Here is a 57671-nt window from a genome sequence, read left to right as displayed (position 1 = left end):
GGCGCCAGTCCGTACTGCTCGAAGCCCGCCTTCGCGAGCACCCGCTGCGAGGCCACGTTCTCGACCCGGGTGCCCGCCTCGACCCGGTGCAGCCGCTCCTCGTCCCGGGCGATCCGGCAGACCTCGTGGAGCGCGGCGGTGGCCAGCCCCTTCCCGGCCCAGGCCTGGTCCACCCAGTAGCCGATGGAACCGCTGCGCAGTGCCCCGCGGACGATGTTCTGGAGGTTGATCGCCCCGACCACCCCGTCTGCGGCGAGCAGCACGAACGGCCGCGCCCGCCCGTCCGCCCGGGCCGTGAGCAGCTCCTCGACCCGTACCCGCTGCGCCGCCTCGGTGTAGAAGTCGGCGGCCCGCCACGGCTCGTAGGGGGCCATGTACCCCCGGTTCCGCTCCAGCGCCTCGGCGATCCCGGCGGCGTCCGCCGGCCGGATCTCCCTCATCTCCACTCCGTCAACGATCATCCGGGCACGCTAACGGACGGGCCGGGCCCCGGCCAGACGGGTGCCCCGCCCGCTTCCGGCCCCGGTCCGGCGGCAAGGCCCTCAGTCGTCCGCGTACTTCGTGTCGGCGGACATGTCCAGCGACAGCCGGTAGCCGCGCTTGACGACGGTCTGGATCAGGTTCGGCGCGCCCAGGGCCACGCGCAGGCGGGCCATCGCCGTCTCCACCGCGTGCTCGTCGCGGCCCGCGCCGGGGAGGGCGCGCAGGAGTTCGGAGCGGGCCACGACCCAGCCCGGGCGGCGGGCCAGGGCCCGGAGGAGGGCCATGCCGGCCGGCGGGACGGGGCGCAGCTCGGCGTCGACGAGGACCGCGTGGCCGCGCAGCTCCAGCCGGTGTCCGGCCACCGGGAGGACGCGGGCCCGGCCGGGGAGTTCCTGGCACAGGAGCTGAACGAGGGGGCCGAGCCGGAAGCGCTCGGGCTGGACCGTGGCCACCCCTTCCGCTTGCAGGGGCAGGGCCGTCACCGGCCCCACGCACGCGGAGAGGACCGACCCGCCGGTCAGCGCCTCGATCACGGGTTCCCGTACGCCCCGCTCCGCAGCCCGCGACAGCAGCGAGGCCGCGGCCGGCGCGGAGGTGAAGCTCACCGCGTCCACAGCGCCGGCCGCCACCGCGTCGATGAGCCGGTCCAGCGGCCCGAGGTCCTCCGGCGCCATCCACCGGTAGACGGGTACGCCGACCACCTCGGCGCCGCCCGCCCGCAGGGCCTCGATGAAGCCGGGCAGCGGCTCCCCGTGCAGCTGGAGGGCGATGCGCCGGCCGGCCACCCCGGCCGTGAGCAGCCGGTCCAGTACCTCGGCGAGCGATTCCGAGCGCGGGGACCAGGTCTCCACGAGCCCGGCGGCCCGGATCGCGCCCTTCACCTTCGGTCCGCGCGCCAGCAGTTCGGTCTCCCGCAGCCGCCCGAGCAGTTCCTCGCCGAGCCCCCACCCGTCGGCGGCCTCGATCCAGCCGCGGAAGCCGATGGCGGTGGTCGCCACCACCACGTCGGGGGCGCAGCCGATCAGCTCCTTGGTGGCGGACAGCAGTTCGGTGTCGTCGGCGAGCGGCACGATCCGCAGGGCGGGGGCGTGCAGCACGGTGGCCCCGCGGCGGCGCAGCAGGGCGATGAGCTCGTCGGCCCGCCGGGCGGCGGTGACCCCGACGGTGAATCCGGCGAGCGGGCCGGCCGGCGGACCGGTGTGGGTGTCGTGCATGGTGACCTGCCTCGCGCAGTGGTCGGATCCGGCGTCGGGTCCCGTGTGGGGTCCGGTGTCGCGTTCACACGCACTCGTGACGTTCGCGTGAACCGAGCCTGCCCTGGGGGCGTATCAGGCTCGGTTCACGCGTATTTCGGTGCCGTTAACCGACGTGTGGCCGCCGTTACACCGAGGTGAGCTGCGGCTTCGCCTCCGCACCGGCCGTGGGGATCATCACCTGGGCGGGCCGGCGAAGGTATACCGCCCAGGTGACGGCGCAGCACACCGCGTAGAAGCCGAGGAAGGTCACGAAGGCCGCCGTGCCCGAGCCGGAGGTCAGGAAGGCCTCCCGGAAGACCAGGTTGATGCCGAGTCCGCCGAGCGCGCCGACCGCGCCGATGAGTCCCATGGAGGCGCCGGACAGCCGCCGCCCGTACGCGGCCGCGTCCTCGCCGCTCATCCCGCGGGCCAGCGCCTTCGCCTGGAAGATGCCGGGGATCATCTTGTAGGTGGAGCCGTTGCCGAGCCCGCTGAGGACGAACAGCCCCACGAAGCCGATCAGGAACACCGGCAGGGATTCCCGTACGGAGGCCAGGATCACCACTCCGGTCGCCGCCGCCATCGCCACGAAGGTGCCCAGGGTGATCCAGGCGCCGCCGAAGCGGTCCGCGAGGGCCCCGCCGACCGGCCGGATCAGCGAGCCGAGCAGCGGTCCGATGAAGGTGAGCGAGGCCGCCTGGAGCGGGGTGCGGCCGAACTGCGTCTGGAGCACCAGCCCGAAGGCGAAGCTGTAGCCGATGAAGGAGCCGAAGGTGCCGATGTACAGGAACGCCATGATCCAGGTGTGCCCGTCGCGGGCCGCGTCGCGGACGGCTCCGGTGTCGTTGCGCACGGGCGCCAGGTTGTCCATCCGCACCGCGGCGAGCACCGCCGCGATCACGATGAGCGGGATGTAGGCGCCGAGCAGCAGCCGCGGGTGGCCGGCCCCGGCCGTGCCGATGACCAGCAGGGCGGCGAGCTGGACGACGGGGACGCCGATGTTGCCGCCGCCCGCGTTGAGGCCGAGGGCCCAGCCCTTCTTGCGCAGCGGGAAGAAGGCGTTGATGTTCGTCATCGACGAGGCGAAGTTCCCGCCGCCGACCCCGGTCAGCGCGGCCACCAGCAGGAAGGTGTTGTACGAGGTCCCGGGCTCCATCACCAGCCAGGCGGCGACCGTCGGCGCGAGCAGCAGCAGGGCGCTGACGACCGTCCAGTTGCGGCCGCCGAAGCGGGCCACGGCGAAGGTGTAGGGGACGCGGACCAGGGCGCCCACGCAGGTGGCGGTGGCGATGAGGAAGAACTTGCCGGCGGGGTCGATCCCGTACTGCGGGCCCATGAAGAGCACCATCACCGACCACAGGGACCAGATCGAGAACCCGATGTGCTCGGAGAGCACGGAGTAGATCAGGTTGCGGCGCGCGGTCTTCTCCCCCGTCTCCCGCCAGAAGGTCTCGTCCTCGGGGTCCCACCGCTCGATCCAGCGGCCACCCTTGCGCGGTGCGGTCGTACTGGTCATCACACGCCTCCACAGCTGCTGCGATCACGTCGCGCTCGTCGCGCCCTCCGCCCTGTCGGGGCTCGTCGGGCTCGTCGCGTCTCGTCCGTGGTGACGACCGTAGGAAAGGCTCGTTTCAGCCCCGGTCCCCGCCGGATGACCGGCGGGAAACCTTGCACTCACCCGCGGCCCGGGCCGGGTGTGAGCGCGGGCAGCCAGCTGTCCGGGGGCACCTCCAGCCAGCCGTGCCCGGCCCCGAGCTCCGCGACGGCGCGGCGGAGCGCGTCGAGCCCGGGATGGCTCGATCCCTTCCGCCACACCATGGAGAGCGGCGACAGCGGCACCGGGGCCGTCAGCGGCCTCTTGACGCAGCCGGGCATGTCGACGAAGCCCACCGTGGCGAGCACCGGATTGCCCGTTTTGACCATGACCCGACGGAACTCCTCCTTGCCCACCGCCACCGGCGCGGGCGGCGCGGGCGCGACGCCCCGCCCGGCGAACAGCTCGCGGGCCAGCCCGGTCCACTCCAGGGTCCGCGGGTTCCCGGCCCCGGTGTACACCGTCTCGCCGCGCAGCGCGTCCAGCGGTACGGCGTCCAGCGCGGCCAGCGCGTGCCCCTCGGGCAGCAGCACCGCGAGCGGCTCGTACCGTACGGGCATCCGCGCGAGGCGGGCCCGCAGCGCCGGGTCGAGGCCGTCGGCGTACCCGAAGGAGACGTCGAGGCGGCCCGCGGCGATCTCGGCGGCGGCGTGGGTCAGCCCGGACTCGAAGCGGGCCATCAGCTCGCAGTCGGGGGCGAGTTCGCGAGCCCGTTCCAGGACGGTCCGGGCGGTACCGGGGCCGTCGGTGTTGAGGTCGACGAGCAGCGGCCGGGGCCCCGCGAAGGCCCCGGCCAGCTCCTCGTGCGCCCGCAGCACGCCGCGGGCCAGGGGCAGCAGCCGCTCCCCGTCCGGGGTCAGCTCGACGGCGCGGGTCGTGCGGACGAACAGGGGCGAGCCCAGGGTCTGTTCGAGCCGGCGCACGTCGCGGCTCAGGGCCTGCTGGGCCACGTAGAGCCGGGCGGCGGCGCGGGTGAAGTGCAGCTCCTCGGCGACCGCGAGGAAGGCGCGCAGCAGGCGGGGTTCCACGTCTCGGGGTGTCACCCGGGGAGACTAGACCACATTGACAACGCAGAGCGGTGAATTACCCCCGAACAGGTGTTGGACCGCCGATGACCCCGGGCGCGAGCCTTGCCCCATGCCCACCGCCACCCCGCCGTCCGTCGTCCCGCCTGCCGTCACCCCGCCGCGTGCCCGGTCCGCCGGCCGCGTCCACCGCGCCGCGCCGGCCGCGCCCACCCCGCTCATGGCCGTTACCGGCACCACGCTGGTGTTCGCCGCCGCCCCGGCGCGGCAGACCCGCCCGGGCCGCCCCGCACCGCGGCCGGCCCGCGCCCCGGGCCCGTACCGCCGGCTCTTCGCGCTCCCCGGCACCCGCGGGTTCACCGCGGGGAACCTCATCGCCCGGCTGCCCATGGGCATGTTCGGCGTCAGCGCCGTCATGATGATCGCCGGGCAGCGCGGCTCGTACGCCCTCGCCGGGGCGGTCGTGGCGGTCGGTCTGGCCGCCACCGCCCTCGTGGCGCCCTGGACGGCCCGGCTGGTCGACCGGCACGGACAGGCCCGGGTCGCGGTGCCCGCCACCCTGATCGCGGTCCTCGGCTCGCTCTCCCTGATCGCGTGCGTCCGTACCGGAGCCCCCGCGTGGACCCTCTTCGCCTCCTACGCCGCCACCGCGACCACCCCCAACATCGGCGGCATGTCCCGCGCCCGCTGGACCCACCTGCTGCGGGGCGACCCGGCCTCCCGGCACACCGCGATGTCCTTCGAGCAGGCCGCGGACGAGCTGGCGTTCATGCTCGGGCCGGTGGCCGCCGCGTTCCTGTGCACCGCCGCGTTCCCGGAGGCGGGCACGCTCGTGGGGGCCGTACTGCTGCTCACCGGGATGCTGGTCTTCACGGCCCACCGCGCCACCGAGCCCCCGCCGGCGCCCGCGGTCCGCGGACCCTCCCCGCTCCGCGCCCTGGGCGGGATGCTGCCGCTCTTCCTCGCCCTCGGGGCGATGTTCGGCTCCATGGAGATCACCTCCATCGCCCACCTCGGCGCCCACGGCCTCGGCGCGCTCTCGGGCCCGGTCCTCGCCCTCCAGGCGGCCGGCTCCTTCGCGGCCGGCCTCCTCTACGGCACCCTGCGCCCGCGTACGCTCCCCGTCTGCCTGAGCGTCCTGGCCCTCGCCATGGCACTGCCCTGGGCGGCGGCAACCACCGGCTCCCTGCTCCCCCTGGCCCCGGCCCTCCTGCTGGCCGGCATGGCCACGGCCCCGGTCATGGTCACCGCGATGTCCCGGGTCCACGCCGTGACCCCGCCGGGCCGCCTCAACGAGGGCATGACCCTGGCCGTCACCGCCCTCTTCGCGGGCATCGCGGCGGGCTCCGCGACGGCCGGCTCCGCGATCGACCACTGGGGCACGACGGCCCCGTACGCCCTCCCGGCCGCGGCGGCGCTGCTGGCCCTGCTCCTGGGCAGGAAGATCACCCGCACCAGCTGACCGCCCGGGCCTCCCGGACGACGGGCGTGCGGGGCCGGGACGGCATGACGAAGGCCCCGCAGCCTGACGGCCGCGGGGCCTTCACCCAACATGGGGGTTGTGGAGATGGCGGGAATCGAACCCGCGTCCAACGGTGCAGAAGTAGGGCTTCTCCGAGCGCATTCCGCTGCGCTTTTCTCGGCCCCGGAGATCACACGGACAAGTCTCCGACGGGCTCAGTCACTGTTTGATTTCCCTCTATCCCCCGCGACCGGAGTTAGAGGTTTAGATCCCTAATTGACGCCAGGATCCGGACCGGGACCACTTCCGGGCTGACGCTCCTCACAGAGGCTTCAGCTCACTGTTATTAGGCAGCGAGGGTGAAGCGGGAGTTATCGCTCTTGGAGTTGGCGATTATTGTTTGCGACATATGGTTAACGAGATCATTGCCGCTTTCTCGGCTCGCTTCCCCTACATCGACATCCGCTGTCGAAACCGATCATCCCCATGTTTCACGCTGTTCAGTTATGAGATCCAGCCGGCGCTCTCCATGCGTCCCGCTCGACCGGCACCACCCGCAAGCGCGTGGTGCTGACGCCATGGTACGCGAAGTGGACCACGGAGTGCCAGGAGGTTAAAGCTGGCCGCGCTCCTTGCGCTTCACGGCCGAGATCACCCGGTTCGTCTCGCGCGTGTCCTGCTTCTCGCGCAGCGACTGCCGCTTGTCGTACTCCTTCTTGCCCTTCGCCAGCGCGATCTCGATCTTCGCCCGGCCGTCCTTGAAGTACAGGGCGAGCGGCACGATCGTGTTGCCCGTCTCCCCCGTCTTCGAGTCGAGCTTGTCGATCTCCTCGCGGTGCAGGAGGAGCTTGCGCTTGCGCCGCGCGCTGTGGTTGGTCCAGGTGCCCTGGCTGTACTCCGGCACGTGCACGTTGTAGAGCCAGGCCTCGCCGCTCTCCACCGACACGAAGCCGTCCACCAGCGAGGCGCGGCCCTGGCGCAGGGACTTGACCTCGGTGCCCGTGAGCACGAGGCCGCACTCGTAGGTGTCGATGATCGTGTAGTCGTGCCGCGCCTTCTTGTTCTGGGCGATCAGCTTGCGCCCTGTTTCCTTAGCCATAGTGCGGTCATTTTCGCACTACGGACCCACCCCGATGCCACTCAATACCGTGCGGGCCCGTTCCTCGACCCGGTCCGCCGCCGCCAGGTCCGGGGTGATGCCCGCACCGTCCAGGCTGCGGCCCGCCGGAGTGCGGTACGTACCCACCGTCAGCTCCGCCACCGATCCGTCCGGCAGCTCCGTGGGCATCTGCACCGAGCCCTTGCCGAAGGTGCGGGTACCCACCGCCACCGCGCGGCCGCGGTCCTGGAGGGCGCCGGTGACCAGCTCGGCCGCGCTCATCGTGCCGCCGTCGATCAGCGCCACCAGCGGCCGGGCCGTATCGCCGCCCGGGGTCGCGTAGAGGGCGCGCTGCGCGCCGCGTACGTCGTACGTCGCCACCAGCCCGCCGTCCAGGAAGGCGGAGGCGGCCGTCACGGCCTCGGTGACCAGGCCGCCGGTGTTGCCGCGCAGGTCGAGCATGACCCCGCCGCCGGGCGGCGCGGCGCGGACGGCGGAGCGGACCCGGTCGCCGGAACCCCGGGTGAAGGAGGCCACCTTGATGACCGTGATCCCGCCGGCGAGCGACCGGACCGTCACGGGCTCGCTGCGCAGTTCCTCGCGCCGCACGGTCTCCGTGAAGTCGGCCCCGCCGCGGGTCAGCTTCAGCACCACTGAAGTGCCTGCCTTCCCGCGCAGCAGGGCCACCACCTCGGCCACCCTGAGCCCGGTCACGCCCTGCCCGTCGATGCTCAACAGCCGGTCTCCGGCGCGCATCCCGGCCCGCGCCGCGGGGCTGCCGGGCTGGACCCGGTCGATCTCGATGCGGCCGTCGCGCAGCCGGCCGGCCCACAGGCCGACGCCCGTCCAGTGGCCGTCCAGGTCGTCGGCGAAGGCCTCGTACTCCCCCTGGTCGTACACGGCGCCCCAGCGGTCCCCGCTGCGGCTGACCACCTCCTGGGCCGCCGACTTGGCGGACTTGCCCTCGGCGACGGCCTCGGCGGCCGCGCGGGCCACCGCGTCCCGGTCGGCGGTGCCCGCCTCCCGGTGCGCCTGCGCCGGTGCCCGCGGTCCGGGTACGGCCGCGGAGGGCTCCGTACCCGCCACCAGGGCGGCGGGGCCCTCGGACCGGCCCGAGCCGGGCTGGTCCCAGCTCCCGGTGAAGGCGCCGGTTCCCACGGCGGCGAGGAAGACCAACGTCAAAGCGGCCCCGCGACCCATGTCGCGGGGCCGGAGACAGAGGGCGGGCAGTCCCGGCATGGCGCCGAGTGTACGACAAGCCCCCTGACGGCAAGGCGGGTTGAGCAGACCGCACGTGGGCGCTCGCCACCGGGCGGCAAGAGGATGCACAGGCCCTCCGGCGGCACGGGTGGTCGGTCACTCGTTCGGGTGGGGAGTCCGGCTCCCGGGGAGAGAAACGCGCCAGGCTTCCTAGGTTGGTGCCATGGCGGCAATGGCGGAGGGCGGGGAGGCTGGGCACGCCCGGTACACCTACCGGCTGCGCGTGTCGTCCACCGCCCGCGCGGCCCTGCTGTCCGACTGGGACCGGTGCCGCTGGGTGTGGAACCAGTGTGTTGCCACGTCCCGAGCAGCACACAAGGCCCAAGAGAAGTGCGGACCTGCCGGCCTCGACAAGATGCTGACCGGCTGGCGCGGTGAGCACGAGTGGCTGCGAGCTGGTGGGAGTGTGCCGCAGCAGCAGGTCGTCCGGGACTTCGCAAAGTCGCGGGCAAAGGCGTTGCAGGACATCAAAGCGTGGTTGCCGGTTCGGCGGCGGTCGGGGATGCCCCGGTACAAGAAGAGGGCTGTCGCGGATCCGACGCTCAACTACACGCGTCGCGGTTTCCGGTTGAAGGACGAACGCCTGTGTTTGGCGGGTGGGATATCGCTGACCGTGGTGTGGTCGCGGAAACTGCCCACTGATCCGTCCAGTGTGCGTATCCACCGGGACAGCCTCGGCCACTGGTACGCCTCCTTCGTCGTCCGGACAGAGGCGCAGCCGCTGCCGTCGACCGGTGCGGCGATCGGTATCGACTGGGGCGTGAAGGAGACCGCGACCACCACCAGCGACGCCCACGACCTCCGGCACCCCGAGCACGGGAAGAAGGCGGCCAGGAAGCTGGCCGGGTACCAGAGGATGATGGCCCGTCGGAAGCCCAAGCGCGGACAGGTGCCATCGAAGGGCTACCGCAAGGTCAAGCGCCGGGCCGCGAAGGCGCACAAGAAGATCGCCCGGCAACGTCAGGACACGGCCCGCAAGTGGGCCAAGCGCGTCGTGACGGACTTCGATCAATTGGCGGTGGAGGACTTCCGGCCGAAGTTCCTCGCGCGGTCCACCATGGCCCGCAAGGCCTCGGACGCGGCGATCTCGGCCACCAAGCACGAGCTGATCGACATGGCGCGCAAGCACGGTCGCGATCTGCGGCTCGTGCATCCCGCGCACACCACCATGGACTGCGGACGATGCGGAGCGAGAACCAAGCACGCACTACCGCTGTCGGAACGTACCTACACGTGCACCGCGTGCGGAGCCCCGTCCCCCCAGGGACAAGAACTCCGCACGCGTGATGCTCGTCCGGGCTGGTCTCATCCCGGCTACCGCTGATCGTGCAAGACCTGGCGGACCGCCGGTCCGCCGGGCAGCGTGAGGTAGGAATCCCCTTCGTTCTCGAAGGGGAGGAAGTCAAACCTTCAGGTACTTGCGCAACGCGATGAAGGCGGCCAGCGAGGGCATCAGCACACCGATGACCAGCACCAGCGGCAGCTTGGTCAGGACCGAGTCCCAGCCGATGAAGTTGATGAGCTCCATCTTGTCGCGCAGCGCGGCGCCGTGGTCGATCACGAAGTACTGGCCCGCGCCGAGCATCCCGCAGGCGAGCAGCGCGCCGATCAGGCCGGCGAAAGCCGCCTCCATGATGAACGGCACCTGGATGTAGAAGCTGGAGGCGCCCACCAGGCGCATGATCCCGGTTTCGCGCCGACGGCTGAAGGCCGAGACGCGCACCGTGTTGACGATCAGCAGCAGGGCCACGACCAGCATGATCAACATGATGCCGAGGGCGGCCCAGTTGAGGTAGCCGAGGAGTCTGAAGAGGTTGTCCAGCACGGTGCGCTGGTCCTCCACCGACTGGACCCCGTCGCGCCCGGAGAAGGAGGTCGTGATGACCTTGTACTTCTCCGGCTGCTTGAGCTTCACCCGGAAGGACTCGGGCATCTGGTCCGGCGTGATGGACGCGGCCAGGGCGGTGTGCCCGAACTGCTCCTTGTAGTGCTTGAAGGCCTCGTCGGAGGACTCGTAGGTGACGGCCTCGACGAGGTCCATGCCCTTGAGCTCGGTCTCCAGCGCCTGCTTCTGCTCCGGGGTCACCGCGCCCTTGGAACAGGAGGCCCCGTTGGTGGCCTCGGCGTCGCTCTTGTTGCAGAGGTAGATGGAGACGTTGACCTTGTCGTACCAGTACCCCTTCATCTTGCTCACCTGGTCGCGCATGAGCAGGGACCCGCCGAACAGGGCCAGCGACAGGGACACGGAGATGATGACCGCGAAGGTCATGGTCAGATTGCGGCGGAGACCGACCCCGATCTCCGACATGACGAACTGGGCGCGCATCGCGTCTCAGGAGCCTTTCAGTGCTGGTAGCCGTAGACGCCGCGCGACTGGTCGCGGACGAGACGGCCCTGCTCGAGTTCGATGACGCGCTTGCGCATCTGGTCGACGATCTGCTGGTCGTGGGTCGCCATGATCACGGTGGTGCCGGTCCGGTTGATCCGGTCCAGCAGCTTCATGATGCCGACGGAGGTCTGGGGGTCCAGGTTGCCGGTGGGCTCGTCCGCGATCAGCAGCGCCGGCCGGTTGACGAAGGCACGGGCGATGGCCACGCGCTGCTGCTCACCGCCGGAGAGCTCGCCGGGCATCCGGTCCTCCTTGCCGCCGAGGCCGACGAGTTCCAGGACCTGGGGGACGGCCTTCTTGATCTCGCCGCGCGGTCTGCCGATGACCTCCTGGGCGAAGGCCACGTTGTCGGCCACCGACTTGTTGGGCAGGAGCCGGAAGTCCTGGAAGACGGTCCCCAGCTGGCGCCGCATCTGCGGGACCTTCCAGTTGGAGAGCTTGGCGAGGTCCTTGCCCAGGACGTGCACCTGGCCGTGGCTCGCCCGCTCCTCGCGCAGGATGAGCCGCATGAAGGTGGACTTGCCGGAGCCGGAGGAGCCGACCAGGAAGACGAACTCGCCCTTCGCGATGTCCAGGGAGACATCTCTGAGTGCGGGGCGGCTCTGCTTCGGGTAGGACTTGGAGACGTTGTCGAATCGGATCACGGGTGCACCACGGTCGCCGGGAGTAGGTGTGCGTGACCATACGCGAACAGGCGCGGGGTGTGGACCCGGCGTCCGGAGTTGCCCGATATATCCCCTGGTCCGAGAGGTGGCCGACCGTGATTGCCCGGAGGGGCCGCGCCGAATGTCATCGAAGCTGGCACAGTGGGAGGGGGAACGGACCCGTTCCCGCGACCGTTGTAACCGAGGGGACGAAAGGAGGAGCGCATGACATATGACCGGCTCGTGTGCGCGAACTGCGCCGGACCCGTCAGCCAGGGCCGCTGCCGAGTGTGCCGGGCGAACCGGGGGCGCCTCCAGCGGGAGGACCCCTTCTCCGGCGGTCTCAACCCGGCGGCGCTCATCGCGCTGCTGGTGATCCTGGTGGCCGCGCTGGCACTGGTGGCTCAGCAGACGGCGTAGTTCCTCAGCCGCCACGTCCCGATCAGACTCGCACGACGGAAGGGCCCGGACACCTTTACGGCGTCCGGGCCCTTCCGGTCGTTCCGACCGCGCGGCGTTCTGCCTGCGTGCGGCGTTCTGACTACGCCGTCTGCTCCTGCTGCTTGCGCCAGCGGATCCCGGCCTCCAGGAAGCCGTCGATCTCGCCGTCGAGCACCGCCTGCGGGTTGCCGACCTCGAACTCCGTCCGGAGGTCCTTGACCATCTGGTACGGGTGCAGGACGTAGGAGCGCATCTGGTTGCCCCAGGAGCTTCCGCCGTCCTTGAGGGCGTCCATCTTGTCCTTCTCCTCCTGGCGGCGCCGCTCCAGCAGCTTGGCCTGGAGCACGTTCATCGCGCTGGCCTTGTTCTGGATCTGCGAGCGCTCGTTCTGGCAGGAGACCACGATGCCGGTCGGCAGGTGCGTGATGCGGACCGCCGAGTCGGTCGTGTTGACACCCTGGCCGCCGGGGCCCGAGGCGCGGTACACGTCCACGCGCAGCTCGCCCTCGTCGATCTCGACGTGGTCGCTCGACTCGACGACCGGCAGCACCTCGACGCCCGCGAAGGAGGTCTGGCGGCGGCCCTGGTTGTCGAACGGCGAAATCCGGACGAGGCGGTGCGTGCCCTGCTCGACGGAGAGGGTGCCGTAGGCGTACGGGGCCTTGACCACGAAGGTGGTCGACTTGATGCCGGCCTCTTCCGCGTACGAGGTCTCGTAGATCTCGGTCGGGTAGCCGTGGCGCTCGGCCCAGCGCAGGTACATGCGCTGGAGGCGCTCGGCGAAGTCGGAGGCGTCCACGCCGCCGGCCTCGGCACGGATGTTGACCAGCGCCTCGCGCTCGGAGTACTCGCCGGAGAGCAGGGTGCGGACCTCCATCTCGTCCAGCGCCTTGCGCACGGAGACCAGCTCGGTCTCCGCCTCGGCGAGGGTGTCCGCGTCGTCCATCTCCTGGGCGAGCTCGAACAGCACCGCGAGGTCGTCGATGCGCCCCCGCAGGCTCTCGGTCTTGCGGACCTCCGCCTGGAGGTGCGAAAGCTTGCTCGTGATCTTCTGGGCGGCATCCGGGTCGTCCCACAGGGACGGCGCGGCGGCCTGCTCCTCGAGCACGGCGATATCTGCCCTCAGCTTGTCGAGGTCCAGGACGGCCTCGATCGACCCCATGGTCGAGGAGAGGGACTTCAGCTCTTCGGAAACATCGACGACTGCCACGGGTCCAGCGTAGCCGGTCCCCGGGGGCCGCTCTCCGGCCAGGCCGAATCACCCGTACTAATGGCGGGTCGCACGGGCGTACGCTCACGCTATGACCGTCTTCCTCGTCAAGCGCCGCCATGTGGACCACATGCGTGTCACGACGACGAGCTGTCAGCCGCCGGACCATCCCCAAGCCTGATCCACCCCGATCCGACTTGGTCCTGTACGCGGCCTCGCGGTCCCGGCGCCATCCCTGCCGGCGGCCCTCCCCAGCCGCGGCCCCCGCCATCCCTGGGGACAGGACCCCGTGACATCCCGAAACGGAGCCGTCATGCCGTCCGCGCACCCTTCTCCCTCTTCTCCCCCCTCCCTCCCGGTCCTGGACCTGTCCCACGCGGACGATCCGGAGTTGCGCGACTCCTTCCGCAAAGAACTGCACGCGGCCGCCCGGGACAGCGGTTTCCTGCACCTCACCGGGCACGGGGTCACCCCCGCCGAGACCGCCCGCATCCTGGAGCTGACCAGGGCTTTCTTCGCCCTCCCGGAGGCGGACCGGCTTGCCGTGAGCAATCTGAACTCCCCGCACTTCCGCGGCTACACCCGCATCGGGCACGAGCTGACCGGCGGCGCCTCCGACTGGCGCGACCAGCTCGACGTCGGCGCGGAGCGGGCGGCGCGGGACGTGGGACCGGACGACCCGGCGTACCTGTGGCTGGAGGGCCCGAACCAGTGGCCCGCGGCGCTCCCGGAACTGCGGGAAGCGGTGCTGGAGTGGCAGTCCCGGCTGGCGGCGGTGGCCCACCGCCTGCTCCGCGAGCTGCTCGCCTCGATCGGCGCCCCGGAGGACTTCTTCGACGCGGCCTTCGCGGACCGGCCCCACCTGCACACGAAGCTGATCCGCTACCCGGGATCCGCCCCGACGGGCACCGACCAGGGGGTCGGGGCCCACAAGGACTACGGCTTCCTCACCCTCCTGCTCCAGGACTCGGTGGGCGGGCTCCAGGTGGTCCGGGACGGCGCCTTCCTGGACGTCCCCCCGATGCCCGGGGCCTTCGTGGTCAACCTGGGCGAGCTGCTGGAGATCGCGACGGAGGGGTACCTGACGGCGACGGACCACCGCGTGGTGAGCCCGGCGGGGAGCGTGGAGCGGTTCTCGGTGCCGTTCTTCTACAACCCGCGGCTGGACGCCGTCATCGAGACGGTCCCGGGCGACTACCTGGACGCGGCGCCGGGGATAGCGCACGACGCGTCGAACCCGCTGCACGCGGAGTACGGCCGCAACGAGCTGAAGGGCTGGGTCCGCGCGCACCCGGCGGTGGCGCGGCGCTGGCACCCGGAGCTGACGGGGGCGTAGCCGCGCAGGCGCGGGGTCCGGGGCGGAGCCCCAGGGGGTCCGGGCGCAGCCCGGGGAACGGCGGAAGGGCGGGTAGGGGATTTCGCCCCGCGGGGCCCGCCCACCCGCACCGCGCCCCGCTACGGGGCCGTGGAGCCCGACCGCTTGTTGTCCTGGGGCGGCGCCGAGTCGGAGGAGACGGCCAGCCAGCCGCCGACACCCACCGCCGCGGCCAGCGCAACGGCGGCCGCCGACAGCGCGAGCCTCCGCTTGCGGGCGGTCTCCGCCCGGTGCCGCGCGGAGCCCGGCCGGTGCCCCCCGGCCGGGCGCGGAACCCGGGCCGTGCCCAGGGCCCCGCCCGCCAGCTCGTCCGGCCCCGGCACCCGCATCGAGGTGTGGGTGTCCCGGTTGGAATCCGTGGAGGAGCCGGGGACCAGCGGGACCACGCCCCGCCGCCGCACCGGATCGGCGGCCGTCTCCGGTTCCACGAAGTCCGGCTGCTCCGGCTCGTCCGGCTCGTCCACGTCCAGCGGCGGCATCCCCGCCAGCAGCGGCAGCAGGTCCCGCAGCCGCAGCGAGAGCTCCGAGGCCCGCAGCCGCGAGGCGGGGGCCTTCGCCAGGCACTGGACCATCAGCTGCCACAGCTCGTCGGGGATGCCGGGCAGCGGGACGACGGTCTCCGTCACGTGGCGCCGCAGCACCGCCCCGGGATGCCCGCCGCCGAACGGCGTGAAACCGGCGAGCAGTTCGTACAGCACGGTGGCCAGGGCGTAGATGTCCACCGCCGCGCGCGGCGGCAGCCCCTCCACGATCTCCGGCGCCAGGTAGTCGGGCGTGCCGATGATCCGGGTCGTGGGCGCCGAGACCCGTCCGCCGGTGGCCCGCCGCGGTGAGTCGATGAGCTTGGCCACGCCGAAGTCGGTGAGCAGCGCGGGATGCGCGCCGCCCGGGCCGAGCGGGCCCTGCATGTCGAGGAGGACGTTTTCGGGCTTCACGTCCCGGTGCACGACCCCGGCCGCGTGCGCGGCGGCCAGCGCGTCGGCGACGTCCGCGACGATGGCGACGGCCGCCTCGGGGGCGAGCCGCCGCTCGCGGTCGAGGCGTGTGCGGAGGTCCGTACCGCGGACGAGGTCCATGACGAGGGCGAGGTCGTTGCCGTCGACGACGAGGTCGCGGACGCAGACGACGTGCGGGTGCTCGAGGCCCAGGAGCGCGCTGCGCTCCTGGACGAACCGTCCGACCAGTTCCTGGTCGGAGGCGAGGTCCTCGCGCAGCAGTTTGACGGCGACGGGGCCGTCAGGCCCCTCGCCCAGCCACACCGTGCCCGCGCTGCCGCGTCCCAGGATCTGGTGCGCGGTGTACCGGCTGCCGATCTTCCGTGCCACAACTGCTCCCTCAGCGGCTGGCGTACGCACCAAAGCTACGCGGCCAGGTGGGTGTTGGAGTCCACGGATCGCGGCGACCTTCACTTCTGCGGGCGAAATCACGTCCCGGAAGTCGACAAATCCACGAAGTCACCGGTACGGGGCCCGGTTCGGGTGGATTGCGCCGGTACAGCGCCCCCGGGAAGCGCGCAGAGCTCAGGGAGTCGTACCGCCGCCCGTGGCGTCGCCGATCGCGGTGACCCAGTCCACGACGTCCGAGCCCCAGGTCCACACCTGGTCCCACCAGCCCCGCCCGGTGCCGACCCACTCCTGGAGCGGGGTCAACTCCCAGACCAGCCAGCCCGCGACGAAGAACACCAGGATCATCACCAGGCAGCCCTTGAGGCAGCCCAGGCCGGGGATCTTCACCGGGTTCGCGCTGCGGCGGGGCTCGCGGGGCTCCCGCCGGGGCGGCTGCTGACGCGGCGGCGGACCCTGCGGCGGCTGCTGCTGGGGCGGCGGCTGGGGCTGGCGGTACTGGGGCTGCCCCTGCGGCTGCTGGTACTGCTGGGGGTGCTGCTGCGGCGGCTGATAGTGCTGCGGCGGGGGCTGCGGCGCGTACTGCTGCTGCGGGTACTGCTGAGGCTGCTGGTACTGCTGCGGCGGCGGAGCCTGCCGGTACGGCTGCTGCTGCGGAGGCTGCTGGGGCCGCTGCGGCTGCTGGTGCTGCTGCGGCGGCGGGCCCTGGCGCTGCGGCCGGCGGCGCAGGGGATCCTCGCTCGGGTCCAGGTACTGCATCTGCGTCTGCTCGTTGCGGTCGCGGGCGGCCCGCATCTGCGACTGCCACGGGTGCGGCTGGTCGGGCCGCTGCACGGGCGGCATCACGGAGGTCGGGTCGGCCCCGGGCGCCCCCGTGCTCGGGAGCACGGACGTGGCGTCGGCCGCGCCGACCGGCGGCATCACGCTGGTCATGGCGTTGGGGGCGTAGGCCCCCATCGGGGAGGCACCGGCCCCGCCGGGCAGCATCTGCGTGGCGTCCGCGGCGCCCGGGGTCTCGGGCACCGGCGCGGGCGAGGGGTCGGGCGCGAGGAGGGCGCCGACGCCGAGGGCGGCCTCGACCTCGGCGGCCGTGGAGTGCACGCCGATGCCGGAGGCGACGACGCGCAGGCCGCGCGCCAGGGTCTCCGCGCTGGGGCGCTCGTAGGGCTCCTTGCGCATGCAGCGCTCGATGACCGTCCACAGCGGCTCGGGCACGTTCGGCGGGCGCTGCGGCTCCTCGCTGAGGTGGCGGTGCAGGACCTCCAGCGCGGTACCGCCCGCGAAGGGCGGCCGGCCGGTGAGGAGTTCGTAGAGCAGGATGCCGGCGCCGTAGATGTCCACGGCGGAGGTCTGCGGGCGGCCCTCGGCGGACTCGGGGGCGACGTAGGCCGGGGTGCCGACGAACTCGTGCGTGCGCGTCAGGCCCGGGGAGTCGGCCAGGCGCGCGATGCCGAAGTCGGTGAGCATCGGCTTCATCTGGCCGTCGCGCTCGTCGACCAGGACGTTGGCGGGCTTCAGGTCGCGGTGGACCACGCCGTCGGCGTGGCTCGCGGCGAGCGCGTCCGCGATCTGGGCGGTGAGCAGGCTCGCGGCGACCGGGGTGAAGGGACCGTTCTCGCGCAGGTACCGGTGCAGGTCCGGGCCGTCGACGAGGTCCATGACGAGGGCGAGGAGATCGCCCTCCACGACGAGGTCGCGGGTGCGGACGATGTTGGGGTGGGTCAGGCGCAGCAGGACCGAGCGCTCGCGCAGGAAGCGCATGACGATGTCCGGGTCCTGGGCCAGCTCCTCCTTGAGGACCTTGATGGCCACGGTCTCGCCGGCGTGGCCGGCTACCGCCGCCTCCGCACCGGCCGCCTCCCGCTGGCGGGCGCGCCAGACGGTGCCCGTGGCGCCGCGCCCGAGCGGCTCCTCGAGCAGGTACTTGCTGCCGACTGGCCGCACGTCGCGCGCTCCCTGCTGTCGTCGAGTCCGGCGAGTGGTCAAGCGCGTGATCCACGCTTGATCCACGCCTGATCTGCGAAATGGTTTTCCGGCCCACTCTAGGGCTTGTCCCGGGGGAAGACGCGGGGTGAGGGAGGTTGGTTGCCGCACATATGCGCGAAGGGTGATGTTTGCGGCGTATGCCGGGGGCGATTTTCCCGGTCTTCGTGTCGCTATCCGATCGGCCCGCTCGCAGGTCCGGTGCCGATCCGCGACCGATCAAGATCACTTGTCGGTGGGTGACGGGCGTGTTGAGGACGACAGGTGCGAGGATGCACCCGTACGGAACGGCCGGGACGGGAGCCCCGCCTTCCGAGCAGACCTGACCGGACGACGCGTCCGTGCCGGGTGGGGGCGGGCGGACGGGCACCGCATGCGAACGGCATGGGTGACCGTCCCGCGGGTCCCTGCCGGGCGCACACACCGCGCACCGCGCAGAAGGGACCGCTGACGGCGATGCAGATCCGGCTGACCGTCCTTGGGTCGGGGTCGCGCAGCGGCCACCAGACCGCCACCGCGACCGCCACCGGCGGGGGTACCGGCGGAGGAGGCGGGCCGGCGAGCTGTGACGTACTCGTCACCGCGCCCGCCGGCACCGCGCTGTCCGCGGTGGCCTCCGGGCTCGCGGCGACCGTCGGCGGACCCGACACCGGCGGCACGGTCGTGCTGTACGCCGGTGCGGAGCGCCTGGACCCCGCGCGGTGCGCGCTCGGCGAGCCGCCGCTCGTGGACGGGGCGGTGCTGTCCCTGAACGTGCCCGGCCCCGACGTCCGGACGGACGGGACCGCGGCCGCGACCTCCCTCGGCGACGGGCCGCAGTTGCACGTCGTGGCCGGTCCGGACGCCGGCGGGGTGCACCTGCTGCACCCGGGCGCGATCCGGATCGGGCGCTCGGCCGACGCGGACGTCCCGCTGGACGATCCGGACGTATCGCGCCTGCACTGCACCGTGACGGTCCTGCCCGACGGGCGGGTGGCCGTGGCCGACCTCGGGTCGACGAACGGGACGACGCTCGACGGCGCGGTGGTCGGCGCGGAGCGGGTGGCGCTCGCGCCGGGGGCGCTGCTGCGGGTGGGCGAATCCACCCTCCGGCTGGCCGTGGGCCCGGCCCCCGCTCCCCTCCCGCTCACCCCGGACCTGGAGGGCCACCTCTGCGTGCCCCTCCCGGAACCCCACCCGGACGGGGACGCCGGACACCCCGATGCGGTCCGCACCGGCGGTACGCAGGCCCCCGCGGCCGGGCCGCACCCCGGGGGCGGTGCCTCCGGCGGAGCGTGGACCGGCCCCGGCGCGGGGGGCCCGGGAGCACAGGGACAGATCCCCCGCCCCGCCCCTTCCCGGAACGGGGCCTTCGTCCCCGACCCCGTCCGGCCCGGCTCCGCGGCCGGCGGCCCGGGCGCGCCCGCGGCGCACTGGGACGGTGGCGCCGGAGCGGCCCCCGCCGCCCCGGGCACCGAGCAGCACGCCGGAGGCGGCCGGGGCGCGTCGGGCTCCGCCTCCCCGGACCCCTGGCCGTACGACGAGGCCGACCGGGACGGCGACGCCGGCCCGCTCCGTGCGGGCCGCATCGCCCGGCCCGTTCCCGGGCCCGGCGCCCCGGGTGCCGGACACCACGCGGTCCCCGACCGGCCCGCCCGGACCGGTTCCGGGGCCGGACCGGCCACACCGGACACCGATCCCTACGCCGGGACCGGCCCGGCCGCGCCCGGCGCCGGCCAGTACGGCGGAGCGGTCCACGCGGGCGCCGCCGGGCCCTACACCGGACCGGCACACCCGGCCGCGGCCCCGGGCCCGCAAGGCCGCGCCGGGGCGGGGTCGTCCCCGCGGACCGGGGTCGAACACCACGGCGCGGGCGGCTGGGAGCAGCCCGGGGCGGCCCACGAGGCCGGGGCCGAGGCCGAACCCCGCCGTGGAGGGCGCCGCGGCATCGGGGCCTGGGCGCGGAAGTGGGTGCGCGGGGCGGAGGCCGCCGAGGTGGAGGTGGTCGCCGAGACGGCGGCAGCCGTCGCCGCGCGGCCCGGCTCCGACGATCCCGCGGCCCTGCTCCTCACCGCCCTCGGGCCGGCCCCGCGACTGTGGGCCGGGCCCGCCGCGCTCGACGTCACGCTCGGCGCGGGCAGCGAGGTCGCGCTCCGCGAGACCGGCGCGCTCGGCATCGCCGGACCCCGGGCCCGGCTGACCGGTGTGGCCCGCTCCGTCATCGCGCGGCTGGCGGCCCTGCACGCCCCCGGCCAGCGCCTGGAGATCGTGCTGATCTCGGCCGACCGGGCCCGCCCGCTCGCCGAACGCCGCCGCGACTGGGGTTGGCTCGGCTGGCTCCCCCACGTGCGCCCCGCGCACGGCCAGGACTGCAGGCTGCTGCTCGCGTACGACCGCGATCAGGCGGCCGCCCGCGCCGGGGAGCTGGCCCGGCGGCTCGACGACGGCCCCCTCGGCACCCATTGGGCCGCCGCGGGCCCGGACGCGGTCCGCGAGGCCTCGTACGGCTACCGGGGCCCGTTCACCCTCCTGGTCCTCGACGGGGACCCCGGTCCGGGGGCGCTGCGGGACATCACCGGCCGGCTGACCTCACACGGGCCGGCCGCCGGGATCCACGTGCTGGCCCTGGCCGAGGCCCCGGCCGCGACGCCCGCCTCACCGGTCGCCGAGACCTACGAGGCGGCCTGCGCGGCCACCCCCGCCTTCCGGGACTGCCCGACCGCCGCGCTGCTCAGCGGTGATGTGGCCACGACCGTACGGACCTTCGCGGTCTCCGGCGGCAAACCGGCCGCCTCCGGCGGGACGGCCACGGCGGACGCAGTGTCGGCGGCCTGGGCGGAGCGGTTCGCCCGCGCCCTGGCTCCGCTCAAGGCCGACTCCCCGGTCACTGAGGGCGGTTACCGGCCCGCCGCCGCCAACCTGCCCCAGACCTCCCGGCTGCTCGACGAGTTGGGCCTGGCCCGGGCCACCCCGGCTTCGCTGATGGCCCGTTGGGCCGCCGCCACCGACCAGGGGCAGCGCGTCGGCGGGCTCGCGGAGATAGTCCTGGGCACCGGCCGGCGCGGACCGGTGGGCGCCGAACTGGTCACCGACGGGCCGCACGTGCTGATCGAGGGGCCCGCCGGCAGCGGCCGTACGGAACTGCTGCGCTCCGTCGCGGCCTCCCTGTCGGCCGCCGCCCGGCCCGACCGGCTCGGCCTGGTCCTGCTCGACGGGTCCGGCGGCGAGCGCGGCGACGGCCTGCTGCCCTGTACGGAGCTGCCGCACGTCTCGGCCCACCTGGTCGCCTCGGACCCGCTGCGGATGCGGGAGTTCGCGCAGGCGCTGGGCGCCGAGCTCAAGCGGCGGGCCGAACTCCTGGACGGGGTGCCGTTCTCCGAGTGGCACGCCGTGCGCGAGGTCTCCGACCGGATGGTCTCGCCCCGCCAGCCCACCCCCGGCGAACTGCGCGGCGATCTGGAGCCCCAGCGTTCCGGCACCCTGCGGCTGCGCTCCTCGGCCACCCGTACCGATCCGGCGGCCGGGCCCAGCCCGCTGCCCCGCCTCGTGGTGCTCGTGGACGACTTCGACGCGCTGGTCGCGCCGGGCCTGGGCAGCACGGGCCGGCCCGCCGCCGGTTCGGTGGTCCGCGCGCTGGAGGCGGTGGCCCGCGAGGGAGCCCGCCTCGGGGTGCACCTGGTGGCCACCAGCGCCCGCCCGGACCGGACGGCCGACACCGAGCTGGCCCGGCTGACGACCCTGCGCGTGGAACTCGACGCCCCCGACCAGCCGGGCCCCGGCCGGGGCGTGCTCCGGTACGCCGACGGGCGCACGGTCCCCTTCCAGGGCGGCCGGGTCACCGGCCGGATCCCCCGGACGGCGACGCTCCGGCCGACGGTGGTGCCGGTGGAGTGGGAGCGGATGGGCGATCCGCCGGCCCGTCGCCCCGTCCGCGAGCTGGGCAACGGCCCGACGGACCTGGCGCTGCTGGCCAGCGCCCTGGACCGGGCCTCGCACCTGGTGTCGGCGGTACCGGTGCTGTTCCCGCCGGCCCCCTGAACCAGAACCCCGAGCGGCCCCCCGAGGGGACCTCCGCACACCCCCGTACGCCGCGAGGCGGTATTGCGGGGGTGCGCGGGGCGGCGTAGACCTTGTGGCACGGGACACACCATCGCCAGCGAGGCATCGGGGGCACCGCCATGCGCAAGCACGGAACGAGCCGCACGACATCCCTGCGGACACAGCACACTTGGGCCGCACTGGCCGTGGCCGGGGCGCTCGCGCTCAGCGCCTGCGGCGGCGGTGACGGCAAGGAGCCCGCGAAGGGCACCGACGGCACCGGCACGGCGGGCGGGCCGGTCGTCGCGCTGCCCCGGCTCGACGGGGAGAAGCTGGAGGTCGCCGCCGTCTGGACGGGCGCGGAGCAGGCGAACTTCGTCAAGGTCCTCAAGGAGTTCGAGCGGCGGACGGGCGCCACGGTCACCTTCGTCCCGGCGCAGGACCCGATCGTCACCTTCCTCGGCTCGAAGATCGCGGGCGGCGCCCCGCCGGACGTGGCGCTGCTCCCGCAGGTCGGGGCTCTGGTCTCGGCGGTCAAGAACAAGTGGGCGCAGCCGGTCGGCGCCGACGCGCAGGCCCAGCTCGACAGCAACTACTCGCCCGGCTGGAAGAAGCTGGGCGCGGTCGACGGCACCCAGTACGGCGTGTACTACAAGGCCGCCAACAAGTCGCTGATCTGGTACAACGCGAAGGCCTTCGAGGCGGCGGGCGTGAGTCCCCCGGCCACCTGGAAGGAGCTCCTCACGGCGGCCGACACCCTGTCCGCGTCCGGTACCCCGGCGGTTTCGGTGGCCGGGGCCGACGGCTGGACCCTGACCGACTGGTTCGAGAACGTCTACCTCTCGCAGGCGGGCCCGGAGAAGTACGACCAGTTGGCGAAGCACGAGATCAAGTGGACGGACGACAGCGTGAAGCAGGCGCTGACCTCGCTCGCCGAGCTGTTCGGCCGCAAGGACTTCCTCGCGGGCGGCCAGAGCGGGGCGCTGGCGACCGAGTTCCCGAAGTCGGTGACGCAGACCTTCACCGGCGGCGACCGGCCGGCGGCCGCGATGGTCTTCGAGGGCGACTTCGTGGCGGTGAACATCGCGCAGACGGACGCGAAGGTGGGTACGGACGCGCTGGTCTTCCCCTTCCCCTCGGTCGGCGGCAAGGCCCCGGTGGTCTCGGGCGGTGACGTGGCGGTCGCGCTGAAGGACTCGAAGGGCGCGCAGGCGCTGCTGACGTTCCTGGCCTCGCCGGACTCCGCGCGGATCCAGGCCCGTGAGGGCGGCTTCCTCTCTCCGAACAAGGCGCTCGAACCGGCCGCGTACCCGAACGACATCCAGCGCGGTATCGCCGAGGCCCTGATCGCGGCGGGCGACGACTTCCGGTTCGACATGTCGGACCAGGCCCCGGCGGCCTTCGGCGGAACCCCGGGCGCGGGCGAGTGGAAGGCGCTCCAGGACTTCCTGGCGAACCCGGCCGACGTGGCGGGGACGCAGGCGAGGCTGGAGGCGGACGCGGCCAAGGCCTACGGGAACTGATCCCGTGGCCTCCCCCACCGGATCCCCCGTGGCCTCCCCCGCGAACCGCCCGGCGACACGCCCCGCGGCCGGCCCGGCGACCGGCCGCGGCACCCCGAGGAGCAAGGAGAACCGGCGCCGCCGCCTGACCGCGGCGGCGTTCCTCCTCCCCTGCCTCGTCCTGCTCGGCGCGCTCGTCGTCCATCCCATCGGCTACTCGCTCTACCGCAGCTTCTTCGACCGCTCGGGCCAGGAGTTCGTGGGCGCCGGGAACTACGGGGAGATCCTGCGCGACGACACGATCCGCACCGCCCTGGGGAACACGGCGATCTGGGTGGTGCTGGCCCCGGTCACCGCCACCGCGCTCGGCCTGCTCTTCGCCGTGCTGACCGAACGGGTGCGCTGGGGCACGGCCTTCAAGCTGATCGTCTTCATGCCGATGGCCATCTCGATGCTCGCCGCGGGCATCATCTTCCGGCTCGTCTACGACGCCGACCCCGACCGGGGCGTGGCGAACGCCGTCTGGGTCGGCGTCCACGACACCTTCGCCGAGTCCTCCGCCTTCCCCAAGGCCCGCCCCGGCCGGGACTCCCCGCTGGTCCCGGCGGACGGGGGCGCGTACGTGACCCGCGATCCGGTACGGGCGGGCGTGCCCGCACCGCTCCCGCTGGTCGGCATCGCCCCGGAGGCACTTCCGCCGGGAACGCGTACGGCGCGGCCGGCCGCCGCCGAGCCCGGGAAGGTCACCGGCACCGCCTGGCAGGACTTCACCCGGGGCGGGGGCGGCGCGACGAACACGGTCGACGCCACCGAGTCCGCGCTCTCCGGGCTGCGGGTCGAGGCGGTCAAGGACGGCCGGGTGGTCGACTCGGCGAGGACCCGGGCCGACGGCACCTTCACCCTGTCCGGCGCGGCCGACGGCGCACTGCTGCGGCTGCCCGCCTCCAACTTCCGGGAGGCGTACGGGGGCGTGGAGTGGCTCGGCCCGACGCTGGTGACCCCGGCGGTGATCGGGGCCTACGTGTGGATGTGGGCCGGGTTCGCGATGGTGCTGATCGGGGCCGGGCTGGCGGCCGTACCGCGCGAGCTGCTGGAAGCGGCGCGGGTGGACGGGGCGAGCGAATGGCAGGTGCTGCGGCGGGTCACCGTACCGCTGCTGGCGCCCGTCCTGGCCGTCGTGCTGGTCACCCTCGTCATCAACGTCATGAAGGTGTTCGACCTTGTCTTCGTGATCGCCCCGGGCGCGGTGCAGGACGACGCCAACGTCCTGGCGCTCCAGCTCTACCGGACCTCCTTCGGCACGGACGCCGATCCGGGGCTGGGCAGCGCCATCGCGGTGCTCCTGCTGGTCCTGGTGGCTCCCGTCATGGCCTACAACATCCGCCGGATGCGCCGGGAGGCCCGCCGATGAGCACACTGCCGGGCGCTTCGCCCCGTACCCCGCCGATCGCGCGGTCCCTCGCCTCCCGGGCAGCCGGCGGGACGGTGCGCGTCTTCCTGGTCCTCGCGGGCCTGTTCTGGCTGCTGCCCACGCTCGGGCTGCTGGTCTCCTCCTTCCTGTCCCCCACCGCGCTGAACGACGGCGGCTGGTGGCAGGCGCTGACGGCGCCCTCCCGGCTGACGGCCGACAACTACGAGCGGCTGCTGGCCAACGACACCGTCACGGGCTCGCTCCTCGACACGGCGGCCATCGCCGTCCCGGCGACCCTGCTCGTCCTGACCCTGGGGGCGTTCGCCGGATACGCCTTCGCCTGGCTGGAGTTCCCCGGCCGCGACTGGCTGTTCCTGCTCGTGGTCGCGCTGCTCGTCGTACCCGTCCAGGTGGCGCTGATCCCGGTCTCCGAACTCTTCGGCTCCATCGGACTGTTCGAGACCACGGCGGGCGTGGTCCTCTTCCACACCGCCTTCGGGCTGCCGTTCGCGGTGTTCCTTCTGCGCAACTTCTTCGCGGAGATCCCGCGCGAGCTCCTGGAGGCGGCCCGGCTCGACGGGGCGGGCGAACTGCGGCTGTTCGCGCGGGTGGTGCTGCCCCTGGGCGGGCCTGCGATCGCCTCGCTCGGCATCTTCCAGTTCCTGTGGGTGTGGAACGACATGCTGGTCGCGCTGGTCTTCGCGGACTCGGCGCACCCGCCCGTCACGGTCGCGCTCCAGCAGCAGGTACGGCAGTTCGGGAACAACATCGACGTGCTGGCGCCCGGCGCCTTCCTGTCGATGGTCGTGCCGCTCGTCGTCTTCTTCGCCTTCCAGCGGCAGTTCGTCTCGGGGGTGATGGCCGGAGCGATCAAGTAGAGCGGCGTGGATCACGGCATCGACGTGCGCGGTTGACGCTCCGTAACCCGAATGCCGCACCCTGCGTAACCCGATCACCACGCCGGGGGTTCCTGGGCCATATGCCCGCGCCGACCCCTGGATGTGCCGTGCCCCGGTTCAGCGTCATCGTGCCCGCGTACAAGGTCCAGGCGTACCTCCAGGAGAGTCTGGACTCGGTCCTGACCCAGTCGTACCCGGATCTCGAACTGATCGTGGTCGACGACGCCTCCCCGGACGCCTGCGGTTCGATCATCGACGACTACGCGGCCCGCGACCCCCGGGTCACCGCCGTGCACCTGGCGCACAACCTGGGCCTGGGGCCGGCCCGCAACGCGGGCCTGTCCCGGGCCACCGGCGACTACCTGGTCTTCCTCGACGGAGACGACACCCTGGCGCCCGGCGCCCTGCAGGCCATCACCGACCGGCTGAAGGCCACCGGGTCCCCGGACGTCCTCGTCTACGACTACGCGCGCACCTACTGGACCGGCGAGCTGGTCCGCAACAGCCTCTCCCACCGCCTCTCCGAGGAGGGCCCGGCCAGCTTCCGCCTCGCCGACCGCCCTGCGCTCCTGGGCATGCTGATGGTGGTGTGGAACAAGACCTACCGCCGCGAGTACGTGGAGCGCGAGGGCCTCTCCTTCCCGCCCGGCTTCTACGAGGACACCCCCTGGACCTATCCCGCGCTCCTGGCGGCGGAGTCCGTGGCGGTCCTGGACCGGGTCTGCGTGCACTACCGCCAGCGCCGCACGGGCTCGATCCTGACCACGTCCACCCGCCGCCACCTGGACGTCTTCGACCAGTACGACCGCGTCTTCGGCTACCTCGCCACCCGCCCCGAGCTGGAGCGCTGGCGGCCCGCCGTGCACCGGAGGATGGCCGAGCACTTCTGCGCCCTGTACGCGGACCCGCGCCGGCTCCCGCGCGCCGCCCGGGCCGAGTTCTTCGCCCGGGCCTCGGCCCTGCTGCGCCGCTACCGGGTGCCGGGCCCCCGGCCGCTGTCGCTGAGCCGGACGGACCGTACCCGCCACCTCCTGATGCGGCTCGGCACGAGGCGCGCGTACCGCGTCCTCTCCCTGCTCCGCTCGGCCTCGCTCACGGGCGGCCGCGCCGGGGCCACCCTGGGGCGGGGCCTGCGCGAAACCGCCCTGCGCCTGCACTACCGCGCGCAGCGCCTGCTGCCGCTCCGCCCGGAGCTCGCGGTCTTCTCCGCGTACTGGCACGGCGGTTACGCCTGCAACCCGGCGGCGATCGAGGCCAAGCTGCGCGAGCTCGCCCCGCGCATGCGGACGGCCTGGATCTGTGACCCGGCGCACGCCTCGACCCTGCCCCGCGACACCGTCCCCCTCCGCCCGGGCTCGGCGGCGTACTGGACGGCGCTGGCCCGCGCGACCTACCTCGTCACGAACGTCAACTTCGACCGTGCGCTGGTCAAGCGCCCCGGCCAGATCCTCGTCCAGACGCAGCACGGCACCCCGCTCAAGCGGGTCGGCCTCGACCTCCAGGACCGCCCGGCGGCCACGCCCACGACGGACTTCGCGGGCCTGCTCCGCGGCGCGGACCAGTGGGACTACCTGCTCTCCTCGAACCGCCACTCCACGCTCGTCTGGGAGAAGGCGGTCCCCTCCTCGTACACGACGCTCGAATACGGCTACCCCCGCAACGACGTGTTCCACCAAGCCACCCAGGCCGACGTCCTGGAGCTGCGCGAACGCCTCGGCATCCCGCCGGGCTCCACGGCGATCCTGTACGCGCCGACCCACCGCGACTACCGCCGCAGCCGCCCCGAACACCTGGACTTCGACCGCATCCTGCGCGACCTGGGCCCGCGCTACACGATCCTCGCCCGCACCCACCTCACCTACGCGGGCTCGCCCTCGCCCGAGCCGCACCCGCGCCTCCTCGACGTCTCGGCCCACCCCTCCGTCGAGGAACTCTGCCTGGCCTCGGACGCGTTGGTGACGGACTACTCGTCCCTGATGTTCGACTACGCGTCCCTGGACCGCCCGATCGTGATCCACGCGGACGACTGGGAGGCGTACGAGGCCTCCCGCGGCACGTACTTCGACCTCCGCGCCTTCCCGCCGGGGGCGATCGCCCGCACCGAGGACGAGCTGGTGGACATCTTCTCCACCGGCCACTGGCAGGGATCGCGCTCGGCACAGCTCCGCGCGTCCTTCCGGGCCCGGTTCTGCACGCACGACGACGGCCAGGCGGCGGAGCGCGTGGTCCGCCGCGTCTTCCTGAGCCAGCCGACCGCCCCCGTCACCCCGCTGGAAGACCGCCGCCCCACCCCCGCGGCCCCCTCCGCCTCCCCGGAACCCACCCTGGCCCACCTGACCACGAGCCGCTGGCCGTAGCCCGGGCGCTCCGGTCTTTTCAGCCGTCCGGCGTTTGAGGACCGGGGGCTGGGGCGGAGCCCCAGGGGGTCCGGGCGCAGCCCGGGGCACCCTCCCAGCCCGTCCGGCGCTTGAGGACCGGGGTCCGGGCAGAGCCCGGGGAACGGGCGAAGGGCGGGTAGGGGACTCCGCCCCGCGCAGCGGAAGCCCCTCAGGCCGCCGGCCCCCCGACCGTCAGCCCGGCGACCACCGACCGCGCGAGGTCGTCCAGATACGCCGCCGACACCGCGTCCCGCACGACCACCTGCCGCCAGTACAACGGCCCGATCGCCAGATCGAGCGCCTTCCCCGCGTCCACCCCCACCGGCAGATCCCCCCGGGAGACCGCCTCGGAGACGATCCCCTCCGCCATCCGCCGCTGCCCCTCCAGCAGAGCCCCCCGCACCGCATCCGCGATCTCCGGATTCCGCGCCGCCTCCACCAGCAGGTCGGGGATCACCGCCGAGGCCACCGGATGCCGCAGCACGTGTGACATCACCTCCAGCAGCGCCCGTACGTCCCCGTAGAGCGACCCCGTCGACGGCACCGGCAGGCCGTCCACGGCGAAGGCCCCCACCAGGTCCAGCACCAGGTGCAGCTTCGACTTCCACCGGCGGTACACGGCCGTCTTCCCCACGCCCGCCCGCCGCGCGATGCCCTCGATCGACATCTTCGAGAACCCGACGGTGGCCAGCTCCTCGACGACGGCCGCCCGGATCGCCTCGGTCACGTCCTCACGGAGAACGGCGGCCCCCGCGGGGGCTCTACGGGCGGCAGGGGCGGCGGCGGCAGGCTCAGGCGTCATAAGCAGAGCATAACCCGCGACGACGATACGGTTGCGTTCCGACGCCTAACGTCCTAACCTCACCGTAGCGACGATACGGACCCGTCCCATCGCCAGCCGACGCCCCGACCCCGTCGAAAGCGACCCTCGTGACTGTGACCACCGCGCCACCACCGACCCCCGCCCCGGAGAACCCCAAGGGCCGGACCAAGGGCCGGACCAAGGGCAAGGACAAGCGCCGGCACCAGGCCCCGGACCCCATCGCCGCGCTGGCGGCAGCCCACGGCCTGACCCTCAGCGGAGCCCGCCCCACCCTCCCCCGCTACCTCGCACAGCTCTGGGGCCGGCGCCACTTCGTGACCGCGTACGCCACCGCCCGGATGCACGCCCAGTACAGCCAGGCCAGCCTCGGCCAGGTCTGGCACCTGATGACCCCGCTGCTCAACGCGGCCGTCTACTACTTCATCTTCGGCATCGTCATGCACGCCAGCCACGGCGTCCCGGACTACGTGCCGTTCCTGATCACGGGCGTATTCGTATGGGACTTCATCGGAAGCTGCGTCAACGCCTCCACCCGCGCCGTGCAGTCCAACCTCGGCCTGGTGCGCGCCCTGCACTTCCCGCGCGCCTCGCTGCCCCTGTCCACCGTCGTCCAGCTCTTCCAGCAGCTGCTGATCACCATGGGCGCACTGATCGTCCTGCTGCTCGCCTTCGGCCAGACCCCCGCCCTGAGCTGGCTGCTCGCCTTCCCCACCCTCCTCCTCACGGCCGCCTTCTGCGCCGGCTGCGCCATGACCATGGCGCGGATCGGAGCGAAGAGCCCGGACGTCAGCCAGCTGATGCCCTTCGTCCTGCGGACCTGGATGTACGCCTCGGGCGTCATGTGGTCGATCGACCAGATGCTCCGTACGGACCACCTGCCGGACTGGGTCTCGATGGCCCTCAAGCTGAACCCCGCGGCCGTCTTCATCGACCTGATGCGCTTCGCGCTCATCGACTCGTACACGGCGGGTCAGCTCCCGCCCCACGTCTGGCTGATCGCCCTGGGCTGGGCGCTGCTCGCCGGCGTCGGCGGGTTCGTCTTCTTCTGGAAGGCAGAGGAGGAGTACGGCCGTGGCTGACACCGCTACCGCAACCCCGGTCGAGACCCGGACCCCGACCGTCATCGCCGACGAGGTCCACGTGATCTACAGGGTGCACGGCTCGGGCGGCCGCAAGGGCGGCGCGACCGCCGCCCTGAGCCGGATGTTCTCCCGCGAGCCCGCTCCCGGCATCCGCGAGGTGCATGCCGTCAAGGGCGTCAGCTTCACCGCGTACAAGGGCGAGGCCATCGGCCTGATCGGCACCAACGGCTCCGGCAAGTCCACCCTGCTGTCCGCCATCGCCGGCCTCCAGCCGGTCGCGCGCGGCCGGATCTTCTCGCACGGCCAGCCGTCCCTGCTCGGCGTGAACGCCGCCCTGATGAACGACCTGACCGGCGAACGCAACGTGGTCCTCGGCGGCCTCGCCATGGGGATGTCCAGGCAGCAGATCCGCGAGCGCTACCAGGGGATCGTCGACTTCTCCGGCATCAACGAGAAGGGCGACTTCATCTCCCTGCCCATGCGCACCTACTCCTCCGGCATGGGCGCCCGCCTGCGCTTCTCCATCGCCGCCGCCAAGGACCACGACGTCCTGATGATCGACGAGGCCCTGGCCACCGGCGACGCCGCCTTCCAGCGCCGCAGCCAGGCCCGCATCGAGCAGCTCCGCGAACGGGCCGGCACCGTCTTCCTGGTCAGCCACGGCATCGGCACGGTCCGCGCCACCTGCGACCGCGCGATCTGGCTCGAATCAGGCGTCCTCCGCATGGACGGCCCCTCGAAAGAGGTCTGCGACGCGTACGAGGAATTCACCAACCGCCGCTGAATCCAGCCGCTCCGGCGTTTGAGGAGCGGGGGTCCGGGGGCAGCGCCCCCGGGAAACGGCGGCGCACCCGCCCACGACGCGCCGCACCACGAACGGGCCGGGCCCGGAACCCCAAAGGGGGTTCCGGGCCCGGCCCGTTCCATCAAGCCGGCCCGCCAGGGCTACGCGTGCGCCCTCAAGAGCGACCGCATCGTCCGCATCGCCACCGACAGGTTCGCCAGATCGAAGTCGTCCGACCCCTGAATCTCGTCCAGAGTCGTCCGCGCCCGCCCGATGATCGCCGCGTTCTTCTCCTCCCACGCCTTGAAGCGCTCCTCGGGAGTCGAGGTCCCGTTCCCGACCGCCAGCACGTCCGCGGTCAGCGCCGCGTGCGCCGAGAACAGGTCCTCGCGGATGGACGCGCGGGCCATCGACTGCCAGCGGTCGGCCCGCGGCAGCTCGATGATCCGGTCCATCAGCTGGGTGATGTCCAGCCGGTCGGCGAGGTCGTAGTACACCTCGGCGACGGCCAGCGGCTCGACACCCGTACGGTCCGAGATCGCGACGATGTCCAGCGTCGGGAAGGCGGACGAGAAGCCGGCCACCTTGGCCGCCAGCTCCTCCGGCACGCCCTCGCCGATCAGCTCGCCCATGACGGCCTCGTACCAGTCCAGGTCCGCGCCGCGCACCAGCTTCGGCAGGTCCGACCAGACCCGCTCCACCCGCTCGGCGAAGAACTCGATGGTCTCGGTGATCTGGAGCGGCTGCGGCCGGTTGTTCAGCAGCCAGCGCGTACCGCGCTCGACCAGCCGCCGCGAGTGCAGCCGGATCCGGGTCTGGACGTCGGCGGCGACCACGTTGTCGAGGGCCTCGACCGCGTCCCACACGCCGGCCAGGCCGAAGATCTCGCGGGCCGCGAGCTGCGCCCGGACGATCTCCTCCAGGGAGGCCCCGGTCTCCTCGCGCAGGCGGTGCAGGAAGGTCGAGCCACCGCTGTTGACGGTGTCGTTGACCAGCACCGTGGTGATGATCTCGCGGCGCAGCGCGTGCCCGTCGACCTGCTCGGGGAACTTCGCGAGCAGTGCGCCCGGGAAGTAGGCGTGCAGCAGGCGGTCGAGGTACGGGTCGTCCGGCAGCCCGGTGTGGACGAGCTCGTCCGCCACCGTGATCTTGGTGTAGGCGAACAGGACGGCCAGCTCCGGCTGGGTCAGGCCCTTGCCGGTGTTCAGCAGCTCGCGGAGCTGCCGGTCGTTCGGCAGGAACTCCAGGGCGCGGTCCAGCAGGCGGTCACGGCCCAGGCGGCGCATGAAGCGCTGCTGGGCGTGGAGCAGACTGGGGGCCTGGGCGGCGCCGTTGGCCAGCGCCACGTTCTGGGCGTAGTTGTTGCGCAGCACCAGCCGGCCGACCTCGTCGGTCATCTCGGCGAGGAACTTGTTGCGCTGCTTGACGGTCAGGTCCCCGTCGGCGACCACCGAGTTCAGCAGGATCTTGATGTTCACCTCGTGGTCGGAGGTGTCCACGCCCGCACTGTTGTCGATGGCGTCGGTGTTGACCTTGCCGCCCTCGCCGCCGGCGCCGCTGCGCGCGAACTCGATGCGGCCGAGCTGGGTCAGGCCCAGGTTGCCGCCTTCGCCGATGACCTTGGCCCAGACGTCGGAGCCGTTGACGCGGATGGCGTCGTTGGCCTTGTCGCCGACGTCCGCGTGCGTCTCGGCCGTCGCCTTGACGTACGTGCCGATGCCGCCGTTCCACAGCAGGTCGACGGGGGCCTTGAGGATGGCCTGCATCAGCTCGGCGGGGGTCATCTTGGAGACGCCCGCATCGATCCCGAGGGCCGCGCGGACCTGCGCGTTGACCGGGATGGCCTTCGCGCTGCGCGGGTGGATCCCGCCGCCGGCGGACAGCAGCGAGCTGTCGTAGTCCGCCCACGAGGAGCGCGGCAGGTCGAACAGGCGCCGGCGCTCGGCGTAGGAGGTCGCCGCGTCCGGGTTCGGGTCGATGAAGATGTGCCGGTGGTCGAAGGCCGCCACCAGGCGGATGTGCTCGGAGAGCAGCATGCCGTTGCCGAAGACGTCGCCGGACATGTCGCCGACGCCGACGACCGTGAAGTCCTGCGTCTGGGTGTCGTGCCCGAGCTCGCGGAAGTGCCGCTTGACGGACTCCCAGGCGCCGCGGGCGGTGATGCCCATGCCCTTGTGGTCGTAGCCGGCCGAGCCGCCGGAGGCGAAGGCGTCGCCCAGCCAGAACCCGTAGGACTCGGCGACCCCGTTGGCGATGTCGGAGAAGGTCGCGGTGCCCTTGTCGGCGGCGACGACGAGGTAGGTGTCGTCCTCGTCGTGGCGGACCACGGCCTTGGGGTGGACGACCTCGCCGCCGACCATGTTGTCGGTGATGTCGAGCAGCGCCGAGATGAAGATCTTGTACGAGGCGATGCCCTCGGCGAGCCAGGCGTCGCGGTCCACCGACGGGTCGGGGAGGTTCTTGGCGACGAAGCCGCCCTTGGCGCCGACGGGCACGATGACGGTGTTCTTGACCATCTGCGCCTTGACCAGGCCGAGGATCTCCGTACGGAAGTCCTCGCGGCGGTCGGACCAGCGCAGGCCGCCGCGGGCGACCTTGCCGAAGCGCAGGTGGACGCCCTCGACGCGCGGGGAGTAGACCCAGATCTCGAAGGCCGGACGCGGGGCCGGCAGGTCGGGGATGGCCTGCGGGTCGAACTTCATCGACACGTAGGAGTGCTGCTCGCCCGCGGAGTCGAGCTGGAAGAAGTTCGTGCGCAGCGTCGCCTTGATGAGGGTGAGGAAGGAGCGCAGGATCCGGTCCTCGTCCAGCGAGGCGACCTGGTCCAGGGCCCCGTCCAGCTCCTCCATCATCGCGTCGACGAGCTCGGTGCCCGCGGACTGGCGGCCGGGCGACATCCGGGCCTCGAAGAGGGAGACCAGCAGCCGGGTGGTGTGGACGTTGTTGCGGAGGGTGTCCTCCATGTAGTCCTGGCTGAAGGTGGCACCGGCCTGGCGCAGGTACTTGGCGTACGCGCGCAGGACCACGGCCTGCCGCCAGGTCAGTCCGGCGCCCAGCACCAGGGTGTTGAAGTTGTCGTTCTCGGCGTCGCCCCGCCAGACCGCCGAGAAGGCGTCCTGGAACCGCTCGCGGGCGTCGTCGCCGAGGTAGTTGGCCGTCCCGGCGCCGTCACCGCTGCCGGTCGCCAGCGGCATCCGCAGACCGAAGTCGTAGATCCACGCGTTGGAGCGGTCGGTGCAGCGCAGCTCGTACGGCCGCTCGTCGGTGACTTCGACGCCCAGGCGCTGCAGGACCGGCAGGACCGCGGAGAGCGAGACCTGCTCGCCCGTCCGGTAGATCTTGAAGCGGCGTTCGCCGGGGCCCGCGCCGACCGGCTCGTAGAGCGACAGCGCGAACTCGCGGTCGCTCGCGGACAGCCGCTCCAGGTGGCACAGGTCCGCCACGGCCGAGCGCGGCGAGTGGTCGGCCTTGTAGCCCTCGGGGAAGGAGTTCGCGTACTTGCGCAGCAGCTCGGCGGCGCGCTCCTCGCCCAGCTCCGCGACGAGCGCTTCGCCGAAGCCGTCGGCCCAGGAGCGGGCGGCCTCGACCAGGCGCGCCTCGATGCGCTCCACGTCGGCGTCGGTCAGGACGGGCAGCTCGGTGCCCTGCGGGACGCGGACGACGAAGTGGATGCGGGAGAGGATCGACTCGGTGTTCCAGGCGGTGAAGTCGACGCTGATGCCGTCGAGCTCCTCCTGCAGGATCGCGATCAGCCGCAGCCGCACGCCGGTGGTGTAGCGGTCGCGCGGCAGGTAGACCAGCGCGGAGTAGTAGCGCCCGTACTCGTCCTGGCGCAGGTACAGCCGCAGCCGGCGGCGCTCCTGCAGGTACAGGACGGAGGTGGCGATCTCCTGGAGCTTGTCGACCGGCGTCTGGAACAGCTCGTCGCGCGGGTAGGTCTCCAGGATCTGGAGCAGGTCGCGGCCGTCGTGGCTGGACGGGGCGAAGCCGGCGCCTTCGAGGACCTCGGCGACCTTGCGGCGGATGACCGGGACCCGGCGCACCGACTCGGTGTACGCGGCGGAGGAGAACAGGCCGAGGAAGCGGCGCTCGCCGACGACGTTGCCCTCGGCGTCGAACTTCTTCACGCCGACGTAGTCGAGGTACGAGGGGCGGTGCACGGTGGAGCGGCTGTTGGCCTTGGTCAGCACCAGCAGGCGGTGCTCGCGGGCCTTGGCGCGGGCATCGGCCGGCAGCCGGTTGAAGGACGGCGAGACGGGGTGCGCCTCGTCCTGGCCGTGGTGCAGCGGGTCGGAGCGCAGGATGCCGAGGCCGGTGCCGGGCACGGCGGCCAGGGAGTCGCCGTCGACGAGGTTGTACTCGCGGTAGCCGAGGAAGGTGAAGTGGTCGTCGGCGAGCCAGCGCAGCAGCTCACGGGCCTCTTCGAGCTCGTACTCGCGCAGGTCCGGGGCGGTCGGCTCGTCGGGCAGCTCCTGCGCGATGCGCAGCGCCGCGTCGCGCATCTTCTCCCAGTCCTCGACGGACTCGCGTACGTCGGACAGGACGCGCTGCAGATCGGCGGTGATCTGCTTGAGGTCGGCCTTGTCGGTCTCGCGGTCGATCTCGACGTGGATCCAGGACTCGACGAGGGAGTCGTGGGGGCGCGCCGTGCGGGGACCGTGCGCGTCGCAGTCGGGGCCGAGGATCTCGATCAGCTTGCCGGCGACGTCGCGGCGGACGACGACCTGCGGGTGGATCACGACGTGGATGCCGCGCCCGTGGCGGGACAGCTCGTTCGTCACGGAGTCCACGAGGAACGGCATGTCGTCGGTGACCACCTCGACGACGGAGTGGCTGGAGGTCCAGCCGTTCTCCTCCACCGTGGGGGTGTGCACGCGCACGCTCGCGGTGCCCTGCGGTCGGTTCTCCGCGAGCCGGTAGTGCGAGAGTGCGGCCCCGAACACGTCGACCGGGTCCCGGTCGACGAGGTCCTCCGGGGCGGTGTGCAGGTAGTAGCGCTGGAGGTAGGCGAGAGTCGTGTCCCGGTCGGGACGCTCCCCCTGCTCGGACCCAGTCGGAAGTAGCCCCCCGGCCGGGCTGTTCTCAGCTACCCGTGCCGCCCGCGCGAGCAGCTCGGCCTTTGCTTCGTCCAGCTTGGTCTGCATGTCCTCTGGCTCCTGTCGCGCGCCATTGCGTGACGTAGGTGAAGGAAGGAATGGCATAGCACCGCGAGGCGGGGTGTCGGTGTCCGTTCGGGATCGACGCTATGCCGTCGAGAGAGGCCACCGGGAGGAAATCGGCCATGATCGGCAGGATGTCCCGGGGGCGGGGATCAGCGACGGCCCGGGCACCGTGGTGCGCCGGGCGCGGGCCGGAGGCTTCAGTGCCTCCGAGAACTATCGCGCTGATCACGGGTACCAGGCTATCTCGCTCCACCCCCGGCTCGTCATGAGCTGTATGTGTACAAAAGAGGGGGGGTAACTTTGACACTCTGGACAGGGACTGGCCCGGCCGTGCGTGCCTGGCCGGGCCGTCGTCGCTCTCCGCTCATCTTCCGGTCGCTATCCGGCCAGCTCGCGAGCAGTGCGTACGGCCTCCGCCAGGCTGTCCACGACGGGGACACCGGCTGATTCCAGACTGCCGCGGCTGTGCGAACCGCCGGTATAGAGGACGGCCCGCGCGCCGACGTGCGCGGCGGCCAGTGCGTCGTCCACGGCGTCTCCGATGAGGACCGTACGGCCTGCCGTCACTCCCGTCCCGTCCAGGGCTGCCATGTGGCGTACGAGGTGTCCCGCCTTGGTGGTGTGGGAGGGACCGGTACGCCCGTCGACGCGCAGGAAGTGCCCGTCGATCCCGTGCGCCCGGACGAGCGGGACGAGCTGCTCATGGGGCGCGAGGGACAGCAGCGACTGGGTGAGCCCGTCCGCCTGCCAGCCCCGCAGGAGTTCGAGCGCCCCCTCGGCGAGCCCCGCGTCCTCGGCGGCCACCCAGTAGTGGCGGTGGAAGGCCTCGTCCATGACCAGCCACTCGGCGTCCGTGGGGAGCCGGCCCATGAGTCGCTCGTAGAACTTCGGCACCGGTACGACGTACAGCTCGCGGTACCGCTCCAGGGTGATCGGCGCCAGGCCGAGCTCGGCGAAGGAGGCGTTGGTGGCGGCTATGACGGCGTCGATGTCGTGGAGCAGCGTGCCGTTCCAGTCCCAGACGATGTGCGGGGCCCCGGGCGCGGGGGCCGGGACCGCGGGCGCGGGCACGGCGGCCAGGCCCGCGGGCACCACGAGCGCGGGGCCCTCGGGTGTCGGGAGCACGGGCGCGGCGCCCTCGGATGCGGGGTTCTCGGAGACGGGGCTCTCGGACACGGGGTTCTCCGACACGGGGTTCTCGGACACGGGGTTCTCGGACGTCGGGTTCACTTCAGCAGCCCCGGGATCTCCTGGACCCCGAACCACAGCAGCTCGTGGTCCTCGGCTTCGTCGACGGTGGACCGCGCGTCCTCGTCGCCCCCGTCCGCGGCCCCAACGGCTGCCACGGCGGCGCTCACGTCCTCCAGGGCCTCTTCCGCGTCCACGTGCACCGCGGCCGCCACCGAGAGCCGTACGGCCCCACCGAGGGCCACCCGGCCGAGCGCGGCCTCGTCGACGCCGGGGGTGGCGGTGACGGCCGCGTCGTCCACGTCGACGGCCACCACGACCCGCTTGCGGGGCGCGGTCCCGTCCTCGGCGATCATCCGGAGCGAGGCGGCGGCGGCCCTGGTCAGGGCGGCGTACTCCAGCTCCTCGATGTCGTCCGACACGTACCACTCGCGCAGCCCGGGCGTGACGGCGTACGCCCGCAGCGGAGCCGGGCCCAGCTCACCCGCCCGGTGCGCCTCGGCGAGCCCGGGCAGGGTCAGGGGGACGTACACGCGCATGGCCGGCTGCTTTCGATAGTCGGAAACGCCCCCAGGATACGACCGGTGCGCGGCCGCTCCCCACCGAACGCAGCCCCGGGGCCGGGCTCCGTCCGTGACGGCCCGCGTCCCCCTTCGGGGTGCCGCCGCGGGGCCCGCCGGCGTCCACTTCGCTCCCGGCGGGACCCGGGGCGAGGCCCGGGGGCGGCCGGGGACCGACCCGGATAGGTGAAGGCGTGCCGGGCCCGGGGAGGCCCCGCGGCGTCGTTGCGGAGCGTGTTCGCGGCCCCGTAGAAGTCCCCTACCAAGTTACCGCCCGGTACCACTCCGGGCCCGGACACCAGGGACGGCCGCGATGCCCACCAGCACACCCCGCACCACCGGGACCACGCCCGCCGTCCCCACCGGGGTCGCCCGGCGCCCCGGAACCACCGGCAGCGGGACCCCCAGTACGGCCGGCAGCGCCGGTGCCGGCACCGGCCCCGGCCGCGGCTCCGCGAGGCCCGCCGGCACCGGCCCCGGCACCACGAGGCCCGGCCGCCGCCACGACCGGCGCCGCCCGCCCGCGGGCATCCACCGCGGCCCGCACCACTGGTTCGCCGAGCGGCTGCTCGCCGTCCTCAGCGGGCGCCGCCCGGTGCACTCCCTGATCGGCCACACCATCGGCCCCGCCTACGACCAGCTGATCACCCTCGCCCCCGCCGGCCCCCCGCACGAGCGCGCGTACGACGCCCGCCGGCTCAGCCCCGTCCTCCACGGATGCGGCCGCTTCACCCCCGGTCCGGGGGTCATCGAGGCCTTCGCCCGCATCGCGACGGGCGACCGCCTGACGGCGCTTGCCTTCCGCCTGGAACAGGGCCCCGACCTGCGCTGGCGCTGCGCCGCCGTGGAACTCCACGGCCCGCGCCCGTGACCCCGCCCGCGAACGCCGCCGGGGCCGGACCCCACGCACAGCGTGGTGTCCGGCCCCGGCGGTGATCCCGCGAACGGCGGGGGGTTACTTCTTGCGGCGACGGCCGCCCGTGGCCTTCGCGGCCTTGCGGCGCTCCGCGCGCGTCATCCCGGCGTCGTCACCGGAATCCGCGTCGAAGTCGCCCTCGACGACGCCGCCCTCACCGTCCACGGTGGGAGCGGAGAAGTGCAGCCGGTCCGGCCGCTGCGGGGCGTCCAGACCCTTCGCCCGGATCTCCGGCTTGGTCAGCGACGGACCGGAGTCCGAGACCAGGACCTCCTCGACCTGCTGCTCGACCTGGACCTCCAGGTTGAACAGGTAGCCGACGGACTCCTCCTTGATGCCCTCCTGCATGGCGTTGAACATGTCGAAGCCCTCGCGCTGGTACTCGACCAGCGGGTCCTTCTGGGCCATCGCCCGCAGGCCGATGCCCTCCTGCAGGTAGTCCATCTCGTACAGGTGCTCGCGCCACTTGCGGTCCAGCACCGACAGCACCACGCGCCGCTCCAGCTCGCGCATGACCTCGGAGCCGAGCGTCGCCTCGCGGGCCTCGTACTGCTCGTGGATGTCGTCCTTGACGGACTCCGCGATGAACTCGGCGGTGATGCCCGCTCGGTCGCCCGCGGCGTCCTCCAGCTCCTCCACCGTGACCTTGATCGGGTAGAGCTGCCGGAAGGCGTTCCACAGCCGGTCCAGGTCCCACTCCTCCGCGAACCCCTCGACCGTCTCGGCCGTGATGTACGCGTCGATCGTGTCGTCCATCATGTGACGGATCTGCTCCTGGAGGTCCTCGCCCTCCAGGACGCGGCGGCGCTCCTTGTAGATCACCGTGCGCTGGTTGTTGAGGACCTCGTCGTACTTCAGGACGTTCTTGCGCGTCTCGAAGTTCTGGGTCTCCACCTGCGACTGGGCCGAGGCGATGGCCCGCGTGACCATCTTGTTCTCGATCGGCACGTCGTCCGGCACGTTCGCCATCGACATGACGCGCTCGACCATCTGCGCCTTGAACAGCCGCATCAGGTCGTCGCCGAGCGACAGGTAGAAGCGCGACTCGCCCGGGTCGCCCTGTCGGCCGGAGCGGCCGCGCAGCTGGTTGTCGATGCGGCGCGACTCGTGGCGCTCGGTGCCCAGCACGTACAGCCCGCCGAGCTCCTTGACCTCCTCGAACTCCGCCTTCACGGCCGCCTCGGCCCGCGTGAGCGCCTCGGGAAGGGCGTGCGCCCACTCCTCGATGTGCTCCTCCGGGTCCAGGCCGCGCTGGCGCAGCTCGGCCTCGGCCAGGTCGTCCGGGTTGCCGCCGAGCTTGATGTCGGTACCACGGCCGGCCATGTTCGTGGCGACCGTGACGGCGCCGCGACGGCCCGCCTGGGCGACGATCGTCGCCTCGCGGTCGTGCTGCTTCGCGTTCAGCACCTCGTGCGGGATGCCGCGCTTGGAGAGCTGCTGCGAGAGGTACTCGGACTTCTCGACCGACGTCGTACCGACGAGGATCGGCTGGCCCTTCTCGTGCTTCTCCGCGATGTCGTCGACGACGGCGGCGAACTTCGCGACCTCGGTGCGGTAGATCAGGTCCGCCTGGTCCTTGCGGACCATGTCGCGGTTGGTCGGGATCGGGACGACACCGAGCTTGTAGATCTGGTGGAACTCGGCGGCCTCGGTCATGGCCGTACCGGTCATGCCCGACAGCTTCGAGTACAGGCGGAAGAAGTTCTGGAGGGTGATCGTGGCGAGGGTCTGGTTCTCGTCCTTGATGTCCACCCCTTCCTTCGCCTCGATCGCCTGGTGCATGCCCTCGTTGTAGCGGCGGCCGGCCAGGATGCGGCCGGTGTGCTCGTCGACGATCATGACTTCGCCGTCGATGACGACGTAGTCCTTGTCGTTCTTGAAGAGCTCCTTGGCCTTGATGGCGTTGTTGAGGTAACCGACGAGCGGGGTGTTCACCGACTCGTAGAGGTTCTCGATGCCGAGCCAGTCCTCGACCTTCGCGACACCGGACTCGTGGATGCCGACGGTGCGCTTCTTCTCGTCGACCTCGTAGTCGCCGGTCTCCTCGATGCCCTTGAGGGGCTGGCCGGGCTCGCCCTTGGTCAGGCGCGTGACCAGCTTCGCGAAGTCCGCGTACCACTTGGTGGCCTGGTCGGCCGGGCCCGAGATGATCAGCGGGGTACGGGCCTCGTCGACGAGGATCGAGTCGACCTCGTCGACCACGGCGAAGTTGTGGCCGCGCTGGACGAGCTCGTCCTGCGACCACGCCATGTTGTCGCGGAGGTAGTCGAAGCCGAACTCGTTGTTCGTGCCGTACGTGATGTCGGCGGCGTACTGCTCACGGCGCTGCGCCGGAGACATGTTCGCCAGGATGCACCCGACCTCCAGGCCGAGGAACTTGTGCACCCGGCCCATCATCTCGGAGTCGCGCTCGGCGAGGTAGTCGTTCACCGTGATCAGGTGGACGCCCTTGCCGGACAGCGCGTTCAGGTACGCGGGCAGCGTGCCGACGAGGGTCTTGCCCTCACCGGTCTTCATCTCGGCCACGTAGCCGAGGTGCAGCGCCGCGCCACCCATCATCTGGACGTCGTAGTGACGCTGGCCGAGCACGCGCTTGGCGGCCTCGCGGACCGTCGCGAAGGCCTCGGGCAGCAGGTCGTCCAGGCTCTCGCCGTCCTGGAAGCGCTGCTTGTACTCGTCCGTGAGCGCACGCAAGTCGGCGTCGGAGAGGTTGACGAAGTCCTCTTCGATGGAGTTGACCTGGTCCGCGATGCGGTGCAGTTTTTTGAGGATCTTGCCTTCGCCTGCACGCATGAGCTTGTTGAAGACGGACACCGAGGTTTGTCTCCTTGCCGGTCGGGCCTGGCACTGGTTCGTGCACGGGCACGGAGGGTGGGCCCCACCGCAACGGCCATCGTAAGCGAGGACGCGGTCGCGTCGGGAGGTCCGCACTGCCGCGGGGCTGGACTGCCCGGAAATGAGAACGTGCGAGGGGCACCGAAGGTGCCGGTATGGGTGGACCCTCTTCCGAGAATCCGCTTCGCCGCCGCCGTCCTCCCACAGCAGAATCCCCCCATGGATCCGATCACGCTGACCACCGAGCGCCTCGTCCTGCGCCCCCACCTCCCCTCGGACGCCGACGAGGTGTACGCGGCCTGCCAGGACCCGGCGATCCAGCGCTGGATCCCCGTACCCGTCCCGTACGGCCGCGCGGACGCCGAGTCCTACGTGGCCAAGGTCCCGGCGGGGTGGCGCGAGGACTCCGAGTACGCCTTCGCGGTCCGACTCGGCGCCGACGGCCCGTTGGTCGCCACCATCGGCGTCGTGCGGCGCGGCACGGGCGCGCACGAGGTGGGCTTCTGGACCGCCCCGGGACACCGCCGCCGCGGCTACCTGTCCGAGGCCCTGGCCGCCGTGGCGCGCTGGGCCTTCACTGAGGCCGGCTGCGTACGGCTGATCTGGCGCGCCGGCGTCGGCAACGACGCCTCCCGCGCGGCGGCGGAGAAGGCCGGCTTCGTCATCGAGGGCGTCCAGCGCGCGGGCATCGAAATCCGCGAGACCCTCCGGGACTGCTGGATCGGCGCCCTGCTCCCCTCTGACCTGGGCCTCAGCTCCCGCCTCCCGTACCTGCCCTCGCCTGTCAGTGCCACGCCCTAGGGTTCCGCCATGACGACCGCGCCCTCGCCCTCACCCTCTCCCTCGCCCACCCTGTCCTTGTCCGCCGACGAGGCCCGCCGCATCGCGCTGCGCGCGCAGGGCTTCCTGGGTGCTCCGGACCGGCGCGGCGGCGTGCGCGGCGTCCTGCGCCACTTGGGCGCCGTGCAGCTCGACACGATCTCCGTACTGGCCCGCTCCCACGAACTCGTCCCGTACGCGCGCCTCGGCGCGGTCGGCCGCTCCGCCGTCGAAGCCGCGTACTGGTCGGAGAACCACGCCTTCGAGTACTGGTCGCACGCGGCCTGCATCCTGCCGATCGAGGAGTGGCCCCACTTCGCCTTCCGCCGCCGGGCCCGCAAGGCCCGCGGCCACCGCTGGCACGTCCTGGAGGACAAGGACCGCTCGACGAAGACGGTCCTGGACCGCCTCGCCGCCGAAGGCCCGCTGACCTCGACCGAACTGGGCGGCGCCAAGAACGGCGGCGAATGGTTCGAATGGTCCGAGACGAAGATCGCGGTGGAGTGGCTCCTCGACATCGGCGAGGTCGTCTGCACCGAACGGCGCGGCTGGAAGCGGGTCTACGACCTCCCCGAGCGGGCCGTCCCGGCCGCCCTGCTCCACGACGACTTGGACGACCGCGAGTGCAAGCGCCGCCTGGTGGCCCTCGCGGGGCAGTCCTTGGGCGTGGGCACCCGCTCCGACATCGCGGACTACCACCGGCTCAAGGGCCCCGACTTCGACGCGGTGGTCGAGGACGCGGGCCTGGTCCCGGTGGAAGTGGAAGGCTGGGGAAAGCCGGCCTGGGCGGACCCGTCGGCCCTGGCCGCACTCCCCAGGGGCCGCCACCGCACGACCCTCCTCTCCCCCTTCGACTCCCTGGTCTGGGAGCGCCCGCGCACGGAACGGATCTTCGGCTTCACCCACCGCCTGGAGGCGTACGTCCCCAAGCCCCAGCGGATCCACGGCTACTTCGCGATGCCCCTGCTGGCCGGAGGCCGCCTCCAGGGCCGCGTGGACCCGGCCCGCGAGGGCACCACCCTGGTGGCCCGCCAGCTCTCCCTGACCACCCCGAAGGCAGCCCGCCCCATGGCCGAAGCCCTCCGCGAAGCCGCCTCCTGGGTCGGCTGCGACACGATCCGCATCGACCGAGCGTCTTCCCCCGGGGAAGCGAACGCGGTAACAGCGGAACTCTCCACCCTCTGACCCCCGTCCCCACCAACGTCCGAGGCACGCCCCCCCCGGGGCGAACCCCAGAATCTTCCAGCCGCCCGTCGCGCGAGCACCGGGCTCCGGCCTTTGAGCCGTCCGGCGCGTGAGGACCCGGGGCCGGCTTCTCAGCCGTCCGGCGCGTGAGCACCGGGCTCCGGCTTCTCAGCCGTCCGGCGTTTGAGGACCGGGGTCTGGGGCGGAGCCCCAGGGGGTCCGGGCGCAGCCCGGTACCCCTTCCCAGCCCGTCCGGCGCTTGAGGACCGGGTCAGGGCAGCGCCCTGGGAACGGTGGAAGGGCGGGTAGGGGACAGCCCCGCAGGGCCACCCGAGACCGGACCGGGACGGGAACTGGGCCAGGGCTAGGGCTAGGGCTAGGGCTAGGCCAAGACTGGGCCAGGGCCAGGACCCGCCCTACCGGATCTCGAGGATCTTCTCCCGCATCGCGTACACCACGGCCTCCATCCTGGAGTGCAACTGCAGCTTCTCCAGAATGTTCCGCACGTGGTTCTTCACCGTGTTCTCGGAGATGAACAACTCCTTCGCGATGTCGCGGTTGTTCATCCCGGTGGCCACCAGCTTCAAGACCTCGAGCTCCCGATCCGTCAGCCGCGGCGCCGGCACCAACCGCCGCTCGTCCGTCCGCTGGATCATCGACTTGAACTCGGTCAGCAGCTTCGACGCCATCGACGGACTGATCTGCGACTGCCCGTCAGCCACTGCCCTGATCGCCGTAGCGACCTCGTCCGTCGAAATCTCCTTCAGCAGGTACCCGGTCGCCCCCGCCTTGATCGCGTCGTAGAGGTCCGCCTCCTCGTCGCTGATCGTCAGCATGATGATCTTCGCGGAGGGCGCCACCTCCTTGATCGAGGTACACGCCTCGATCCCGCCCCGCCGAGGCATCCGCACGTCCATCAGCACGATGTCCGGCAGCAGATCAGCCGCCTTGTCCACGGCCTCCGCCCCGTCACCCGCCTCGCCGACGACCTGAATGTCCTCCTCCTGCGCGAGGACGATCTCCAGCCCGCGCCGGAACAGCGCGTGGTCGTCGACCACGAGCACCCGGATCGGCTCGGCCACCCGGTCCTCCTCACGGCAGCCCGCACCGTTGTCATCACGCACCGGCCCGAAGCTGTCCGCCATCGTTCCTCCCCCTGCACCACGGTGCTGAGCTGCTGGGTCAATCCGACGAGAGCGGCCGCCGGCTGACTGCCCGACATGATTCCATGCCCGCGTGACCGAACGGAGGCCGACGATTACAGGCCGACCCTTACAAGCCACCGTTTCGCAGCCGTCACCTCACACGAGTGCCCCCGCGCCCGCCTGGGCGAACGCGGGGGCACCACACTGGCACCGCACGGACATCCGGATCCAGCCCGGATCCAGCCCGGAATCAGTCCGGAATCAGCGGCTCATCCTCCGAGCGCGCCGCCCGCTCCCGCACCGTCGAGCTCACCGGAGCTGGAGGCGGCGTCGGAGGAGTCGAGGTGGATCACGCCGTAGTCGTAACCGTGGCGCCGGTAGACGACGCTCGGCATCTTGGTGTCGGAATCGACGAACAGGTAGAAGTCGTGACCGACCAGTTCCATCTCGTAGAGGGCCTGGTCGAGCGACATGGGTGCGGCCGCATGGGTCTTCTCACGAACGATGAGCGGGCCTTCGCCCTGCACTTCCAGCGATCCGATCCGGGTGGTCGGAATCGCGTCCGCGTCCGCCTTCTCTCCGTTGACCGGCTCGCCGTTGCCGTTCAGGGTCGCGGCGTTCGGAACCACGTCGGCGACCTCGGCCGCCGAGAGCCGTCCGGAACCACGACGGGTGTGGCGCTTGTCGTGCTGCTTGCGCAGCCGGGCCTCCAGCTTGTCCTGAGCGAGGTCGAGCGCCGCGTACGGGTCTGCGGCGGCGGCTTCGGCACGAATCACCGGGCCCCGCGAACGCAGGGTGATCTCCACGCGGTCGGAACGGTCGGCCTGGCGCGGGTTGTGCTCCTTGGACACCTCGACGTCCAAGCTGATCACCTTGGCGTCGAGCTTCTGGATCCGCTCCGGATTCAGCTTCTCGGCCACGTGCTTGCGGAACCGGTCGGGCACCTCGGTCTTACGGCCCTTGACGACGATGTCCACGCAGAACTCCGTTCCCGGATAGCTCCGCCTCAGGGGCGAAGCGTCTCCCTTTCGCACCAGACCCCGGTGAACACCGGAGCCTCGGACTTGGCGACTTCCACCTCCTCCTCCCCCATCGGCAAGATCTACACCCCACCGACTTCGGAGTCGAGGGACAACCTCTGACACGAAGTTTTCGAAACGTACAGCCGCTCGAAACCTGCGCTCCGATGCGTGGGGCCCAAGGTTCGCCAATTCCTTACAACCGAACATATCCCTCTATGCCGGTTGTCGGCACCCGCTACCGGAACGTACCTCCGTTCAGGTGTCCGTTCCCTCTCACTACCTGCAACGATGCGCCTTCCCTTCCAGTTCCAAATCTATTCACAAGTTTTTTGCTCTGTCCGAGTTGCGCCACCGGGACGCACGAAGGAATCGGCCGGCGCGGCCACCACGGCGGCAACCAGGGCCCCCGCCGCGGCCGCCCCTCCCGGCACCCCGATCCCGGCCTCGCGCAGCGCCCGCGCCGCCTCGACCAGGGTGGATCCGGTGGTGACGAGGTCGTCCACGAGGACGATCCGGGCCGCCCCCGATGTCACCCGCCCGGCTCCGGGCCGCGCCTGCAGGGCTCCCGCGAGGTTCTCCCGGCGCTGCGCCGCCCCCAGGCCCGCCTGGTCGGCCACCGCCCGCCGCAGCCGCAGTACGGGCGCCACGCGCGCGGGCACGCCCTCCCGCCGCAGCCGCGCCGAGGCGGCCAGTGCGATCCTGCGCGCCGAGTCGTGCCCGCGCGCCCGCACCCGGTGCCGCGCGGAGGGCACGGGAACCAGGGCCACGCCTCCGTCCCCCGCCCCGCCCGCCCCGCCCACCCCGCCCGCGCGGACCGCGGCCGCCAGGGCCGCGCCGAGGACGCCGGCCAGCGGCAGCGCGCCGCGCTCCTTGTGGGCCAGTACGACGGCCCGTACGGCCTCCCGGTACGCGGTGGCCGCATAGACCGCGGGGAGCCCCACGGGACACGGAGACGGCCGTACCGGGCCCGCCCCGGCCCCGCTGAGCGCCGACCGGCAGGCTCCGCACAGCACCGCGCGGCCGGCCCCGCAGCCGGCGCACCCGACCGGCAGCACCAGCCCGGCCAGCTCACCGGCCAGCCCCCGCCCCCACCACTCCCGCATGACGTCCACCCTGCCGGGCGGGGGCAGCACTCCACCACCCCTGTGGACAACCACGAAAGGGCAGCTCACACCGGCCCCAGGGGCCCACCGACCTGGTCGGCAGGCCGTCAGCCCGGGTAGACCGGAGCCCGCCCGCCGGCCACCACCGTGCGCCACTGCGCCCCCGGCGGCAGCCACACGATGCCGTCCTCCAACGACTCGGCGACCACGGGCTTCTTCTCGTCCTCGCTCGCGGCGACCGCCACCAGCCCGGTGGCTCCGGGCAGCCCGGCCCCGACCATCGATCCGTCGGCCAGCATGTAGCGGGCCTGTACGACCCCGCCGCTCTCCCGGCCCACCACCAGCAGCCGGCCGCGCGGCGCCCAGCTCATCGCCGTCACGTCCGCGAGCTGCGGAGCGGCCGGCCGCAGCTCGCGCACCGAGACCGCCGAGGCGTCGCCCTTTCCGTCGGGACGCTCGATCCGCCCCATGTACAGGTACTTGCGGCTCTCCCGCTGCACCAGCAGGGCGATCCGCACCCCGTCGGGCGAGGCCTTCAGCCCCGTGATCCGCCCGCCGGCCAGCCCGGACACCTCGACCCGTTCGGGGGTCCCGGTGCCGCCGGGCAGCCGCCACAGCGTCGGGTCCTGCAGGTCGGGGTCCGCGACCCACAGATCGCCCGCCGCGTCCCAGGTCGGCGTGGTGAGCCCGTTGGGCTTGGCCCCCTTGCCGGTCAGCAGCGGCGACGGAATCGCTCCGGCGGTGGTCAGGTTGACCACGTACAGCCCGTGCCCGTCCTCGGAGACGACCGCGGCACGCTTCTCGTCGTAGGACACGGCGGCGGAGCCCACCTTGAAGGCCGGGTTCCCGGCCAGCGGGCCGGGGGCCGGTGTCGGCGGGTCCTGCTGCTCCTCGCGGTTGGGGTCCAGGTTCAACCGCTGCAGCCGGTTCTCGGCGTCCACGTAGTACTGGTGGCCGGGCGAGAGCGGCCGGTTGGCGAGCACGGCCGCGTCCGCTTCTGCCACCTCGCAGCGCGTGGTGCCGTCGGAGCGCACGATGTCGACCCGGTCGACCCGGGAACCCGTCAGATCCTTGACCGTGTACAGGAGTTGGGTCGCCATCCGCTGGCACTGCGGCTCCGCGACATCGTCCGCGTTCTTGTTCAGGGGCACGCGCAGCGTGTTCTGGCCGTCGATCGCAAGGGACTTGGTGCCCTCGCGCAGCTCGGTCCCGGTCGGGAAGCTGGAGGTGACCACCGGCCCGAGCCACCTGGAGGGGCCGGCCAGCAGCGAGGTGACGGTCTGGGTGGTCGGGTCCATCCGGGAGTCGGGGTCGCTGCGCTGGCGCACGTAGACGGGGTCGGCGACGAGCGTGGCGCCCGCGAAGTAGTACTTGTTGACCGGCATGTAGATGCGCTGGAAGTCGGATTCGCTGAGCACCAGGCTGCTGGGCGGGGTCGCGATCCGCCACTGCTTGTCCTCCTGCGTGAGCTGCAGGAACTCCTCGTAGCGCCGGTCGCCGGTCTCCGGCTGGTACGCGCTGCGCTCGTCCACCGTGGCCAGCGTCTTGCCCGCGACCTTGAACCGGGGGGCCGCCGGGTCCTTCTCGCCCTGGACGGAGAACCGGTCGAGACCGGAGGAGAGCACGGTGACGGCCGCGCCGGGCTTCCACTTCGCCGCCGCTTCCTTGGTGAGGTACTTGCGGGCGGTCTGGAGCTGCGGGTCATCGCTCGTCATGGCCTCCAGGAAGCCGTCGACGATCTCCTGCGGGCTGGCCTTGTCGGCCGGCGGCACGCCGAAGACGCGGACCTGTGAGTCGACCCCCTGGGAGGCCTCCACGGGACGGATCTCGCCGTGGTCGGGCATGGAGGCGCAGCCTGCGAGCAGCAGCCCCGCCGCGCCGAAGACGAAGGCCCTGAGGGCGCTCGGCGTGCGCCGGCGCGACCGGCCCGGCTCAGCGCCCATGCGATCCACCCGCTCCACCGCTCCCGCCCGCTCCACCACTCCCACCGGCTCCACTCGCTCCGCCGGTCCCCCCAGGCCCGCCGGCTCCACTCGCTCCACCAGTCCCACCAGTCCCACCAGTTCCGCCCATCGCGCCCGTCCCGCCCTCGCGCTCCGAGTCCGTTGCCCCGGAGGCCCCGCCCGGCCGGGTCACGACCCGCGCCCCGCTGCCCGGCAGCGCCGTCGGGTCGGCCGGTACCGGCATCGCACCCGCGACCGGGGACCTCGGCGGTATCGGCGACCGGTCGGTGCGCCCCGCCCGCTGTTCCTCCTGCGCCCGCTGCCCGGCGGCCGTGGAGCCCTCCTCGGCGGCCCTGGCCCGGTTGGCCCGCGAGTCCTCGGGCTCCAGCGGGATCGGCGATCCGCGCAGCGGCTCGTCGGCCGTGCGCGGCAGCGTCAGGCGGAACTGCGAGCCGCCGCCGGGCTCGCCCCACGCCTGGAGCCAGCCTCCGTGCAGCCGGGCGTCCTCGACGGCGATGGACAGGCCGAGGCCGGTACCGCCGGTCGTGCGCGCCCGCGCCGGGTCCGCCCGCCAGAAGCGGTTGAAGACGCGGGTGGCCTCGCCGGGCTTGAGGCCGACCCCGTAGTCCCGTACGGCCACGGCGACGGCCCCGCCCGCCGAGGCGAGCCGGACGACCACGTCGCGGCCCTCGCCGTGCTCGACGGCGTTGACGACCAGGTTGCGCAGTACCCGCTCCACGCGCCGGGCGTCGGCCTCGGCTATCACCGGCTGGGTGTCCCCGAGGACGCGGATCCGGGTGTTCTTGTGCTCGGCCAGCGGCTCCGCCGCGTCGATGACCCGGTGGACGACGTCCCGCAGGTCGATCGGCTCCGCCTCCAGGGCGGCGGCGCCCGCGTCGAACCGGCTGATCTCCAGCAGGTCGGCGAGGAGCGACTCGAACCGGTCGAGCTGTCCGGCCAGCAGCTCGGCGGAGCGTGCGGTGACCGGGTCGAAGTCGGCGCGGGCGTCGTGGATGACGTCCGCGGCCATCCGTACCGTCGTGAGCGGGGTCCGCAGCTCGTGGGAGACGTCCGAGACGAAGCGGCGCTGCAGCCGGGAGAGGTCCTCCAGCTGCTGGATCTTGTTCTGGAGGTTCTGGGCCATTTTGTTGAAGGCCTCGCCCAGACGGGCGATGTCGTCCTCGCCTGTGACCTTCATGCGCTCCTGGAGCCGCCCCGCCGAGAGCCGCTCGGCGATCCCCGCGGCCATCCGTACGGGGGTGACGACCTGGCGCACGACGAGCCAGGCGATGCCGCCGAGGAGGACCACGACGAAGAGCCCGGCGGTGGCGATGGTGACCTTGACCAGGTTGAGGGACTCCTCCTCCTGGGTGAGCGGGAAGAGGTAGTACAGGTCGTACGGGTCGCCGTTGATGTCGGTGAGCCGCTTGCCGATGACGAGCGCGGGCTCGGGCAGCTTGTCCCCGGCATCGGTGTAGCGGATCTGCGAGAAGGTCTTGAAGGCGCCGGTCGCGTGGTTGACGCTGCGGCGCAGCTCCAGCGGGACGCTGGCGGTCGGGTCCACGTTGCCGGAGGCACGGGCCCCGCGGACGCCGAGGGCGCCGCGGACGGCCGGCTGTTCCTCGCCGGTCCCGGTGCCGGCGCCCAGCGCCGCCACCTCGAAGGCGCTCTGCCCGCCACTGGCGAGCTGTTTGACCAGCGAGTTCATCCAGGTGCTGGCGTCCCGGCCGACCTTGTTGTCGGAGGCGTCGGGCCCGTCCGCCGTATAGGGCGTGTTGGCCTTCTCCTGGGCGACCGCGAAACCGCCGGCGGCCTGGCTCTGCGCGGCCTCCTCCTTGGCGTCGAGGAGGCCCTTGCTGACCTGCGCGATGACCACGAACCCGAGGGCGAGGACCACGGCGAGGGAGATCAGCAGGGTGGCGGCCACCACCCGGAGCTGGATGTTGCGCCGCCACAGCCGGACAGCCGGAAGCAGCGGCCGGCGTACGAGGCGTACGAACAGCCGCAGCACGGGGCCGCCGGGTGCTCCTTCCCGGAGCAGCCGGCCGCCCCGCAGCGCTCCACGGCGGGAGCGGCCACGGGGCTCGCCGGGTGTCATGTCAGCTCGGTCCGGCCTTGTAGCCGACCCCGCGCACGGTCACGACGATCTCGGGGCGCTCCGGGTCCTTCTCGACCTTGGAGCGCAGTCGCTGGACGTGCACGTTGACCAGGCGGGTGTCGGCCGCGTGGCGGTAGCCCCAGACCTGCTCCAGGAGCACCTCGCGGGTGAAGACCTGCCAGGGCTTGCGGGCGAGGGCGACCAGGAGGTCGAACTCCAGCGGGGTCAGCGCGATCGAGGCGCCCTCCCGCTTGACCGAGTGCCCTGCCACGTCGATGACCAGGTCACCGATGGTGAGCTGCTCGGGCGCGGGCTCCTCCGAGCGGCGCAGACGGGCACGGATGCGCGCCACCAGCTCCTTCGGCTTGAACGGCTTGACGATGTAGTCGTCGGCCCCGGACTCCAGGCCCACGACCACGTCCACGGTGTCGCTCTTGGCGGTGAGCATGACGATCGGTACGCCCGACTCGGCGCGGATCAGCCTGCACACCTCTATGCCGTCCCTACCGGGCAGCATGAGGTCGAGCAGCACGAGATCCGGCTTCGCCTCCCGGAAGGCAGCCAGTGCCTTGTCGCCGTCCGCTACGAACGACGGCTCAAAACCTTCTCCACGCAGCACAATGCCGAGCATCTCGGCCAGCGCGGTGTCGTCGTCGACGACAAGGACGCGTCCCTTCATGGTTGACATCATCCCATTAGCTAATCGTTACCCGGCGGTGAGCTGTCCCACAGCCAAAGGGGCTGGAAATCGCCCCTCGGACCTGCGTGGAGATCAGGGCGCCCAGTGTGCCCCGGATCCGCGCGCCGTACGAAGGCGGGAACGGCCCGGGATTCAGGGGACGGCTGGCCCGTTGGGGACGGCTGGTCCGTTTGAGGTTGTCACATGGCACGATGGCAGCCGGACCAAGCGCCCGCACCCGCAGTGCACGTGAAGGAGCGACGATGAACGACTCTCCGGGCTGGGCTACGCCCGGATCCTCCCCGTCCGACGGTGAGGGCTCCCACGGTACGCAGCCGCCCGCGGGCGGAACCGGCGACTCCAAGTGGTCCGCCGAGCAGCCGCCCCCCGGCCAGTGGTCGAGCCCGACCCCGGGCCAGACCCCGCCGAACCCCGAGCAGCAGCCGCCCGCGGCTCCGCGGCCGGGCACGGGCTGGGGTTCGAACGGCGGCGGCCAGGGCGGCTGGGGCGACCAGACCCGGGCCGTGAAGCCCGGCGTGATCCCGCTGCGACCGCTCGGCGTGGGCGAGATCCTCGACGGGGCCGTCACCACCATGCGCAAGCACTGGCGCGCGGTGCTGCCGATCACCCTGGCCGTGGCCATCGTCGTACAGATCGCCAGCGTGCTCATCCAGAAGTACGCGTTCGGCGACTTGGTACTGGACCAGTCGAGCGACGCCCCGCTGGACGAGCAGATCGACGCCCTCGGACCCGTCATGGGCCTGACCGCGGCGAACGGGTTCATCCAGCTCGTCGGAGCCATCGTCGCCACCGCGATGCTCACCATGATCTTCAGCCGCGCGGTGCTCGGCCAGGGCTCCTCGATCGGCACCGCCTGGCGCGAGGCCCGCCCGCAGCTCGCCCGGCTGTTCGGCCTGACCCTCCTGCTGGGGGTCGGCGCGGCCCTCGTCTTCACCGTGCTGGTCCTGCCCGGCGCCCTCGCCGGACAGGACGGCCTCGCCCTCCTCGGCGGCTTGATCGCCCTGGGCCTGATCCTGTGGCTCTGGATCAGGTTCTCCCTGGCCTCGCCCGCGCTGATGCTGGAGAAGGCGACGGTGCGCAAGTCCCTCGTCCGCTCCTCGAAGCTGGTCGACGGCTCCTGGTGGCGGATCTTCGGCATCACCCTCCTGACGAACATCCTCACCGGAATCGTCTCGGTCCTCATCGTCTTCCCCCTCAGCTTCGTGGGCGGGCTGCTGTTCGGCGGCGGCCTCGACGGCATGGCCGACGGCAGCGGGGCCACGAGCTGGGGCTACCTGATCGTGTCGGCCATCGGCGTGGTCATCGGACTGACGATCACGATGCCGATCCAGGCGGGCGTCACCGTCCTGCTCTACATCGACCAGCGCATCCGCCGCGAGGCCCTAGACCTGGAGCTCGCACGGGCGGCGGGCATCGAGAACTACGGCACCACCACGCCGCCGACCGGAGGCTGACGCGGGCATGAGGAGCACGGGGGGCCTGCTCACCCAGACACCACCACCACCCACACCACCCGTCACCATCGGCCGTGAAGCCGCCCGCGAGGCGGCCCGCCACGAGCTGTCCAAGCCCGCGTACCACCAGAACGACCCGGGCCTGCTCCAACGGGCCCTGAACCGCTTCTGGGAGTGGGTCGGGGACCTCTTCGACCGGGCCTCCGGCGCGACCCCCGGCGGCACGCTGGGCCTGATGGCGATCGCCCTGTTCGCCCTGCTCCTCCTCGCCGCCCTGTGGTGGCGCCTGGGCGCCCCGGGCCGCACCGCCGCCCGCGCCCCGGGCACCCTCTTCGACGACGGCATCCGCAGCGCGGCCGACCACCGCACCGCGGCCGAGGCACTGGCCGGCGAGGGCCGCTGGAGCGAAGCCGTCCAGGAGCGCATGCGCGCCGTGGTCCGCTCCCTGGAGGAGCGCACCCTCCTCGACCCCCGCCCGGGCCGCACCGCGGACGAGGCGGCCGCCGAAGCCGCCCTCTCCCTGCCGTCCCACGCCGCGTCCCTCCGCACGGCCGCCCGCGCCTTCGACGACGTCACCTACGGCGCCCACCCGGCCACCCCCGAGATGTACGCGGCCCTCACCACCCTGGACCAGGCCCTGTCCCACACGAAGCCCCTCCTGACAGGCCCCACCCGATGACCCCCACCACCCCGCCCCCGGACGACGCGGCCCCAACCCCCGGCCCGGACCACCCGGCCACAGCCCCCAGCGCGCCGGCCCCGGACTACTCGGCCCCGACCCCGGCCACGGCCCCCGCCACGGACCACCCGGGCACAGCCCCCACCACCCCGCCCCCGGACGGTTCAGCCCCGACCCGGGCCGCAGCCCACGGCACGGGCGGCGCAGCCCCCACTCCCCCCGTCCACGCGGCAACACCCCCACCCGCCACCGCCCCCGCCTCGGGCGGCGCAACCCCGGGTACGGACCCCCGGGCCGCAGGCCCAGCCCTCACACGGCCGGCCCGCGCGGCAACACGCCCGCCCGCCACCGCCCCCGGCACGGGCGGCGCAGCCCCCACGGCACCCGCCGGAGCCCTCGCCACGGCGACCGGCGAGGCCGCCGCCCCTCCCCGTACCACCGCCGGAGGCGCATCGCCCCGGGACCTCTGGAACCGCGCCCGCGGGTTCCTCATCGCGCTCGCGGTGCTCCTCGCGGCCGGCCTGGCCCTCGCCGCCCTGAACTCCGGTGCGCATCACGGCTACCTCGACCCCCGGTCCGCCGACCCCTTCGGCAGTCGGGCCGTGGCCGAGCTGCTCAGGGACCGCGGGGTCACCACCCGGGTCGTGACCACCGCCGAGGAGGCCGCCGACGCCGCCGGCCCCGACACGACCCTGCTGGTCACCGACCCCGACCGGCTCGGGGAGACCCAGCTCCGCGACATCCGTTCCGCGATCGACCTCTCCGGCGGCCGGACCGTCCTGCTCGCGCCGAGCGCCCTCAGCCTCCCCACCCTGGCCCCCGGCACCCGCACCCACGGCGACGCCCCCGACGCCAACCTCGACCCGGGCGCCACCTGCGCCCTCCCCGCCGCCACCACCGCGGGCCGCGCCGCGACGGGCGACGGCCACCGCTACGCGACCACCACCCCCGGAGCCACCGGCTGCTACCCCAGTGCCGGCCACCCCACCCTCCTCGTCCTTCCCACCGGCGTCCGCGGCGGCGACACCGTCCTCATGGGCTCCGAGGACGTCTTCCTCAACAAGACCCTCGCCCAGGAGGGCAACGCCTCCCTCGCGCTCCAGCTCCTCGGCTCCCGCCCGAACCTCGTCTGGTACCTGCCGTCCCTCGCCGACAGCAACCCCGACAACGCCCAAGGCACCGGAACCGGCGAGGAGAAGAGCTTCCTCGACCTGATCCCCGCCGGCTGGAGCTGGGCCCTGCTGCAGCTGTTCCTCGCCGCCGCCGTCGCCGCCCTCTGGCGCGCCCGCCGCCTCGGCCCGCTCGTCACCGAACGCCTCCCCGTCCTCGTCCGCGCCTCCGAGGCCACCGAGGGCCGCGCCCGCCTGTACCGCAAGGCCGGCGCCCGCGACCGCGCCGCCACCGTGCTGCGCGCCGCCGCCCGCGAACGCCTGGCCGCGCTGGTCGGCGTACCCGCCGCCCGGGCCCACGACCCCGCCTCCCTGGTACCCGCGGTCGCCGCCCGCCTCACGGCCGGCCACCGACCGCGCGACCCGGACACCCTGCTCTTCGGCACCGCCCCCGCCACCGACGCGGCGCTCATCGCGCTCGCCGACCACCTCGACGCCCTCGAAAGAGAGGTCCGCACCTCATGACGGCCACCACGGACAGCGCCCGCTCCGCCCTGGAGGCGCTCCGCACCGAGATCGGAAAGGCCGTGGTCGGCCAGGACTCCGCCGTCACCGGTCTCGTCGTAGCCCTCCTCTGCCGCGGCCACGTCCTCCTCGAAGGCGTCCCCGGCGTCGCGAAGACCCTCCTCGTACGGGCGCTCGCCGCCTCCCTCGAACTCGACACCAAGCGCGTCCAGTTCACCCCCGACCTGATGCCGAGCGACGTCACCGGCTCCCTCGTCTACGACGCCCGCACCGCGGAGTTCTCCTTCCAGAACGGCCCGGTCTTCACCAACCTCCTCCTCGCCGACGAGATCAACCGCACGCCCCCCAAGACCCAGTCCTCCCTCCTCGAAGCGATGGAGGAGCGCCAGGTCACCGTCGACGGCACCCCCCGCAAGCTCCCGGAGCCGTTCCTCGTCGCCGCCACCATGAACCCGGTCGAGTACGAGGGCACGTACCCCCTCCCCGAGGCCCAGCTCGACCGCTTCCTCCTGAAGCTCACCGTGCCCCTCCCCTCCCGCGAGGACGAGATCGGCGTACTGACGCGCCACGCGGCCGGCTTCAACCCCCGCGACCTGCACTCCGCCGGCATCCGCCCGGTCGCCGGCCCCGCCGAGCTGGACGCCGCCCGCAAGGCCGTCGAGGCCACCAGCGTCTCCCCGGAGATCACCGCGTACGTCGTCGACATCTGCCGCGCCACCCGCGAATCCCCCTCCCTCACCCTCGGCGTCTCCCCGCGCGGCGCCACCGCGCTGCTGGCCACCGCCCGCGCCTGGGCCTGGCTCGTGGGCCGCGACTACGTGACCCCCGACGACGTGAAGGCCCTCGCCCTGCCGACCCTGCGCCACCGCGTCCAACTGCGCCCCGAGGCCGAGATGGAGGGCGTCACGGCCGACGCGGTCATCACCGCGATCCTCACCCACGTCCCCGTCCCGCGCTGATGGCGTTCACCGGACGCGCCGCCCTGCTCGCGGCCCTCGGCAGCCTCCCCGTCGGCATCCTCGGACCGAGCTGGGCGGGGATGCTGGCGGTCAACGCCCCCATCGCCCTGGCCTGCGCGGTCGACTACGCCCTCGCGGCCCCGGTCCGCACCCTCCAACTGGCCCGCTCCGGCGACACCTCCGTCCGCCTCGGCGAATCCGCAGACGTCCACCTCACGATCACGAACCCCTCCCCCCGCACCCTCCGTGCCCGCATCCGCGACGCCTGGCCCCCGAGCAGCTGGCTCCCCGGAACGGAAGTAGCAGGCTCCCGCCACACGCTGACGGTCCCTCCGGGCGAACGCCGCCGCCTCACCACCCGCCTGCGGCCCACCCGCCGCGGTGACCGCCAGGCGGCCCGGGTCACGATCCGCTCGTACGGCCCGCTCGGTCTGCTGGCCCGCCAAGGCCACCACACCGTCCCGTGGACCGTCCGAGTCCTGCCGCCCTTCGCGAGCCGCAAACACCTCCCCTCCCGCCTGGCGCGCCTGCGCGAACTCGACGGCCGCACCAGCGTCCTGACGCGCGGTGAGGGCACGGAGTTCGACAGCCTGCGCGACTACGTACCCGGCGACGACACCCGTTCCATCGACTGGCGGGCCACCGCCCGCCAGAGCAAGGTCGCCGTCCGCACCTGGCGCCCGGAACGCGACCGCCACATCCTGATCTGCCTCGACACCGGCCGCACCGCGGCCGGCCGCGTCGGCGACGCCCCGCGCCTGGACTCGGCGATGGACGCGGCCCTGCTCCTCACCGCCCTGGCCACCCGCGCGGGCGACCGAGTGGACCTCCTGGCCCACGACCGCCGTCTCCGCGCCCAGGTCCAGGCCCGCAGCGCGGCCGACACCCTCCCCGCCTTCGTGAACGCGATGGCCACCCTCGAACCAGAACTGGTCGAAACCGACTCCCGCACCCTGGTCTCCACCATCCTGCGCAGCGCCCCGCGCCGCTCCCTGGTGGTCCTCCTGACCAGCCTGGACGCAGCCCCCATCGAGGAGGGCCTGCTCCCGCTCCTCCCCAGCCTCACCCAGCGCCACACGGTCCTCCTGGCCGCGGTCTCCGACCCCCACGTCGAGGAGATGGCCAAGTCCCGCGGCACCGTGGAGGCCGTCTACGAAGCCGCCGCGGGCACCCAGTCCCAGTCCGCCCGCCGCCGCACCGCCGAACAGCTCACCCGCCACGGCGTCCACGTGGTCGACGCGACCCCCGACACCCTGGCCCCCGCCCTGGCCGACGCCTACCTGTCCCTCAAGGCCGCGGGCCGCCTGTAGCCGACGTGAGCGTCCCCCCTGCCGTGGGTGGATACGTTGGTCGGGCACTCACCATGAGGACAGCATGGCCGACCTCACCCCCGAGCAGATGCGCCGCATGCACGACTTCGCGGAGCAGCTCGCGGAGCTGGCCGGGCACCAGGAAGACCAGTGGAAGGTGCAGACCACCGACGGTCAGATCTTCCTTACGATGGTGAGCCCCACGGCGCCCCACCGGACGTCCTGATGGTCGTGGAGGTCGTCTCCCGCACGAACTCCCTCACCGACATCCGCGACAAGCTGCACGATTACCCAAAGATGGGGGTCCCGCTCTACGTCGTCGTGGACCCCCGCAAGGACAAGAAGACCGTCACGGTGCACAGCGACCCCTCGGACGGGCCCGACGGCATCAAGTACCGCAAGAAGGTCCCCTACGCCTTCGGGAACACCGTCACAGCCGGCCAATGGTCGCTCGACACGGACAGCCTAAAGAGCTATCCCGCCGACTGGTAACGAGCCCGGGCTGCGGCCCTCCGAAAAA

General features: G+C 72.6%; 42 protein-coding genes, 1 other RNA gene and 1 pseudogene (1 of these 44 running past the window's edge). 21 read left to right on the top strand and 23 right to left on the bottom strand.

Going from position 1 to position 57671, the window contains the following annotated elements; all coding sequences use genetic code 11:
• From AC6CKD_RS11735 to AC6CKD_RS11720, 4 genes are all read right to left on the bottom strand, one after another.
• A protein-coding gene (locus AC6CKD_RS11735; protein ID WP_498327015.1) for a GNAT family N-acetyltransferase crosses the window boundary here: on the bottom strand, positions 1 to 461 show its 5' portion. The gene continues 82 nt to the left of window position 1, outside the view; the window shows 461 of its 543 coding nt (coding positions 1-461); the start codon lies at positions 459 to 461; its stop codon lies off the left edge, out of view.
• A gap of 81 nt (positions 462 to 542) precedes the next feature.
• Positions 543 to 1697, bottom strand: coding sequence for a uroporphyrinogen-III synthase (locus AC6CKD_RS11730; RefSeq protein ID WP_498327014.1), 1155 nt, complete (start codon positions 1695 to 1697; stop codon positions 543 to 545).
• A 166-nt stretch (positions 1698 to 1863) separates the two neighbouring features.
• Positions 1864 to 3234, bottom strand: a complete 1371-nt coding sequence (locus tag AC6CKD_RS11725; RefSeq protein WP_498327013.1) for a nitrate/nitrite transporter — start codon at positions 3232 to 3234, stop codon at positions 1864 to 1866.
• 158 nt (positions 3235 to 3392) lie between these two features.
• Positions 3393 to 4355: a LysR family transcriptional regulator gene (locus AC6CKD_RS11720; protein WP_498327012.1), complete on the bottom strand. Its 963-nt coding sequence runs from the start codon at positions 4353 to 4355 to the stop codon at positions 3393 to 3395.
• A gap of 94 nt (positions 4356 to 4449) precedes the next feature.
• On the opposite strand from AC6CKD_RS11720, the gene AC6CKD_RS11715 reads away from it, so the two are divergent.
• Entirely contained in the window at positions 4450 to 5799 is a 1350-nt protein-coding gene (locus AC6CKD_RS11715; protein ID WP_498327011.1) for an MFS transporter, read from the top strand.
• A gap of 97 nt (positions 5800 to 5896) precedes the next feature.
• On the opposite strand, the gene ssrA is transcribed toward AC6CKD_RS11715, so the two are convergent.
• From ssrA to AC6CKD_RS11700, 3 genes are all read right to left on the bottom strand, one after another.
• Positions 5897 to 6285, bottom strand: a transfer-messenger RNA (tmRNA) gene (gene ssrA / locus AC6CKD_RS11710).
• 127 nt (positions 6286 to 6412) lie between these two features.
• A complete protein-coding gene (gene smpB, locus AC6CKD_RS11705) occupies positions 6413 to 6898 on the bottom strand; it encodes an SsrA-binding protein SmpB (protein ID WP_266908355.1) in 486 nt (161 codons plus the stop codon).
• 18 nt (positions 6899 to 6916) lie between these two features.
• A complete protein-coding gene (locus tag AC6CKD_RS11700) occupies positions 6917 to 8137 on the bottom strand; it encodes a S41 family peptidase (RefSeq protein ID WP_498327010.1) in 1221 nt (406 codons plus the stop codon).
• A gap of 184 nt (positions 8138 to 8321) precedes the next feature.
• On the opposite strand from AC6CKD_RS11700, the pseudogene AC6CKD_RS11695 reads away from it, so the two are divergent.
• Positions 8322 to 9525 (top strand): annotated as a pseudogene (locus AC6CKD_RS11695) (RNA-guided endonuclease InsQ/TnpB family protein).
• Positions 9526 to 9560: 35 nt separating this feature from the next.
• Here the strand turns inward: AC6CKD_RS11695 and ftsX are convergent.
• A complete protein-coding gene (gene ftsX, locus AC6CKD_RS11690) occupies positions 9561 to 10484 on the bottom strand; it encodes a permease-like cell division protein FtsX (protein WP_250741071.1) in 924 nt (307 codons plus the stop codon).
• Between the two features lie 17 nt (positions 10485 to 10501).
• Complete coding sequence (gene ftsE / locus AC6CKD_RS11685; protein ID WP_243337359.1) at positions 10502 to 11191, bottom strand: cell division ATP-binding protein FtsE; 690 nt, start codon at positions 11189 to 11191, stop codon at positions 10502 to 10504.
• A gap of 225 nt (positions 11192 to 11416) precedes the next feature.
• Here ftsE and AC6CKD_RS11680 point away from each other — a divergent pair, with 225 nt between their 5' ends.
• Entirely contained in the window at positions 11417 to 11611 is a 195-nt protein-coding gene (locus AC6CKD_RS11680) for a hypothetical protein (protein WP_498327008.1), read from the top strand.
• Positions 11612 to 11732: 121 nt separating this feature from the next.
• Here AC6CKD_RS11680 and prfB read toward each other — a convergent pair whose 3' ends face one another.
• Positions 11733 to 12842: a peptide chain release factor 2 gene (gene prfB / locus AC6CKD_RS11675; RefSeq protein ID WP_498327007.1), complete on the bottom strand. Its 1110-nt coding sequence runs from the start codon at positions 12840 to 12842 to the stop codon at positions 11733 to 11735.
• Between the two features lie 313 nt (positions 12843 to 13155).
• Between prfB and AC6CKD_RS11670 the strand changes: the two genes are divergently transcribed.
• Entirely contained in the window at positions 13156 to 14178 is a 1023-nt protein-coding gene (locus AC6CKD_RS11670) for an isopenicillin N synthase family dioxygenase (RefSeq protein WP_498327006.1), read from the top strand.
• Positions 14179 to 14297: 119 nt separating this feature from the next.
• Here the strand turns inward: AC6CKD_RS11670 and AC6CKD_RS11665 are convergent, their stop codons facing one another.
• Together AC6CKD_RS11665 and AC6CKD_RS11660 are read right to left on the bottom strand one after the other, a co-directional pair.
• Positions 14298 to 15542, bottom strand: a complete 1245-nt coding sequence (locus AC6CKD_RS11665) for a serine/threonine-protein kinase (RefSeq protein WP_498327005.1) — start codon at positions 15540 to 15542, stop codon at positions 14298 to 14300.
• A gap of 195 nt (positions 15543 to 15737) precedes the next feature.
• The gene (locus AC6CKD_RS11660) at positions 15738 to 17504 is read right to left on the bottom strand and encodes a serine/threonine-protein kinase (RefSeq protein WP_498327004.1); all 1767 of its coding nucleotides are present in this window, start codon (positions 17502 to 17504) and stop codon (positions 15738 to 15740) included.
• Between the two features lie 495 nt (positions 17505 to 17999).
• Here AC6CKD_RS11660 and AC6CKD_RS11655 point away from each other — a divergent pair, with 495 nt between their 5' ends.
• The 5 genes from AC6CKD_RS11655 to AC6CKD_RS11635 all read left to right on the top strand — a co-directional run bounded on the left by AC6CKD_RS11655 (position 18000) and on the right by AC6CKD_RS11635 (position 27729).
• Positions 18000 to 21560: an FHA domain-containing protein gene (locus tag AC6CKD_RS11655; RefSeq protein WP_498327559.1), complete on the top strand. Its 3561-nt coding sequence runs from the start codon at positions 18000 to 18002 to the stop codon at positions 21558 to 21560.
• 140 nt (positions 21561 to 21700) lie between these two features.
• Positions 21701 to 23083, top strand: a complete 1383-nt coding sequence (locus AC6CKD_RS11650) for an ABC transporter substrate-binding protein (RefSeq protein ID WP_498327002.1) — start codon at positions 21701 to 21703, stop codon at positions 23081 to 23083.
• Positions 23084 to 23087: 4 nt separating this feature from the next.
• A complete protein-coding gene (locus AC6CKD_RS11645; protein WP_498327001.1) occupies positions 23088 to 24473 on the top strand; it encodes a carbohydrate ABC transporter permease in 1386 nt (461 codons plus the stop codon).
• The gene (locus AC6CKD_RS11640; protein ID WP_498327000.1) at positions 24470 to 25351 is read left to right on the top strand and encodes a carbohydrate ABC transporter permease; all 882 of its coding nucleotides are present in this window, start codon (positions 24470 to 24472) and stop codon (positions 25349 to 25351) included. Before AC6CKD_RS11645 ends, AC6CKD_RS11640 begins: the two co-directional genes overlap by 4 nt.
• Before the next feature lie 128 nt (positions 25352 to 25479).
• The gene (locus AC6CKD_RS11635; RefSeq protein WP_498326999.1) at positions 25480 to 27729 is read left to right on the top strand and encodes a bifunctional glycosyltransferase/CDP-glycerol:glycerophosphate glycerophosphotransferase; all 2250 of its coding nucleotides are present in this window, start codon (positions 25480 to 25482) and stop codon (positions 27727 to 27729) included.
• A gap of 190 nt (positions 27730 to 27919) precedes the next feature.
• On the opposite strand, the gene AC6CKD_RS11630 is transcribed toward AC6CKD_RS11635, so the two are convergent.
• The gene (locus AC6CKD_RS11630; RefSeq protein WP_498326998.1) at positions 27920 to 28552 is read right to left on the bottom strand and encodes a TetR/AcrR family transcriptional regulator; all 633 of its coding nucleotides are present in this window, start codon (positions 28550 to 28552) and stop codon (positions 27920 to 27922) included.
• A 128-nt stretch (positions 28553 to 28680) separates the two neighbouring features.
• On the opposite strand from AC6CKD_RS11630, the gene AC6CKD_RS11625 reads away from it, so the two are divergent.
• A complete protein-coding gene (locus AC6CKD_RS11625; protein WP_498326996.1) occupies positions 28681 to 29652 on the top strand; it encodes an ABC transporter permease in 972 nt (323 codons plus the stop codon).
• A complete protein-coding gene (locus tag AC6CKD_RS11620; protein ID WP_498326994.1) occupies positions 29645 to 30439 on the top strand; it encodes an ABC transporter ATP-binding protein in 795 nt (264 codons plus the stop codon). The genes AC6CKD_RS11625 and AC6CKD_RS11620 overlap by 8 nt, the downstream gene beginning before the upstream one ends.
• Before the next feature lie 161 nt (positions 30440 to 30600).
• Here the strand turns inward: AC6CKD_RS11620 and AC6CKD_RS11615 are convergent, their stop codons facing one another.
• The 3 genes from AC6CKD_RS11615 to AC6CKD_RS11605 form a co-directional block, all read right to left on the bottom strand.
• On the bottom strand, positions 30601 to 35583 hold the full coding sequence (locus AC6CKD_RS11615) for an NAD-glutamate dehydrogenase (protein WP_498326993.1): 4983 nt from the start codon (positions 35581 to 35583) through the stop codon (positions 30601 to 30603).
• Positions 35584 to 35979: 396 nt separating this feature from the next.
• Positions 35980 to 36672, bottom strand: a complete 693-nt coding sequence (locus tag AC6CKD_RS11610) for an HAD family hydrolase (protein WP_498327557.1) — start codon at positions 36670 to 36672, stop codon at positions 35980 to 35982.
• A 155-nt stretch (positions 36673 to 36827) separates the two neighbouring features.
• A complete protein-coding gene (locus tag AC6CKD_RS11605; protein WP_498326992.1) occupies positions 36828 to 37328 on the bottom strand; it encodes a DUF6912 family protein in 501 nt (166 codons plus the stop codon).
• 334 nt (positions 37329 to 37662) lie between these two features.
• Here AC6CKD_RS11605 and AC6CKD_RS11600 point away from each other — a divergent pair, with 334 nt between their 5' ends.
• Positions 37663 to 38220 carry an Rv3235 family protein gene (locus AC6CKD_RS11600; protein WP_498326991.1) on the top strand — a complete coding sequence of 186 codons (558 nt, stop codon included), beginning with the start codon at positions 37663 to 37665 and terminating at the stop codon, positions 38218 to 38220.
• A gap of 84 nt (positions 38221 to 38304) precedes the next feature.
• On the opposite strand, the gene secA is transcribed toward AC6CKD_RS11600, so the two are convergent.
• Positions 38305 to 41079: a preprotein translocase subunit SecA gene (gene secA / locus AC6CKD_RS11595; protein ID WP_498326990.1), complete on the bottom strand. Its 2775-nt coding sequence runs from the start codon at positions 41077 to 41079 to the stop codon at positions 38305 to 38307.
• A gap of 240 nt (positions 41080 to 41319) precedes the next feature.
• Here secA and AC6CKD_RS11590 point away from each other — a divergent pair, with 240 nt between their 5' ends.
• A complete protein-coding gene (locus AC6CKD_RS11590) occupies positions 41320 to 41901 on the top strand; it encodes a GNAT family N-acetyltransferase (RefSeq protein ID WP_498326989.1) in 582 nt (193 codons plus the stop codon).
• A gap of 9 nt (positions 41902 to 41910) precedes the next feature.
• On the top strand, positions 41911 to 43104 hold the full coding sequence (locus AC6CKD_RS11585) for a winged helix-turn-helix domain-containing protein (RefSeq protein WP_498326987.1): 1194 nt from the start codon (positions 41911 to 41913) through the stop codon (positions 43102 to 43104).
• 416 nt (positions 43105 to 43520) lie between these two features.
• Here AC6CKD_RS11585 and AC6CKD_RS11580 read toward each other — a convergent pair whose 3' ends face one another.
• The 6 genes from AC6CKD_RS11580 to mtrA all read right to left on the bottom strand — a co-directional run bounded on the left by AC6CKD_RS11580 (position 43521) and on the right by mtrA (position 51106).
• Positions 43521 to 44249 carry a response regulator gene (locus tag AC6CKD_RS11580; RefSeq protein WP_250751046.1) on the bottom strand — a complete coding sequence of 243 codons (729 nt, stop codon included), beginning with the start codon at positions 44247 to 44249 and terminating at the stop codon, positions 43521 to 43523.
• A gap of 269 nt (positions 44250 to 44518) precedes the next feature.
• Positions 44519 to 45226: a ribosome hibernation-promoting factor, HPF/YfiA family gene (hpf, locus tag AC6CKD_RS11575; protein ID WP_498326985.1), complete on the bottom strand. Its 708-nt coding sequence runs from the start codon at positions 45224 to 45226 to the stop codon at positions 44519 to 44521.
• Between the two features lie 359 nt (positions 45227 to 45585).
• A complete protein-coding gene (locus AC6CKD_RS11570; RefSeq protein WP_498326983.1) occupies positions 45586 to 46374 on the bottom strand; it encodes a ComF family protein in 789 nt (262 codons plus the stop codon).
• Positions 46375 to 46481: 107 nt separating this feature from the next.
• The gene (locus AC6CKD_RS11565) at positions 46482 to 48317 is read right to left on the bottom strand and encodes an LpqB family beta-propeller domain-containing protein (protein WP_498326981.1); all 1836 of its coding nucleotides are present in this window, start codon (positions 48315 to 48317) and stop codon (positions 46482 to 46484) included.
• Positions 48307 to 50415 (bottom strand): MtrAB system histidine kinase MtrB, encoded by a 2109-nt coding sequence (mtrB, locus tag AC6CKD_RS11560; RefSeq protein WP_498326980.1) that lies wholly within the window; start codon positions 50413 to 50415, stop codon positions 48307 to 48309. The genes AC6CKD_RS11565 and mtrB overlap by 11 nt, the downstream gene beginning before the upstream one ends.
• Position 50416: 1 nt before the next feature.
• Positions 50417 to 51106 carry a two-component system response regulator MtrA gene (gene mtrA / locus AC6CKD_RS11555; RefSeq protein WP_274552971.1) on the bottom strand — a complete coding sequence of 230 codons (690 nt, stop codon included), beginning with the start codon at positions 51104 to 51106 and terminating at the stop codon, positions 50417 to 50419.
• Positions 51107 to 51357: 251 nt separating this feature from the next.
• Here mtrA and AC6CKD_RS11550 point away from each other — a divergent pair, with 251 nt between their 5' ends.
• The 7 genes from AC6CKD_RS11550 to AC6CKD_RS11520 all read left to right on the top strand — a co-directional run bounded on the left by AC6CKD_RS11550 (position 51358) and on the right by AC6CKD_RS11520 (position 57643).
• Entirely contained in the window at positions 51358 to 52569 is a 1212-nt protein-coding gene (locus tag AC6CKD_RS11550; protein WP_498326978.1) for a hypothetical protein, read from the top strand.
• A gap of 7 nt (positions 52570 to 52576) precedes the next feature.
• A complete protein-coding gene (locus AC6CKD_RS11545; protein WP_498326977.1) occupies positions 52577 to 53248 on the top strand; it encodes a DUF4129 domain-containing protein in 672 nt (223 codons plus the stop codon).
• Positions 53245 to 54882 (top strand): DUF4350 domain-containing protein, encoded by a 1638-nt coding sequence (locus AC6CKD_RS11540; protein ID WP_498326976.1) that lies wholly within the window; start codon positions 53245 to 53247, stop codon positions 54880 to 54882. The genes AC6CKD_RS11545 and AC6CKD_RS11540 overlap by 4 nt, the downstream gene beginning before the upstream one ends.
• Positions 54879 to 55841 (top strand): AAA family ATPase, encoded by a 963-nt coding sequence (locus AC6CKD_RS11535; protein WP_243337432.1) that lies wholly within the window; start codon positions 54879 to 54881, stop codon positions 55839 to 55841. The genes AC6CKD_RS11540 and AC6CKD_RS11535 overlap by 4 nt, the downstream gene beginning before the upstream one ends.
• A complete protein-coding gene (locus AC6CKD_RS11530) occupies positions 55841 to 57151 on the top strand; it encodes a DUF58 domain-containing protein (protein ID WP_498326975.1) in 1311 nt (436 codons plus the stop codon). The genes AC6CKD_RS11535 and AC6CKD_RS11530 overlap by 1 nt, the downstream gene beginning before the upstream one ends.
• A gap of 64 nt (positions 57152 to 57215) precedes the next feature.
• On the top strand, positions 57216 to 57377 hold the full coding sequence (locus AC6CKD_RS11525; RefSeq protein ID WP_498326974.1) for a hypothetical protein: 162 nt from the start codon (positions 57216 to 57218) through the stop codon (positions 57375 to 57377).
• Positions 57377 to 57643, top strand: coding sequence for a Uma2 family endonuclease (locus AC6CKD_RS11520; protein ID WP_498326973.1), 267 nt, complete (start codon positions 57377 to 57379; stop codon positions 57641 to 57643). Before AC6CKD_RS11525 ends, AC6CKD_RS11520 begins: the two co-directional genes overlap by 1 nt.
• Positions 57644 to 57671 lie beyond the last annotated feature (28 nt).

The organism is Streptomyces sp. GQ60 (assembly GCF_059758875.1).
The sequence above is the reverse complement of the archived record's forward strand: the minus strand, read 5'-3'. Positions and strand labels throughout refer to the sequence as shown.

Excerpts from the sequence above, each read along its gene's own strand:
- AC6CKD_RS11730 (WP_498327014.1), bottom strand. The coding sequence starts at position 1,697 with ATGCACGACACCCACACCGGTCCGCCGGCCGGCCCGCTCGCCGGATTC.
- AC6CKD_RS11725 (WP_498327013.1), bottom strand. The coding sequence starts at position 3,234 with ATGACCAGTACGACCGCACCGCGCAAGGGTGGCCGCTGGATCGAGCGG.
- AC6CKD_RS11715 (WP_498327011.1), top strand. The coding sequence starts at position 4,450 with ATGCCCACCGCCACCCCGCCGTCCGTCGTCCCGCCTGCCGTCACCCCG.
- smpB (WP_266908355.1), bottom strand. The coding sequence starts at position 6,898 with ATGGCTAAGGAAACAGGGCGCAAGCTGATCGCCCAGAACAAGAAGGCG.
- AC6CKD_RS11700 (WP_498327010.1), bottom strand. The coding sequence starts at position 8,137 with ATGCCGGGACTGCCCGCCCTCTGTCTCCGGCCCCGCGACATGGGTCGC.
- ftsX (WP_250741071.1), bottom strand. The coding sequence starts at position 10,484 with ATGCGCGCCCAGTTCGTCATGTCGGAGATCGGGGTCGGTCTCCGCCGC.
- AC6CKD_RS11680 (WP_498327008.1), top strand. The coding sequence starts at position 11,417 with ATGACATATGACCGGCTCGTGTGCGCGAACTGCGCCGGACCCGTCAGC.
- AC6CKD_RS11670 (WP_498327006.1), top strand. The coding sequence starts at position 13,156 with ATGCCGTCCGCGCACCCTTCTCCCTCTTCTCCCCCCTCCCTCCCGGTC.
- AC6CKD_RS11655 (WP_498327559.1), top strand. The coding sequence starts at position 18,000 with ATGCAGATCCGGCTGACCGTCCTTGGGTCGGGGTCGCGCAGCGGCCAC.
- AC6CKD_RS11650 (WP_498327002.1), top strand. The coding sequence starts at position 21,701 with ATGCGCAAGCACGGAACGAGCCGCACGACATCCCTGCGGACACAGCAC.
- AC6CKD_RS11640 (WP_498327000.1), top strand. The coding sequence starts at position 24,470 with ATGAGCACACTGCCGGGCGCTTCGCCCCGTACCCCGCCGATCGCGCGG.
- AC6CKD_RS11630 (WP_498326998.1), bottom strand. The coding sequence starts at position 28,552 with ATGACGCCTGAGCCTGCCGCCGCCGCCCCTGCCGCCCGTAGAGCCCCC.
- AC6CKD_RS11615 (WP_498326993.1), bottom strand. The coding sequence starts at position 35,583 with ATGCAGACCAAGCTGGACGAAGCAAAGGCCGAGCTGCTCGCGCGGGCG.
- AC6CKD_RS11605 (WP_498326992.1), bottom strand. The coding sequence starts at position 37,328 with ATGCGCGTGTACGTCCCCCTGACCCTGCCCGGGCTCGCCGAGGCGCAC.
- AC6CKD_RS11600 (WP_498326991.1), top strand. The coding sequence starts at position 37,663 with ATGCCCACCAGCACACCCCGCACCACCGGGACCACGCCCGCCGTCCCC.
- AC6CKD_RS11590 (WP_498326989.1), top strand. The coding sequence starts at position 41,320 with ATGGATCCGATCACGCTGACCACCGAGCGCCTCGTCCTGCGCCCCCAC.
- AC6CKD_RS11585 (WP_498326987.1), top strand. The coding sequence starts at position 41,911 with ATGACGACCGCGCCCTCGCCCTCACCCTCTCCCTCGCCCACCCTGTCC.
- AC6CKD_RS11580 (WP_250751046.1), bottom strand. The coding sequence starts at position 44,249 with ATGGCGGACAGCTTCGGGCCGGTGCGTGATGACAACGGTGCGGGCTGC.
- AC6CKD_RS11570 (WP_498326983.1), bottom strand. The coding sequence starts at position 46,374 with ATGCGGGAGTGGTGGGGGCGGGGGCTGGCCGGTGAGCTGGCCGGGCTG.
- AC6CKD_RS11565 (WP_498326981.1), bottom strand. The coding sequence starts at position 48,317 with ATGGGCGCTGAGCCGGGCCGGTCGCGCCGGCGCACGCCGAGCGCCCTC.
- mtrB (WP_498326980.1), bottom strand. The coding sequence starts at position 50,415 with ATGACACCCGGCGAGCCCCGTGGCCGCTCCCGCCGTGGAGCGCTGCGG.
- mtrA (WP_274552971.1), bottom strand. The coding sequence starts at position 51,106 with ATGATGTCAACCATGAAGGGACGCGTCCTTGTCGTCGACGACGACACC.
- AC6CKD_RS11550 (WP_498326978.1), top strand. The coding sequence starts at position 51,358 with ATGAACGACTCTCCGGGCTGGGCTACGCCCGGATCCTCCCCGTCCGAC.
- AC6CKD_RS11545 (WP_498326977.1), top strand. The coding sequence starts at position 52,577 with ATGAGGAGCACGGGGGGCCTGCTCACCCAGACACCACCACCACCCACA.
- AC6CKD_RS11540 (WP_498326976.1), top strand. The coding sequence starts at position 53,245 with ATGACCCCCACCACCCCGCCCCCGGACGACGCGGCCCCAACCCCCGGC.
- AC6CKD_RS11535 (WP_243337432.1), top strand. The coding sequence starts at position 54,879 with ATGACGGCCACCACGGACAGCGCCCGCTCCGCCCTGGAGGCGCTCCGC.
- AC6CKD_RS11530 (WP_498326975.1), top strand. The coding sequence starts at position 55,841 with ATGGCGTTCACCGGACGCGCCGCCCTGCTCGCGGCCCTCGGCAGCCTC.
- AC6CKD_RS11525 (WP_498326974.1), top strand. The coding sequence starts at position 57,216 with ATGGCCGACCTCACCCCCGAGCAGATGCGCCGCATGCACGACTTCGCG.
- AC6CKD_RS11520 (WP_498326973.1), top strand. The coding sequence starts at position 57,377 with ATGGTCGTGGAGGTCGTCTCCCGCACGAACTCCCTCACCGACATCCGC.